At 46.4% G+C, this 57,671-nt stretch carries 43 protein-coding genes, 3 pseudogenes and 4 riboswitches; of the genes and pseudogenes, 43 read left to right on the top strand and 3 right to left on the bottom strand.

Annotated features, from left to right (window positions below; all coding sequences use genetic code 11):
• Window positions 1-73 precede the first annotated feature (73 nt).
• A riboswitch (SAM riboswitch) is annotated at window positions 74-186 on the top strand.
• A 106-nt stretch (window positions 187-292) separates the two neighbouring features.
• The 7 genes from H532_RS18105 (at window position 293) to H532_RS0106765 (ending at window position 9,363) form a co-directional block, all read left to right on the top strand.
• Window positions 293-517, top strand: a complete 225-nt coding sequence (locus H532_RS18105) for a Fur-regulated basic protein FbpA (RefSeq protein ID WP_425426239.1) — start codon at window positions 293-295, stop codon at window positions 515-517.
• A 616-nt stretch (window positions 518-1,133) separates the two neighbouring features.
• Window positions 1,134-2,102 (top strand): AAA family ATPase, encoded by a 969-nt coding sequence (locus H532_RS0106795; protein WP_027724870.1) that lies wholly within the window; start codon window positions 1,134-1,136, stop codon window positions 2,100-2,102.
• Window positions 2,099-3,334: a DUF58 domain-containing protein gene (locus H532_RS18100; protein ID WP_051263191.1), complete on the top strand. Its 1,236-nt coding sequence runs from the start codon at window positions 2,099-2,101 to the stop codon at window positions 3,332-3,334. The genes H532_RS0106795 and H532_RS18100 overlap by 4 nt, the downstream gene beginning before the upstream one ends.
• On the top strand, window positions 3,321-5,522 hold the full coding sequence (locus tag H532_RS0106785) for a DUF4129 domain-containing transglutaminase family protein (protein ID WP_051263190.1): 2,202 nt from the start codon (window positions 3,321-3,323) through the stop codon (window positions 5,520-5,522). Before H532_RS18100 ends, H532_RS0106785 begins: the two co-directional genes overlap by 14 nt.
• Window positions 5,523-5,560: 38 nt before the next feature.
• A riboswitch (purine riboswitch) is annotated at window positions 5,561-5,662 on the top strand.
• A gap of 121 nt (window positions 5,663-5,783) precedes the next feature.
• Complete coding sequence (guaA, locus tag H532_RS0106775; protein WP_027724868.1) at window positions 5,784-7,316, top strand: glutamine-hydrolyzing GMP synthase; 1,533 nt, start codon at window positions 5,784-5,786, stop codon at window positions 7,314-7,316.
• 89 nt (window positions 7,317-7,405) lie between these two features.
• Window positions 7,406-7,508, top strand: a riboswitch (purine riboswitch).
• 120 nt (window positions 7,509-7,628) lie between these two features.
• On the top strand, window positions 7,629-8,954 hold the full coding sequence (locus H532_RS0106770; protein WP_027724867.1) for an NCS2 family permease: 1,326 nt from the start codon (window positions 7,629-7,631) through the stop codon (window positions 8,952-8,954).
• Window positions 8,955-9,084: 130 nt separating this feature from the next.
• Entirely contained in the window at window positions 9,085-9,363 is a 279-nt protein-coding gene (locus H532_RS0106765) for a hypothetical protein (protein WP_027724866.1), read from the top strand.
• Here H532_RS0106765 and H532_RS0106760 read toward each other — a convergent pair.
• Complete coding sequence (locus H532_RS0106760) at window positions 9,360-9,788, bottom strand: Hsp20/alpha crystallin family protein (RefSeq protein WP_027724865.1); 429 nt, start codon at window positions 9,786-9,788, stop codon at window positions 9,360-9,362. The genes H532_RS0106765 and H532_RS0106760 overlap by 4 nt on opposite strands.
• 100 nt (window positions 9,789-9,888) lie before the next feature.
• Here H532_RS0106760 and H532_RS0106755 point away from each other — a divergent pair, with 100 nt between their 5' ends.
• The 13 genes from H532_RS0106755 (at window position 9,889) to purD (ending at window position 23,800) form a co-directional block, all read left to right on the top strand.
• Window positions 9,889-10,428: a DUF2179 domain-containing protein gene (locus H532_RS0106755; RefSeq protein ID WP_027724864.1), complete on the top strand. Its 540-nt coding sequence runs from the start codon at window positions 9,889-9,891 to the stop codon at window positions 10,426-10,428.
• Between the two features lie 238 nt (window positions 10,429-10,666).
• A riboswitch (purine riboswitch) is annotated at window positions 10,667-10,768 on the top strand.
• 87 nt (window positions 10,769-10,855) lie between these two features.
• A complete protein-coding gene (purE, locus tag H532_RS0106750) occupies window positions 10,856-11,341 on the top strand; it encodes a 5-(carboxyamino)imidazole ribonucleotide mutase (protein ID WP_027724863.1) in 486 nt (161 codons plus the stop codon).
• Entirely contained in the window at window positions 11,338-12,489 is a 1,152-nt protein-coding gene (gene purK / locus H532_RS0106745; protein WP_038111727.1) for a 5-(carboxyamino)imidazole ribonucleotide synthase, read from the top strand. The genes purE and purK overlap by 4 nt, the downstream gene beginning before the upstream one ends.
• Complete coding sequence (purB, locus tag H532_RS0106740; RefSeq protein ID WP_027724861.1) at window positions 12,486-13,781, top strand: adenylosuccinate lyase; 1,296 nt, start codon at window positions 12,486-12,488, stop codon at window positions 13,779-13,781. The genes purK and purB overlap by 4 nt, the downstream gene beginning before the upstream one ends.
• A 115-nt stretch (window positions 13,782-13,896) precedes the next feature.
• Window positions 13,897-14,595: a phosphoribosylaminoimidazolesuccinocarboxamide synthase gene (gene purC / locus H532_RS0106735; protein WP_027724860.1), complete on the top strand. Its 699-nt coding sequence runs from the start codon at window positions 13,897-13,899 to the stop codon at window positions 14,593-14,595.
• 3 nt (window positions 14,596-14,598) lie between these two features.
• Window positions 14,599-14,850, top strand: coding sequence for a phosphoribosylformylglycinamidine synthase subunit PurS (purS, locus tag H532_RS0106730; protein ID WP_027724859.1), 252 nt, complete (start codon window positions 14,599-14,601; stop codon window positions 14,848-14,850).
• Window positions 14,847-15,533, top strand: coding sequence for a phosphoribosylformylglycinamidine synthase subunit PurQ (purQ, locus tag H532_RS0106725; protein ID WP_027724858.1), 687 nt, complete (start codon window positions 14,847-14,849; stop codon window positions 15,531-15,533). The genes purS and purQ overlap by 4 nt, the downstream gene beginning before the upstream one ends.
• Entirely contained in the window at window positions 15,514-17,739 is a 2,226-nt protein-coding gene (gene purL, locus H532_RS0106720) for a phosphoribosylformylglycinamidine synthase subunit PurL (RefSeq protein WP_038111725.1), read from the top strand. The genes purQ and purL overlap by 20 nt, the downstream gene beginning before the upstream one ends.
• Window positions 17,718-19,145, top strand: coding sequence for an amidophosphoribosyltransferase (gene purF, locus H532_RS0106715; RefSeq protein WP_027724856.1), 1,428 nt, complete (start codon window positions 17,718-17,720; stop codon window positions 19,143-19,145). The genes purL and purF overlap by 22 nt, the downstream gene beginning before the upstream one ends.
• A 12-nt stretch (window positions 19,146-19,157) precedes the next feature.
• Window positions 19,158-20,180 (top strand): phosphoribosylformylglycinamidine cyclo-ligase, encoded by a 1,023-nt coding sequence (purM, locus tag H532_RS0106710; protein WP_027724855.1) that lies wholly within the window; start codon window positions 19,158-19,160, stop codon window positions 20,178-20,180.
• The gene (purN, locus tag H532_RS0106705) at window positions 20,177-20,827 is read left to right on the top strand and encodes a phosphoribosylglycinamide formyltransferase (protein ID WP_051263189.1); all 651 of its coding nucleotides are present in this window, start codon (window positions 20,177-20,179) and stop codon (window positions 20,825-20,827) included. The genes purM and purN overlap by 4 nt, the downstream gene beginning before the upstream one ends.
• Window positions 20,796-22,331 carry a bifunctional phosphoribosylaminoimidazolecarboxamide formyltransferase/IMP cyclohydrolase gene (gene purH, locus H532_RS0106700; protein ID WP_027724853.1) on the top strand — a complete coding sequence of 512 codons (1,536 nt, stop codon included), beginning with the start codon at window positions 20,796-20,798 and terminating at the stop codon, window positions 22,329-22,331. The genes purN and purH overlap by 32 nt, the downstream gene beginning before the upstream one ends.
• Window positions 22,332-22,522: 191 nt before the next feature.
• The gene (gene purD, locus H532_RS0106695) at window positions 22,523-23,800 is read left to right on the top strand and encodes a phosphoribosylamine--glycine ligase (RefSeq protein ID WP_027724852.1); all 1,278 of its coding nucleotides are present in this window, start codon (window positions 22,523-22,525) and stop codon (window positions 23,798-23,800) included.
• 129 nt (window positions 23,801-23,929) lie between these two features.
• On the opposite strand, the pseudogene H532_RS20685 reads toward purD, so the two are convergent.
• Window positions 23,930-24,078: pseudogene (locus H532_RS20685) on the bottom strand (transposase); the annotation flags it as partial.
• 231 nt (window positions 24,079-24,309) lie between these two features.
• On the bottom strand, window positions 24,310-25,095 hold the full coding sequence (locus H532_RS0106690) for an IclR family transcriptional regulator (protein ID WP_027724851.1): 786 nt from the start codon (window positions 25,093-25,095) through the stop codon (window positions 24,310-24,312).
• Between the two features lie 239 nt (window positions 25,096-25,334).
• On the opposite strand from H532_RS0106690, the gene H532_RS0106685 reads away from it, so the two are divergent.
• From H532_RS0106685 to H532_RS18085, 23 genes and pseudogenes are all read left to right on the top strand, one after another.
• Complete coding sequence (locus H532_RS0106685) at window positions 25,335-26,261, top strand: dihydrodipicolinate synthase family protein (RefSeq protein WP_027724850.1); 927 nt, start codon at window positions 25,335-25,337, stop codon at window positions 26,259-26,261.
• 58 nt (window positions 26,262-26,319) lie between these two features.
• Window positions 26,320-28,314 carry a YjhG/YagF family D-xylonate dehydratase gene (locus tag H532_RS0106680; protein ID WP_027724849.1) on the top strand — a complete coding sequence of 665 codons (1,995 nt, stop codon included), beginning with the start codon at window positions 26,320-26,322 and terminating at the stop codon, window positions 28,312-28,314.
• Between the two features lie 260 nt (window positions 28,315-28,574).
• On the top strand, window positions 28,575-29,921 hold the full coding sequence (locus H532_RS0106675; protein ID WP_027724848.1) for a GntP family permease: 1,347 nt from the start codon (window positions 28,575-28,577) through the stop codon (window positions 29,919-29,921).
• A 516-nt stretch (window positions 29,922-30,437) separates the two neighbouring features.
• Window positions 30,438-30,704: pseudogene (locus tag H532_RS0106670) on the top strand (group II intron maturase-specific domain-containing protein); the annotation flags it as partial.
• 435 nt (window positions 30,705-31,139) lie between these two features.
• The gene (locus tag H532_RS0106660) at window positions 31,140-32,849 is read left to right on the top strand and encodes an adenine deaminase C-terminal domain-containing protein (RefSeq protein WP_027724845.1); all 1,710 of its coding nucleotides are present in this window, start codon (window positions 31,140-31,142) and stop codon (window positions 32,847-32,849) included.
• A gap of 94 nt (window positions 32,850-32,943) precedes the next feature.
• The gene (locus tag H532_RS0106655; protein WP_027724844.1) at window positions 32,944-33,987 is read left to right on the top strand and encodes a DUF3048 domain-containing protein; all 1,044 of its coding nucleotides are present in this window, start codon (window positions 32,944-32,946) and stop codon (window positions 33,985-33,987) included.
• Between the two features lie 15 nt (window positions 33,988-34,002).
• Window positions 34,003-34,317: a YerC/YecD family TrpR-related protein gene (locus tag H532_RS0106650; RefSeq protein ID WP_027724843.1), complete on the top strand. Its 315-nt coding sequence runs from the start codon at window positions 34,003-34,005 to the stop codon at window positions 34,315-34,317.
• 76 nt (window positions 34,318-34,393) lie between these two features.
• Window positions 34,394-35,092, top strand: a complete 699-nt coding sequence (gene pcrB, locus H532_RS0106645; RefSeq protein ID WP_027724842.1) for a heptaprenylglyceryl phosphate synthase — start codon at window positions 34,394-34,396, stop codon at window positions 35,090-35,092.
• Window positions 35,093-35,104: 12 nt separating this feature from the next.
• The gene (gene pcrA, locus H532_RS0106640) at window positions 35,105-37,303 is read left to right on the top strand and encodes a DNA helicase PcrA (protein WP_027724841.1); all 2,199 of its coding nucleotides are present in this window, start codon (window positions 35,105-35,107) and stop codon (window positions 37,301-37,303) included.
• Window positions 37,304-37,331: 28 nt separating this feature from the next.
• On the top strand, window positions 37,332-39,323 hold the full coding sequence (gene ligA / locus H532_RS0106635) for an NAD-dependent DNA ligase LigA (protein ID WP_425426241.1): 1,992 nt from the start codon (window positions 37,332-37,334) through the stop codon (window positions 39,321-39,323).
• Between the two features lie 12 nt (window positions 39,324-39,335).
• Window positions 39,336-40,505, top strand: coding sequence for a CamS family sex pheromone protein (locus H532_RS18095; protein ID WP_051263188.1), 1,170 nt, complete (start codon window positions 39,336-39,338; stop codon window positions 40,503-40,505).
• A 394-nt stretch (window positions 40,506-40,899) separates the two neighbouring features.
• Window positions 40,900-42,441, top strand: coding sequence for an L-glutamate gamma-semialdehyde dehydrogenase (pruA, locus tag H532_RS0106620; protein WP_027724839.1), 1,542 nt, complete (start codon window positions 40,900-40,902; stop codon window positions 42,439-42,441).
• Window positions 42,442-42,920: 479 nt separating this feature from the next.
• Window positions 42,921-43,622 (top strand): thrombospondin type 3 repeat-containing protein, encoded by a 702-nt coding sequence (locus tag H532_RS0106610; RefSeq protein WP_027724838.1) that lies wholly within the window; start codon window positions 42,921-42,923, stop codon window positions 43,620-43,622.
• Between the two features lie 370 nt (window positions 43,623-43,992).
• Window positions 43,993-47,013, top strand: a complete 3,021-nt coding sequence (locus tag H532_RS19520; protein WP_051263187.1) for a DEAD/DEAH box helicase — start codon at window positions 43,993-43,995, stop codon at window positions 47,011-47,013.
• Complete coding sequence (locus tag H532_RS0106600; RefSeq protein ID WP_027724837.1) at window positions 47,013-47,558, top strand: SWIM zinc finger family protein; 546 nt, start codon at window positions 47,013-47,015, stop codon at window positions 47,556-47,558. The genes H532_RS19520 and H532_RS0106600 overlap by 1 nt, the downstream gene beginning before the upstream one ends.
• Before the next feature lie 213 nt (window positions 47,559-47,771).
• A complete protein-coding gene (gene gatC / locus H532_RS0106595) occupies window positions 47,772-48,065 on the top strand; it encodes an Asp-tRNA(Asn)/Glu-tRNA(Gln) amidotransferase subunit GatC (protein ID WP_027724836.1) in 294 nt (97 codons plus the stop codon).
• 19 nt (window positions 48,066-48,084) lie between these two features.
• Window positions 48,085-49,548, top strand: coding sequence for an Asp-tRNA(Asn)/Glu-tRNA(Gln) amidotransferase subunit GatA (gatA, locus tag H532_RS0106590; protein ID WP_027724835.1), 1,464 nt, complete (start codon window positions 48,085-48,087; stop codon window positions 49,546-49,548).
• On the top strand, window positions 49,545-50,972 hold the full coding sequence (gatB, locus tag H532_RS0106585; RefSeq protein WP_027724834.1) for an Asp-tRNA(Asn)/Glu-tRNA(Gln) amidotransferase subunit GatB: 1,428 nt from the start codon (window positions 49,545-49,547) through the stop codon (window positions 50,970-50,972). Before gatA ends, gatB begins: the two co-directional genes overlap by 4 nt.
• A 319-nt stretch (window positions 50,973-51,291) precedes the next feature.
• A complete protein-coding gene (locus H532_RS0106580) occupies window positions 51,292-53,262 on the top strand; it encodes an oxidoreductase (protein WP_027724833.1) in 1,971 nt (656 codons plus the stop codon).
• A gap of 191 nt (window positions 53,263-53,453) precedes the next feature.
• Window positions 53,454-54,377 carry an aldo/keto reductase gene (locus H532_RS0106575; protein ID WP_027724832.1) on the top strand — a complete coding sequence of 308 codons (924 nt, stop codon included), beginning with the start codon at window positions 53,454-53,456 and terminating at the stop codon, window positions 54,375-54,377.
• Between the two features lie 297 nt (window positions 54,378-54,674).
• A complete protein-coding gene (locus H532_RS0106565) occupies window positions 54,675-55,595 on the top strand; it encodes a diacylglycerol kinase (RefSeq protein WP_027724831.1) in 921 nt (306 codons plus the stop codon).
• A 66-nt stretch (window positions 55,596-55,661) separates the two neighbouring features.
• Window positions 55,662-57,026: a 23S rRNA (uracil(1939)-C(5))-methyltransferase RlmD gene (rlmD, locus tag H532_RS0106560; protein WP_027724830.1), complete on the top strand. Its 1,365-nt coding sequence runs from the start codon at window positions 55,662-55,664 to the stop codon at window positions 57,024-57,026.
• Between the two features lie 440 nt (window positions 57,027-57,466).
• Window positions 57,467-57,671 (top strand): annotated as a pseudogene (locus H532_RS18085) (IS5/IS1182 family transposase); the annotation flags it as partial.

Raw genomic sequence — 57,671 nt, 5'->3', positions numbered from 1 at the left:
TTGACACGTAGGAATAATACAACTAAAATAAAAAACAAAGAGTATAAATGGCCCAATAATCTTACAAGTCTTCTTCTTATTAAGAGTGGCGGAGGGACTGGCCCGATGAAGCCCGGCAACCTTGGTGATTCTTTAAGCCAAAAGGTGCCAATTCCTGCAAGTCGTCTGCGACTTGAGAAATAAGAGGAGGTGGCAGAATATATCGTGAACCCACTTCCTGTATGTGAAGATGGGTTTTTTTGTTTTTCTATGTATTTGTTGGTCATGCGTGTTCAAGAATTGTATTGAAAGGGTGAGGTCATTGAGTGAATTGTTTCGTTCCGCACTTGAAAAAAGGCGCCAAGAGTTGATCAATAAATTGATCGCCTTTGACATCTATAAAGTCCAACATAAACATTTATACGAATTAACGTTGACACAGTTAGAAAATGCCTATAAAAGCGTAATCGCACGTTCTCATGCAAAACATGTGACAGAAGCAAACAGCGATCATGCCCGTCAAGCACCTGAAGCTTAAAAAGCGGACTTATAGGCTAATTAGGGAAATAGTCTGCAGGAACAGAGGAAGTATTAAACGGCATCAATCAGGGATACAAATCGTAAGGATTTGTATCCCTGATTTTTATAGGAATAGACTTTTTTGTTGGTTATGCCATTGTTGATTTTGGATCAATATAATGCCAGTGTAAGCCCTTAAATTAAATGCTCCGTTCATTACTCAAAAATCACTTTGTCATGTGCTATTACTTGTTTGAATTCAACTTTCTAATCAGAGCAAGCACTACGAAGATCATCACTGCAAAAACTCCACCAATTATTAAAAAAGTCATCAATTGAAAGATAAAAGTACCAATATGGAATTCCAGCATTTTTTTCCCTCCTTTATTTCATGTAACGGTGATGACCTACCAGGAAGTGTATTTACCCCAAGGTAACGAGCATTAAATATTTCGATTATTACCAATATATTACCATACGTGCTGATATTTTGAAGCGACGAAAACAAGAAAGTATGCGCTTTTTGCCATAAAATAGTTTCCTATTATTCATTTCTGATATAATAATCTATATGTAAATAATATTTTGATAATATATAATTTAGTCCGTATTAGGTTGTGTTAGGGGGAAAAATGATGATCGCTGATTTTGAAAGCCTGGATCCATCCGTTCAAAAAGTCATTGATAATATTGAGAAAGTCATGGTTGGCAAGCGCCGTACGGCGGTTTTGGCACTCGTTGCTCTCTTTGCGGAAGGGCATGTATTGCTTGAAGATGTCCCTGGGGTAGGTAAAACGATGCTCGTCCGTGCTATTGCCAAGTCACTAGGGATAGAGTTTAAAAGGATTCAATTTACGCCGGACCTCTTGCCGTCCGATTTAACCGGGATGTCGGTATACAATCAGAAAACGATGACCTTTGAGTTTCGTCCGGGACCGTTAATGGGGAATGTCGTTCTCGCCGATGAAATTAACCGCACGTCGCCGAAAACACAAGCGGCGCTCCTTGAGGGCATGGAAGAAGGTAGCGTCACGGTCGATGGGAAAACGCGGATTTTACCTAAACCCTTTTTCGTTATGGCGACACAGAATCCGATCGAATATGAAGGGACATTTCCGCTGCCGGAAGCCCAACTTGACCGTTTTCTCTTAAAGCTGACAATGGGTTACCCCGACCGTACAGAGGAATTAGAGATTTTAAATCGCTTGGAATCAAGCCATCCGATTTACGACATTGAGCCCGTGATGTCCCAAGAAGAAGTGGTGGCGCTTCAAGAAAGAGCCCGCCGCATTTATGTCGAAGAAACCGTAAAAAAATATATGATCGACTTGGTGACCTTTACGCGCAAACATCATGATGTCTATCTTGGCGTCAGTCCGCGCGGGACATTGGCGTTATTAAAAACATCGCAAGCCTATGCGATGATGCATGGTAGAGACTTCGTCGTGCCGGATGATGTGAAATTTTTGGCGCCTTTTGTGCTTGGGCATCGCATGATTTTAAAACCCGATGCAAAATACTCCGGGACAACGGTGGAATCCGTTGTTGAAGATACCTTAAAAGCCGTTAAAGTTCCCGTATTGAATGAGGGCGGGGTCAAATGATCCGCCGACTGCGACGATATCGGCCGACACTCGGCTTGTTTTGGGTTGTCGTTCTTTTTCTCATCGCGTTTTGTTATGCCATGTTCCAAGGCGGTTTTGTCAGCTGGTTTGTGTTTTACAGTTTCCTTCCTGTTTTTCTATATACAATATTATTGATGTTTTACCCACTTCATGATGTCCACATCGAGCGACTGGTGGACCAAGAGGAGCTCTATGCGGAAGAACCGCTGCAAGTGACGATTAAGCTCACGAGAAACCGTCCGTTCCCGCTCTTTTACTTGATCATTGAAGATCACGCCCCTGAGAATATGTTGAAAAAGCATGCTCAATTAACGAAAGAAACGACGAAGGCGCTAGTTTCACTTGGCTTTCGGAAACAGGTGGTCTTTGATTATCGCATTGATGGAATGCCGCGCGGAGATTATCGGTTCCGAGAAGTGACCATCAAGACGGGCGATTTATTCGGTTTCGTCCAAAAACAAAAAACGTTTCGGGTCGAGCAACGTGTTCTTGTCTATCCGAAAGTGATTACACCAAAAAAATGGCTGCCGCTGGATTTATCCCAGGGCGGGCGGCTGCGCTCTAGGCGGAATTTTGAGGTGGATTTAACGTCGATCTCCAGCATCCGCGATTACATTCCGGGTGACCGTTTAAGTTGGTTAGACTGGAAAGCGACGGCGCGGACTAATAAGCTTGTGACCAAACAATTTGAATTTCCCCTCAATAAAGATATTGTTGTTGTCTTAGATCGAACCGGCCAAAGTTCTTCCGATGATTTTGAACGGGCTGTCTCACTTGCTGCGAGCCTTTCAGACCGGGCGCTTCGGACAGGGTCCGCGGTTGGCTTTGGCTCATTCGGGAAAGAAACGACTTGGGTGACAAGGCATGATCAAACCTACCAGAAATGGGTCATCCTTCATCATTTAGCGAGTGCAGAACAAGATGGTGCCATGGATATCACTTATCTATTCAATAAATATGTGCGGCATTTGTCACCGCAAACAACCCTTGTGTATATTACGCCTCATTTAAGTGAACGCCTCATTTGGCTATTTAATGATTTATTGAGCCGGAGCCTTGCCCTGGAACTGTTTTTCTGTGCGGAAAAACCGTTGCCTGTAGATTATCATCTTTTAGAGAAGCTGAAAGCTTTAGGCGTTTATGCGCACATTGTGTCCGACGATCGTTTTGATGAAATACCAAAAGCGGGTGATACCGTTGCAACGATCTGAAACCCAATTTTCATTTCTTCTGTATCTATTAGCATTTTTGCTTTTCTGGGAATGGCTCAGGCCTTTAACGGTGATTTCCAACACCAGCCGCATCGATTATTTTATCGGGTTTGCCGGTTTTGCATTTCTGTTATCTTACTTGCGGCTCCCCATTTGGATCACTTTTTCGGCGAAGGGGTTTGCCCTTCTTTATGCCTTGCATATGTTGTTTTTTTATAACACACCGCTAATAAGCGGGCTTTGGATCGATTATTTCCTTCAAGATTTAAAAATTAATACCGTGTTTCTGTTTGAAGGCAACTGGGTGGGATTAACGAACCTATTTCGATCATTTCTGTTTTTTATTTTGCTTTGGATCGTCAGTTATCTCATGCATTTTTGGCTTATTCAAACCCGGAAACTTTTCCTGTTTTTCTTCATGACGCTCATCTACCTCACTGTCGTGGATACTTTTACAATGTACCATGCCGACATGGCCATTGTCCGAACCTTGATCATTGGGCTTGTGCTTCTCGGTTTATTAAGAATTTTGAATATCCAAGAGCGCGAACGGGTGGCATTTGAGAAAGGTCCTTTTCCACTCAAATGGATTCGGCCCTTAATTCTCATGATTGGGCTGTCGCTGTTAGTTGGCTTGGTCGCTCCGAAGCCGCAGCCGCAATGGCCAGATCCGGTGCCGTTCATCACCAAAGCGGCCAATGGCTATGGCGATGAGACGAGCCAGGGTGCCTCGGGTGCCAAAGGGGGGCAAACCATTGGTTACGACAGCGATGATACGCATCTTGGCGGTACTTTTCACATGGATGACACGCCGATTTTTACGACCGTCGGAGAGCACAGTCATTATTGGATTGTGGCCACGAAGGACGAGTATACGGGAAAAGGTTGGGTCGTGCACAACGGGGCGGGGACTGAATCTTTAGATCCCCGCGATTTATCCCAGTACCCGGAGTTTACTCCATTTGAGAAAGGAACAAAGACCGAAACCGAAACCGATTCCGTGAGCTACCACGGGCAAACTTTTCCGCAATTGATATACGGCAGCGGTATTTTAAGCGTTGATGCGTCGGAAATGGACACCCTTGAATGGAATAAAAAAACCGGTGAACTTAAACCGTTGAATAACGGTCGCTTCGTAACGTTGAAAAATTATCTCGTTAAATTTCAGTATCCAACTTTTAGTGTTCCCTTGTTGAAAAAAGTTACCGACGCAAGCGCCGACCCTGAAGCGATCAAAGCGCGTTACTTACAATTACCGGAGAACCTGCCAGAACGGATTCGTAAGCTTTCAGAAACCATTACGAAAAGTGCCAATAACCGCTATGATAAAGCCAATGCCATTGTGAATTATTTTAAGTCTGGAGATTTTCATTATGAGACATCGAATATCCCCGTTCCCGGAAAAGGCGTCGATTATGTCGATCAGTTTTTGTTTGAGACTAAACGGGGGTATTGTGATAATTTTTCAACGGCCATGGCGGTCATGCTACGTACGATAGGCATTCCGAGCCGTTGGGTCAAAGGGTTTACTCAGGGTGAATATAAAGATACGCTTGGAAATAACCGATACGAGTATACAATTAGAAATTCCAATGCGCATTCTTGGGTGGAGGTTTATTTTCCTGGGAGCGGATGGGTACCATTCGAGCCGACGATTGGTTTTGACAACATCACGTCATTTAACTATGCCGATTCGTCCGCAGCTGAAGAGAAAACACCTCCGCCGGCGAAGAAACCGGATAAACCGAAACAAACGCCGAAGAAAACCGTGGCTGAGCAAGACACCACCCATCCATCGCTGTTTTCTAAAATCAATCTGAAAGTCTTGTATGTCATTTTTGCTTGTATGGCTGGCGTAGCGCTTATTTTAGGTATCTTCTTGTATCGGACGCGGAAAAAATGGTTGCCGGGCTATACTTTAAGAAGGTTTAAGCATCAAACGGACGCTTCCACGCTTGAACTGGCGGCTAAAAGACTTCTGAAATTGCTGTCGCTTTACGGTTATGTGAAAAAACCGCATCAAACCTTACGCGAATTTGCTTCGATCGTCGACCGCGGTTTGGGGACGGACGATATGAAAAAATTTACGCTCGTTTATGAGCGCGGTCGTTATCATCGATCAGCCACTGAGGATTGGTTGGAATCCAAGAAATATTGGGAAAATATTATCAATAAACTGCGCGGTTGAAGAAAGGATCTTAGACTGATAGAATAGGATCTATAAATCAAGACGTTCCTTTTGCCCTTCATTTAAGCCTGGGGATACGGCCTGGGCGTCTCTACAAGATCACCGTAAAGGATCTTACAATGAAGGCGGATTCCGCGCATTGTTTTTTTGTTTGCATTCCGGGGATCTGCCTTTTCGGCGGTTCGCTCGGTTTTTTTTATGGAAAAAGGGAACATTCAAAATAAGAGACGGTTATAAGAAAAGGAAAGAAGGTCATTTAGCTTGGATCAAGATAAAATCATCGTAGTTGATTTCGGTGGTCAATATAACCAATTGATTGCTCGGAGGATTCGCGACCTTGGCGTTTATAGCGAATTAAGGCCATATACCGTGACGGCTTCGGAAATTCGCAGTGAGCGGCCAAAAGGCATCATTTTTTCCGGTGGACCGAACAGCGTCTACGCGGAGGGAGCGCCGAAATGCGATCCGGAAATTTTTGAACTGGGCATCCCGATTCTTGGCATTTGTTATGGAATGCAGCTGATGAGCGCCCATTTTGGCGCTAAGGTTATGCGGGCAAATCATCGGGAATATGGGAAAGCCATTGTGATTGTTGATACAAACAGCCTCCTTTATAAGGACCAGCCAGTTGAACAAGTCGTTTGGATGAGCCATAGTGATCTTGTCACAGCGCCGCCGGAAGGTTTCGATGTGATTGCAAAAAGTGAATCATGTCCGGTCGCAGCCATGGCTGCTTACGACAAAAAGCTTTACGGAGTGCAATATCATCCTGAAGTGAAACATAGCGAATATGGCTTTCAATTATTAGAGCGGTTTACCTTTGACGTTTGCGGATGCCATGCGACATGGTCGATGGAACATTTTATTGACCAAAAGATTGAAGAAATCCGCCAAGCCGTCGGCGATCGCCGGGTGCTTTGCGCATTAAGCGGTGGCGTCGACTCATCCGTTGCCGCAGCGCTTGTCCATCGAGCCATTGGTGATCGGCTGTATTGCCTGTTCGTCGACCACGGTTTACTTCGAAAAGGCGAAGCCGAAGCGGTTGAAGAAACATTCCGCGGCCGCTTCCATATGAATTTTGTTAAAATTGACGCCCGCCGCCGTTTCCTTGATAAGTTAAAAGGCATCAGCGACCCTGAACAAAAGCGGAAAATCATCGGCAATGAGTTCATCTATGTGTTTGAGGAAGAAGCGGAGAAGCTTCCAGATATCTCGTTCCTCGTCCAAGGTACGTTATATACGGACATCATCGAAAGCGGCACGGATACGGCGCAAACGATAAAGTCGCATCATAATGTCGGGGGACTTCCCGAAAAAATGAAATTGGACTTGGTCGAACCTTTAAATACGCTTTTTAAAGATGAAGTGCGGAAGCTCGGTCAAAAGTTAGGGCTTCCTGATGAAATCGTTTGGCGTCAGCCGTTCCCTGGGCCGGGGCTTGGGATTCGGGTTCTCGGCGAAATAACCGAGGAGAAGCTGACGATTGTTCGTGAATCGGACGCCATTTTGCGTGAGGAGATCGCGCGTTCCGGGTTAGAAAGTGACATTTGGCAATATTTTACGGTGCTTCCGGACATCCGCAGTGTCGGTGTCATGGGAGATGCCCGAACGTATGACTATTGTGTGGCCATTCGCGCCGTAACCAGCGTCGATGGGATGACGGCAGATTGGGCACGGATTCCTTGGGATGTGCTCGAAAAAGTGTCCACACGCATTGTCAATGAAGTGGACCATATCAATCGCGTCGTTTATGACATTACATCCAAACCGCCGGCAACGATTGAGTGGGAATAACATTTAATCCGAACATTTCCATCAAATATAAATAAAAATGTTCGTTTTTATCGTTGACAGTCGGCAACGCATTTCGTATAATGAGGATGCTCATTATGAATAATCTAATAAGTATAATCCACGGGAATATGGCCCGGGAGTCTCTACAAAACCACCGTAAATGGTTTTACTACTTATTTTGACTGTATTTCTTTTGATTGGCGGTATAGCTGTTTTGTCAAAAGATGTCAAAATATGGAGATTGTAGAGGCTTCGGTCATGTGACCCGAAGCCATTTTTTTTAAAGGGGGAAGGATTGTGAATCGCAATCCCATTGCACGTTATTTTCAGTTTGATGAGTTCGGTACCAACTTTAAGCGAGAAACGGTAGCGGGCATTACGACGTTTCTTGCGATGGCCTATATTCTTTTTGTGAATCCAACGGTCCTTGGTGCGACCCATATGGATACAAAAGCGTTGTTTACGGCAACAGCTTTATCGGCTGCCATTGGCACGCTTCTCATGGGCATTTTGGCAAAATATCCGGTAGCTATTGCTCCGGGGATGGGTTTAAACGCCTTTTTTACTTATACGGTTGTCATTGGCATGGGGATCCCGTGGCAAACGGCGATTGCTGGGGTGTTCATCGCCGGGGTCATCTTTGTTCTCATCTCAATTTTTAAAATCCGTGAAATCATCATCAATGCCATTCCGGAAAACTTAAAACGGGCGACAGCAGCCGGAATCGGTTTATTTATTGCGTTCATTGGGCTCCAAAATTCAAAAATCGTTGTGAAAAACCCAGATACTCTGGTGCAAATCGGCAGCCTCCACTCAACCGGCGTGCTCCTTACCCTTTTCGGTCTCATAGTTACCATTCTTTTTCTTGTCCGCGGTATTCAAGGCGGAGTCTTTTACGGGATGGTTGTCACGGCGGTGGCGGGCGTAATTCTCGCCTTAATGGGTATTACCGATAAGGCGAATCCCGTCTTTATACCGGACAGCATTGTCTCAAGCATTCCAAGTCTTAAGCCGATCTTTGGCGTGGCGATTACGCACTTAGGGGATATTAACTCATGGAATTTAGTCGTCGTTGTCTTAACCTTCCTTTTTGTCGGCTTTTTTGACACCGCCGGTACGTTGATGGCCATTGCTAACCAAGCTGGGATTTTAAAAGATAATAAATTGCCGCGCGCCGGACGAGCTTTGCTTGCGGACTCTTCATCCATTGTCATCGGCAGTATTTTGGGCACAAGTCCGACGACGGCTTATATTGAGTCCTCCGCAGGGGTGGCTTCAGGCGGACGAACCGGCTTTTCAGCGGTGGTCACAGCAATTTTATTCCTTCTCGCCATGTTTTTCTCGCCGCTTTTAGGGGTTGTCACCGCTGATGTTACGGCGCCAGCTCTCATTATTGTAGGGGTTCTCATGGCTTCAGCGTTGAAAGACATCGAATGGAATAAATTAGAAATTGCTATTCCGGCCTTTCTAACCATTGCGATGATGCCGTTCACATACAGTATTACCACAGGGATTGCCCTTGGATTTGTGACCTATCCGATTACAATGGCCGTTCGTGGTCGCATTAAGGAATTACATCCGGTGATGTGGGTGTTGTTTATCATCTTTATTATTTTTCTTCCGGTCCTTGCCAAATAGAAACAGGAGGTTGACGTTTTCAGTCAACCTCCGTTTGTTTCATTAAGTTTGAAATCCTTTGCTTTGAAACATAATTTTTCTTATCTCGACACATCCTTTAATTAAACGTTTAATCAAAGGATGGGATAAGATGGCGCCGATTGTTGTGTCGATCATGATTTGGTTAATCGGAATCATCATCATTTTGTTAGGAAAGTATTTGTACGATTGGCTCATGAAGACGAAAGAAAAGTTTAAGGAAAAAGCAGAAGGGGCACAGTTTCACGATCATTCGAAAGCAGTTGCATTCCAAATCTCCGGTAAGGTTTTGGATGCCATTCCTTGGTATTATGTGCGGTTAATTTTTATTTTGGTCGGGGCCGTGATTATTGCACTCGGTTTCGTTCCGCTTGGTTTTTTGTTCATTTAGTTGTCATCATCTGCAATAATGATTTCGCTCACTTCAAAATCGCGAATTCGGTTCAATGTCAGAAGCAAGATGCCTTTTTTATAGACAGCTTCCACGGGTTCGTGATGAACAGGAACCGGCAGCTTTATCACGCGTTCAAAACGCCCTTTATAAATTTCTTCTTCGACCGGTTCAAAGCCTTGAAATTGCCAGTTCAGATGTCCCTTAATCGTTAATTGCGTATGGTTGATAAATATATGGACATCATTGACGCTCTGAATGCCGGGTAACGCGATGAGGCACAGAACTTGCGTCTCGTTTTGATAAAGATTGACTTGGGGCCAATTCTTGGTGAAAAAATCTTGGAAATCGGACCAAAAGTCTTTACCAAGAAAACCGCTGATCGAGTCTTTCCAATCTTGATACTTTTTTCTTTGGTCAGCCATTTTATTTCTCCTCCATGCGAGAAATGTAAGTGTTCACGGAAATCGTGGGATGGTGTATGATTAAAGTCGCGAACCGTTAAAAAAGGGTGTGGAAGGTTATATGTTACAAAATGGGCTGATCATGGTCGCGATAATATTTGTTATTAATATTGTTTATGTCTCTTTTTTTACAATCAGAATGATTCTAACGTTAAAAGGTTATCGGTACCTTGCCGCCTTTGTGAGTGTTTTTGAAGTCCTTATTTATGTTCTCGGGCTAGGGCTTGTGATCAATCATCTAAATCAAGTGCAAAATCTCATGGCCTATGCCTTAGGATACGGCTTCGGCGTGATTTGTGGGATGAAAATCGAAGAGAAGCTCGCGCTTGGCTATATTACCGTTAATGTCATCACGAGCCGCATTAAGGAGAATTTTACCGAGAGCATCCGCGAGAAGGGGTATGGGGTGACGGAATGGGTCGCCCATGGTCGGAGCGGCGAACGGTTGATGATGGAAATTTTAACACCGCGGCGCAATGAGAGAAATTTAATGGATACGATTAAACAGTTAGACCCTAACGCGTTTATCATCTCTCACGAACCCCGGAACTTCCACGGCGGCTTCTGGGTCAAAACCATTGGAAAAAGGCTTGCCCCATGACGTGTCAAAACCACTTCATGCCAATCGCTGAAAGACATGGGACATGTTTTTTACCATGCGGAAAGAAGGGGGCACACTTGTTTGTGGATTAAATCACCGATTTTGAGGAATGGCAACTTGACATGGAAAGGGCGGCATTGAACAAAATCCGAACATTTAAAGTTAAAAATAAGTTAGAGTTCGGTTTTTCGTTGACTGTGGACAGATAAAACTGTTAAGATAGAATCGTAAAAAGTGAATCGTTAATATTTAGCTTCCTCATATAATCTTGGGAATATGGCCCAAAAGTCTCTACCCGGCGACCGTAAATCACCGGACTATGAGGGAAAGCTTTGGCATTCGGAAAAACATCCGGCATGTTCGCTTTCTCTCGTATTAGGAAGCGGACAACCGGATGTTTTTAGTTTTCAAGAAAGGTGTGTTGAGCGTGAAGCCGGAAGTCGGTGTGATCATGGGAAGCCGTTCGGATTGGGAAACAATGAAAAAGGCTTGCGACATTTTAAATGAGCTGGATATTCCATATGAGAAAAAAGTTGTCTCCGCACACCGAACACCCGATGCGATGTTTGCGTATGCCGAAACGGCTAGAGAACGCGGCCTCAAAGTTATCATTGCTGGCGCGGGCGGGGCGGCGCATCTCCCTGGGATGGTGGCCGCTAAGACGACATTGCCGGTCATCGGAGTTCCAGTTCAATCAAAAGCGTTGAATGGGCTAGATTCCTTGCTTTCAATTGTGCAAATGCCAGGCGGCGTTCCGGTTGCTACCGTTGCCATCGGCGCATCTGGTGCGGTTAACGCTGGATTATTAGCCGCTGAAATACTTGGTGCATTTTCTGAAACCGTTGCGATGAAACTGCAAAACTACCGCGAAAATATGAAACGAGCGGTACAGGAAAGCGTGAACTTATCATGAAAACCATTCTACCAGGCGAGACGATCGGCATTCTCGGTGGTGGGCAGCTTGGCCGGATGATGGCGATTGCTGCGAAGCAAATGGGATTTCGGGTCGCTGTCTTGGATCCGACGCCGGACTGCCCGACAGCTCAAGTGGCCGATGTCCACATTGCAGCTGCTTATGATGATGTTGCCGCCGCGAATCGATTGGCTGAAGTGTCGGATGTCATCACATATGAATTTGAGAACGTCGCCAGTGAAGTCGCTGAGGAGCTTGAGCGAAAGGCCTACTTGCCACAAGGAAGTGCCCTGCTTCACATCACACAAGATCGTTTGCGCGAAAAAGCAGCCATAGAACAAGCCGGTGTTCCCGTAAGCCCATATCGGGAGGTTGTGACGCAAGCGGATTTGCGGAGTGCTATTCACGAAATCGGGTTTCCTTGCGTCCTCAAGACGACTACTGGGGGTTATGATGGCAAAGGCCAGTATGTTTTACGCAATCCAGATGACTGTGAGGCGATCGATAAGGAACTTAATGGTGAGCGCGTTTTCGTCTTAGAAAAATGGGTGGATTTTGATAAAGAACTCTCGGTCATCGTCACCCGGAGCACCCTCGGTGAGACAGCAACTTTTCCGGTTGCTGAAAACCAACATATCAACAACATTTTGCATCAAACCATTGTGCCGGCCCGCATCACCGAATCCGAAACAAAAGATGCTGTCGCGATGGCTTTAAAGATTGCCGAATCGATCGACTTGGTCGGTACTTTGGCTGTTGAGATGTTTTTAACAAAAGACGGATGCCTCTTTGCTAACGAGCTGGCCCCGCGACCGCATAATTCCGGGCATTATACAATTGAAGCTTGCGAAACATCGCAGTTTGCGCAGCACATTCGCGCGATTTGCGGCTGGCCGCTCGGCTCGACTGCCTTATTAAAACCAGCTGTAATGGTCAATCTGTTAGGGCAGGACATGGAACGGGTGGCCGAGGCCATTCCGCATCTTGGGGCAGCGCACTGCCATATTTATGGGAAAGCTAGAGCCAAACCGAACCGCAAAATGGGTCATGTTACCGTTTTGGGCCATACAACAAAAGAAGCGCTTGAGGCCATCAAAGCGCTTGGAATATGGAAAGAAGAACTAGAGAAAGTGGAGGAAAACCGATGATTGAACGTTATACGCGGCCAGAAATGGGCGCCATTTGGACGGATGAAAATAAGTTTAAAGCTTGGCTTGAAGTCGAAATTTTAGCTTGTGAGGCTTGGGCCGAACTCGGGGTGATCCCGAAAGAAGATGTTAAGAAAATCCGGGAGAATGCCAGCTTCTCCGTGGACCGGATTCAAGAACTGGAACAAATCACCCGTCATGATGTCGTTGCGTTTACCCGTGCGGTGTCCGAAACATTGGGCGATGAAAAGAAGTGGGTGCACTACGGATTAACTTCAACGGATGTGGTGGATACCGCTTTGTCTTACCTCATTCGTCAGGCGAATGCCATCATCGAAAAAGACTTGGAAGCTTTTATTGAGGTTTTAAAAGAAAAAGCGAAAGAACATAAATACACCATCATGATGGGGCGCACGCACGGGGTGCATGCAGAACCGACGACATTTGGTTTGAAAATGGCGCTATGGCATGAGGAAATGAAGCGGAATTTGGAGCGATTTAAACAAGCTGCTGAGGGCATCCGCGTTGGAAAATTGTCTGGGGCTGTCGGCACTTACGCTAATATCGATCCTTTTGTTGAACAATACGTTTGTGAAAAGCTGGGGCTTCGTCCCGCCCCGATTTCAACACAAACCTTGCAGCGCGACCGACATGCTTATTACATGGCTACGCTTGCTTTAATCGCTACATCGATTGAAAAATTCGCTGTAGAAATCCGCGGGTTACAAAAGTCGGAGACGCGGGAAGTGGAAGAGTTTTTTGCAAAGGGACAGAAAGGCTCCTCTGCGATGCCGCATAAGCGAAATCCCATCGGCTCGGAAAACATGTCCGGAATGGCGCGGGTCATCCGCGGCTACATGGTCACGGCGTATGATAATGTCGCGCTTTGGCATGAACGCGATATCTCGCATTCATCAGCTGAACGCATCATCATTCCCGATGCGACCATCGCGATCGACTACATGCTCAATCGTTTTAAAAACATTGTCAAGAATTTAATCGTTTATCCAGAAAACATGAGACGAAACATGGATAAAACGCTCGGCTTGATTTTTTCACAAAGAGTGCTTTTGGCATTGGTTGACAAAGGCTTGAGCCGTGAAGCCGCATACGATCGTGTCCAACCGCTTGCGATGCAGGCTTGGGAAAAACATGTGCCGTTTAAGGATCTAGTCGCCTCTGATCCGCACATTACAGCTTACTTGACACCGGCGGAAATAGAGGATTGTTTTGACCCGACCTACCATTTAAAAAATGTTGATGTCATTTTTGATCGACTCGGACTCAATTAAATTCAGGATGCACAGATCGGGCCTTTAATTCAGGTCCCCTTTGGGGGCATTGGAATGGGGCGTGCCGCCCCTTTTGATTTTTCATTAAACAGCGAGCGGGGAGTTGAATTGGATCATGGAACTTTTATATGAAGGCAAAGCCAAGCGCGTTTATCGGACTGAAAATGAGTATGTATTGCTCGTGAAGTATAAAGATGAGGCCACCGCCTTTAATGCCCAGAAGAAGGCTGTTATTGAAGGGAAAGGCCGTCTGAATAATGAAATCAGCACCATCCTTTTTACGATGCTTAAAAAAGCCGGTGTTGACACCCATTTTATCGAAAAGGTTTCAGAAACCGAACAGCTCGTCCGGGCCGTTGACATAATCCCTCTCGAGGTCATCGTGCGCAATGTGGCAGCGGGAAGCTTGTCCCAGCGGCTCGGATTGCAAGAAGGCCGTCCCCTTAAGCAACCCGTTATCGAGTTTTGCTATAAAAGGGATGACCTTGGCGACCCGCTCATCACCGAGGCCCACATCGATCTTTTGGAGCTCGCGACACCGGAAGAAGTGGCGCTGATCAAGCAAAGCGCCCTGAAGATCAATGACATTCTATCAAACTATTTTGATCACCTTGGTATTTTATTAGTTGATTTTAAGTTGGAATTTGGCCGTGAGAAAGCTTCCGGAAAGGTGATCCTCGCCGATGAAATCTCGCCGGATACTTGCCGGCTCTGGGATAAGGCGACCGGTGAAAAACTGGATAAGGATGTTTTTCGGAAAGATCTTGGTGACTTGCAAACCGCCTATGCGAAAATTCTCGAAAGGTTGATCTGAATTATGAAAAAAGTAAAAGTCTATGTGACTTTAAAAGAAGGCGTGCTTGATCCTCAGGGAAAGGCTGTCGAAGGCGCCATGCATCGTTTGGGTTATCCAGAGGCAAGCGGTGTACGCATCGGGAAATTTATTGAATTCGCCATGACGGATGACGCTTGCTCGGATCAAAACATCAGGGAATTATGCGAAAAGCTTTTCGCCAATACGGTCATCGAGGAGTTTCGCTATGAGGTGGAGGAGGTTACCTCCCCATGAAAACGGCTGTGATTGTCTTTCCAGGATCAAATTGTGACCGTGACATGTACGAGGCGATTCAATGTGGTCTGGGTGTAGAAGTTGAATATGTCTGGCACGCGGAAACATCGCTTGCTGGCTTCGATGCGATCATGATTCCCGGCGGATTTTCTTACGGCGATTATTTGCGTACGGGTGCTATCGCCCGTTTTTCCAACATCATGCCCGCAATCGTTCAAGCCGCAAACGAAGGCAAACCTGTCCTTGGCGTTTGCAATGGCTTTCAAATTTTACTTGAGGCAGGGCTTTTGCCCGGGGCTTTAATCCGCAATAAAAATCTGAAGTTCATGTGCCGCACGGTGGACCTTGAAGTCGTCAACCCGCACACGATGTTTTCCTCCCTTTATGAAAAAGGGGAAGTGATCCACCTGCCCATCGCGCACGGTGAAGGCAACTACTATTGTGATGAAGCAACGCTCGCCAAACTTCACGCAGAAAACCGCATTGTCTTTAACTATCAAAATAATCCGAATGGCTCTGTAGCCGATATTGCCGGCATCATCAATGAAAAAGGGAATGTGCTCGGCATGATGCCGCATCCTGAGCGGGCCGTGGACGCCTTACTTGGCAATGTTTCCGGTTTGCGCCTCTTTCAATCGATTCTAAAACATTGGAGGGATTCCGTTGCCACAGTTACAGCATGAACCGACTGCTGAAGAAATTGCCAAGAATCGCCTTTACCTCAAAATGGGGCTAAAAGAAAACGAATATGAAAGAATCATAGAGGTGCTCGGCCGCAAGCCGAATTATACCGAAACCGGACTTTTTGCGGTCATGTGGTCGGAACATTGCAGCTATAAAACATCCAAACCGGTTTTAAAACGGTTTCCGACTTCCGGCCCGCGCGTCCTTCAAGGCCCCGGGGAAGGAGCCGGTATCGTCGATATCGGCGATCACCAAGCCGTTGTGTTTAAAATAGAAAGTCATAACCACCCTTCGGCGATAGAACCGTATCAAGGAGCAGCGACGGGCGTCGGCGGCATCATTCGCGACGTTTTTTCCATGGGAGCCCGTCCCATTGCTTTATTGAATTCGCTTCGTTTTGGTCCATTAACATCTTCGCGCGCACGCTATCTTTTTGAAGAAGTTGTATCCGGCATCGCCGGTTACGGCAATTGCATCGGCATCCCGACCGTTGGCGGGGAAGTCGCGTTTGACGCCAGCTATGAAGGCAATCCGCTCGTGAATGCGATGTGCGTCGGCTTGATAAACCACGAGGACATCCAAAAAGGGCAGGCAAGCGGCATCGGCAATACCGTTATGTATGTAGGAGCTGCCACCGGTCGCGATGGCATTCACGGTGCAACTTTTGCGTCGGAAGAGCTGACGGAAGCATCTGATGAAAAGCGCCCGGCCGTACAAGTCGGTGACCCATTTATGGAAAAATTGCTCCTTGAAGCGACCCTTGAAGCGATTAAAAGCGATGCCATTGTCGGCATCCAAGATATGGGGGCGGCGGGACTTGCCTCATCTTCAAGCGAGATGGCTTCCAAAGCCGGAGTCGGCATCGAAATGAATTTGGATCTTGTTCCGCAGCGCGAAGCAGGTATGACGCCTTACGAAATGATGCTGTCGGAATCTCAGGAGCGGATGCTTCTTGTCGTCAAGAAAGGGCGCGAAGCAGAAATCCAGGAAATTTTTAGAAAATGGGATCTCTATGCTGCAGCTTGCGGCCGGGTCATCGAAGAAAAAGTATTGCGCCTCCTCCATCACGGAACCGTTGCCGCCGAAGTCCCAGTAGATGCACTTGTCAAGGATGCCCCGGTTTACCATATGCCGAGCCAGGAACCCGCTCAATATCGGGCTTGGCAGGAACAAGAGGCATGGCGGCCTGAAATCACAAATTACAAAGAAATTTTACTGAATTTATTGAAAGACCCGACCATTGCCAGCAAAGAATGGGTTTATAACCAATATGATTACATGGTGCAAACGAATACCGTCGTTTCTCCCGGCTCCGATGCAGCCGTCGTCCGGATTCGCGGTACGCAAAAAGCGCTCGCCATGACAACGGATGGCAATGCAAAATATTTGAAACTCGATCCAGAGGCGGGCGGGAAAATCGCTGTGTGCGAAGCGGCACGGAATATTATTTGTTCCGGAGGAGAACCCCTCGCAGTGACCGATAACTTAAACTTCGGCAATCCTGAAAAACCAGACGTTTTTTGGCAAATCGAAAAAGCGGCAGATGGCATCAGTGCAGCATGCCGGACGCTTGAGACACCTGTTATCAGCGGAAATGTGTCGCTCTATAATGAAACGAACGGTCAGGCGATAGATCCGACGCCAGTCATCGGCATGGTGGGTCTCATTGAGAACGTTCATCATATTACGACGGTTTCAGTGAAAGCACCTGGAGACCTCATCTATGTGATCGGCCGCGCGAAAGGCGAGTTTGGGGGCAGTGCGCTGCAAAGGCTCCTGACTGGTGATGTGTTCGGACGTCCTCCGCAAATTGATCTTGAATTGGAGAAAAAGCGTGAAAAGCAGCTTTTATCCGCAATCAAAGCCGGCATCATCCAAAGCGCCCACGATATATCAGAAGGGGGCCTCGCGGTAGCAGTGGCGGAAAGCCTCTTCAACACAAAATTGGGCGCCTCCCTCACCATAAGCGGGGACAACGTTTCAGAGTTATTTGATGAAACCCAATCGCGCTTTATCGTAACGGTTAAGAAAGAAGATGCCGAGCGCTTGACCACCATGGTTGAGGACGCGTATCCGATCGGTTTCGTCACGGATGGGCCGCGTTTAACGATTCAAACGGAAGACGGCATCATTATTGATGACGAAGTGTCCTTTTACGAAAACGCTTGGAAAGGGGCCATTCCATGTTTAATGACCGCGAATTAAAAGAAGAATGCGGGGTCTTTGCGATTTGGGGCCATGATAAAGCCGCCCACTTGGCCTATTACGGCTTGCACAGCTTGCAGCATCGCGGGCAGGAAGGGGCTGGCATTGCCGTGACCGACGGCCGGCGCGTGCAGTTTCATAAGGGGATGGGGCTGGTCAATGACGTGTTCACAAAGACCATATTGGATGAATTAAAAGGTTATGCCGCCATCGGCCATGTGCGGTATTCCACGCAAGGCGACAGTAACTATGCCAATGTCCAGCCCCTCGTTTTCCGGTCGCAAACCGGCACGTTAAGTTTGGCACACAATGGCAATTTGGTCAACGCCCACGCTTTGAAATATCAATTGGAAGCGCAAGGCAGTATTTTTCAGTCCACATCGGATACTGAAGTGCTTGCCCATCTCATCAAACGCGGCGGTGCGCTTGATTTTAATGAGCGCGTGAAAAATGCCTTATCTATGATTAAAGGGGCCTACGCCTTTGTTATTTTAACGGAGGACCGCCTTCTTTGTGCATTGGACCCCCACGGGTTAAGGCCGCTTGCGATTGGAAAACTAGGAGAGGCGTATGTCGTTGCTTCCGAAACATGCGCGTTTGATATTATTGGCGCGACCTATTTGCGCGATGTGGAACCTGGGGAGCTGATCACCATTGATAAAAATGGACTGAGTTCAGAAACTTTTTCATCCTCAGGGGAACGCGCGATTTGCAGCATGGAATACATTTACTTCTCAAGGCCGGACAGCCATATCGAAGGCATCAATGTGCACAGCGCCAGGAAAAATTTAGGTATTGAACTGGCTAAAGAAGCCTATGTCGAAGCGGATGTCGTCACAGGAGTTCCGGATTCGAGCATTTCTGCAGCCATCGGCTATGCGGAAGCGGCCGGCATCCCTTACGAACTCGGTTTGATTAAAAACCGATACGTCGGGCGGACATTTATTCAACCTTCTCAGACTCTTCGCGAACAAGGCGTGAAAATGAAATTGTCCCCCGTCCGCGGGATTGTGAAAGATAAACGCGTGGTGATGGTCGATGACTCCATCGTCCGCGGAACTACCAGTCGGCGCATTGTTGCGATGCTCCGGGAGGCAGGGGCTAAAGAGGTGCATGTGCGCATCAGTTCACCTCCCATCAAATACCCTTGTTTTTACGGCATTGATACCTCATCTTCCAGTGAACTTATCGCCTCCTCCCATTCTGTCGAGGAAATGAGAGAAATGATCGGTGCGGACAGCCTCGAATTTTTAAGTGTCGAAGGCATGTTGAAGGCAATCGGACGAAATCCATCCCAACATCAATGCGGCCAGTGCCTAGCTTGTTTCACGGGGCGCTATCCGACGGAAATTTATCCCGACACGGTTTTGCCGCATGAAAAAGAATGGGAAGGCCTAAAAGGTTAGGAGGGTTCGAGTATGAGTGATGCTTATAAAAAAGCCGGTGTCGATGTCGAGCGGGGTTACGAAGCTGTCCGACGAATTAAAGCATTGGCCGCGACAACGGCCCGTTCCGAAATATTAGACGGCATCGGTTCCTTTGGCGCAGCTTTTGACGTATCAAATCTTGGATTGGAAAACCCCGTGCTCGTCACTGGAACGGACGGGGTAGGAACGAAACTCATGCTAGCCTTCCAAATGAACCAGCACGAATCTGTTGGAACGGATGCTGTTGCGATGTGCGTGAATGACATCGTGACCCAAGGGGCGGCCCCTTTGTTTTTCCTTGATTACATCGCTTGCGGAAAGCTTATGCCGGAGAAAATTGCCGATATTGTCAAAGGCATCGTCAACGGGTGCAAACAGGCAGGTTGTGCTTTGATCGGTGGCGAAACCGCAGAAATGCCAGGGATGTATGACGAAAATGAATACGACATCGCCGGCTTTGTCGTTGGCGCGGTGGAGAAAACCAAAAGAATCACTGGTGACCGCATCACCGAAGGCGATTTTTTAATCGGTCTTGCCTCAAACGGCCTTCATAGCAACGGTTTCTCACTCGTCCGTCGAATCATTCGGGAAAACTCGCTCGATTTGAATGCCCCATTTGGGACTTCCGGTAAAACCCTCGGTGAGGAACTTCTCGTTGCGACGCGAATTTATGTGAAACCGATCTTGGACGTGTTAAAAGCGTTTCACATCCACGGGATGGCCCACATCACCGGAGGCGGTTTTTATGAAAATATACCGCGCATGCTGCCGGAGGGTCTCGGTGTTTTGATAAGAAAAGGCGCTTGGCCGATTCCTGGTATCTTCGGCCTTTTAGCAGAAAAAGGGCGCTTAAGCGAGGATGAGCTTTATCGGACGTTTAACATGGGCATTGGCATGGTTTTGGCAGTACCCGAAAACGAAGCCGATGCCATCATCCGCAAGTTTATTGAATTAGGTGAGCGGGCTTATAAAATCGGCGAAGTCATACCAAGGGAAGGCGTGCATTTTAAATGAGCAATGTTTCTCACGCGCCAATACGATGTGAACCGCAAAATATCGCGGTTTTTGCATCTGGTAATGGCAGCAATTTTCTAGCGATTCATCGCGCGATCCAGAGCGGGCAGCTTCATGCCAACCTCGTCCTTTTGGTTTGTGATAAACCGAGCGCTCCGGTCATCCATAAAGCCGAAATTTTAGGTGTACCGACTTTGGCCCTTTCGCCGAAAGATTTTCCGGATAAGGCGGCTTATGAACAGGCTATTTTAAAAGCCTTGTCCGAAAAAAAGGTCACCTTTATTGCACTTGCCGGCTATATGCGTTTAATCGGTCCCACATTACTTCAGGCTTATCCAAATCGCATCGTGAATATTCACCCATCGCTTTTACCGGCATTTCCCGGACGGGATGCAATCAAGCAAGCGATGGAGGCCGGGGTTAAAGTCACCGGTGTGACAGTTCATGTCGTTGATGAAAGTTTAGATAATGGGCCAATCATTGCGCAAGAACCGGTCGCGGTTTTTGACAATGATAGCTTGGAAGAACTTGAAGCGCGCATACACGAAACCGAACACGACCTCTATCCAAAAACGCTGGCCCAGCTTCTCAATCACTTTGCAAAGGAGACGAGTCATGATAAAACGAGCTCTCATCAGTGTATTTGATAAAACTGGAATGATACCGTTTGCCAAAGGTCTTGTTGACATCGGTTTTGAACTCATTTCAACGGGAGGAACGAAGCACGCTTTGGAAGAGGCGGGTTTACCTGTCGTCTCTGTCTCGGAGATTACCGAGTTTCCGGAAATGCTGGATGGCCGGGTAAAGACCCTTCATCCTAAAATTCACGGTGGGCTTTTGGCTATTCGCGATAATGAAAGCCATATCCGGGACATGCAAACAAATGGCATCGCACCGATTGATCTTGTTGTCTGTAACCTTTACCCATTTAAAGAAACGATCGCAAAACCAGGCGCAACATTTGCCGATGCGATTGAGAACATCGATATCGGCGGGCCATCGATGATTCGCTCCGCCGCGAAAAATCACGCCTTTGTCACGGTAGTCACAGATCCGGCCGACTACGAAGCCGTTCTCAATGAACTAAAAACTCTAGGGGAAACGTCTCTGAGTCTTCGACAAAAACTCGCAGCTAAGGCCTTCCGGCTTTCGGCAGCCTATGATGCGCTCATTGCTGATTATTTGACAAAACAGACAGGCGAGCGCTTTCCTGAGAGGCTCACGAAAACGTTTGATTTGCACCAAGCGCTTCGTTACGGGGAAAATCCTCATCAAGAAGCGGCATTTTATCGCGATGTGTTTGTTGAGACGGGAACTCTAGCCGCATCTGAGCAACTTCATGGCAAAGCGCTTTCGTTTAACAACATCCGCGATGCGGATAGTGCGCTTAAAATAATCAAGGAACTTGACAAGCCCGCTGTCTGCGCCGTGAAACATATGAATCCTTGCGGTGTCGGCCTTGGTGAGACGGTGGAAGAAGCTTATATCAAAGCCTATGAAGCCGATCCGGTTTCGATTTTTGGAGGCATCATTGCGGCCAACCGCCCTATCGATGAAGCTACTGCTCGGCGGATGTCGGAACTATTTTTGGAAATCATAATTGCCCCGGCCTTTTCTAAAGAAGCCTTAGCGATTTTGACAAGAAAGAAAAACATTCGCCTCTTAACCGTGCCGATGGAAGAAAACGTGTGCCGTCGCCATAGTTTAACATCTGTCGCTGGCGGTTTGCTCATACAAGATGAAGATGCCCTCTGTTTTGGTGATGCCGAACTGACCTACCCAACGAAACGCCGGCCGACAGAAGCGGAAATGCGCGATCTTATTTTAGCTTGGCAAGTCGTCAAACATGTCAAATCCAATGCCATCGTTCTTGCCAAGGAAGATCGCACTGTTGGCATTGGCGCAGGCCAAATGAACCGCGTGGGCTCGGTGCGCATTGCCGTTGAGCAAGCAGGGGATGAGGCCCGTGGTGCGGTCATGGCTTCCGATGCCTTTTTCCCAATGCCGGATTCAGTGGAAGAAGCGGCTAAAGCCGGGATTACCGCCATCATTCAGCCGGGCGGTTCCATCCGCGATCAGGACTCCATCGAAAAAGCCGATCAATACGGCATCGCGATGGTCTTCACGGGCATCCGCCATTTTAAACATTGATCCGTGTTTTATATGCTCCTGCATCCAGCATTTCTGCTTAAGATTCATTAGCGGTTTGTAGTTGGCGTCGTCGATTTATACACGTTAATTTTTTCAACAGTTGATTGGACTGTAACCTGAGGGTAAAAATGATGGGCTTGATGAATGGCACGTGAAGGCACGTACAATTTGGTAAACCATGGAGGGATAGAATGAAGGTTCTCGTCATTGGGAAAGGCGGAAGAGAGCACGCTCTTGTCTGGAAACTCGCACAAAGCCCTCATGTTGATAAAATTTATGCCGCACCGGGTAATGACGGTATGGCCTCCTTAGCTGAGTTGGTTCCGATTGCCGAAAATGATTTTGACCGGTTAATCGATTTTGCCAAGCTTAAGTCTATCGATTTAACAGTCGTAGGCCCCGAACAACCTTTGGTAGAAGGCATCGTTGACCGTTTCGAGGCTGAAGGATTAGCTATTTTTGGTCCGCGGAAACGGGCGGCAGAAATTGAGGCGAGCAAAGCCTTTGCTAAAGAACTGATGAACAAATACGGCATCCCGACGGCCAGATTTCAAACATTTACTGACGCCCAAAAAGCGGCGGCATACATCGATGAAGCCGGAGCTCCCATTGTGATTAAAGCCAGCGGACTCGCCGCTGGAAAAGGGGTGGCCGTTGCCATGACGAAAGTGGAGGCGCACAAGGCCTTATCCACCATGATGACTGACCGTAAATTTGGGGAGGCTGGAGAAACGGTCGTCGTCGAGGAATTTTTAGTCGGTGAAGAATATTCGCTAATGGCCTTTGTCAACGGCGACCAAGTATTTCCCATGGTGCTCGCCCAAGACCATAAAAGAGCTTTTGACGGTGATGAAGGACCGAATACCGGCGGCATGGGTGCTTACTCCCCGGTACCGCAGCTTCCGGCAGAAGTCCTCCAGGCATCTATGGATACCATCATTCGCCCGACGGTACAGGCTTTACAGAAGGAAGGCCGGCCGTATTTCGGTGTTTTATATGCAGGGTTAATGTGGACAGCGGATGGACCGAAAGTGATCGAATTCAATTGCCGCTTTGGGGACCCGGAAACTCAAGTCGTGTTGCCGCGGCTGCGCTCTGATCTCTTTGAATGCCTGTGGACGCTTGTCCATGGGGAAGCCCCTATTCTGGAATGGGAATCCGATGCGGTTTGCGGGGTCGTGCTTGCCGCTAAAGGTTATCCGGAAACCTATCAGAAAGATGCTGTGATCTGCGGTTTAGATATTCTTGATAAAGAAACCTTAGTCTTTCATGCCGGGACAAAAAAAGTGGATAACAACTGGCTGACAGACGGCGGCCGAGTCTTGCTCGTCGCCCGCCGTGCAAAGGACTTAAAGGCGGCGATTGATGAAGCGCGCACGGAAGCAGAAAAACTAGCAAGCTCTAACGTCTTTTTCAGACGTGATATTGGCCGCAGGGCTTTGATGGCGGCATCTAATAAAATGACTTGACGCTGGGACATAACTAGCCAAAAATAATGAATAAAAGGTTCCGATTATCGCTCTTTGATGGTCGGCCCTCTTTTTTAGGTGTTATCTTTTTTAAGTATGGGCAGTTTAAAGGTTCACGGCGATGTACATTCATAAATTCATCGCCATGAATGCAAATCCCAATTCGTTTTTACCTTTTCTTTGCCTCTCACTGACAAACGAATGAAACGCAAATTAGCCTTCAGAAATCCAAAAACTGATTTTACATCAATTTTACGATTGCCGTAGATTTCACTAGTTTAAAAAGAGTGGTACCTTCACCAACACATTTTGGTGGGTACCACTCTTTTCTGTTCAACTTACAGGGTTTTGTCCCAGCCTCTTTTCATTTTATAAACAAAGAAGAGGTTGAATTAAAAGCCCGGGTTAGACCCACCAAACATTATTGGGAACTTTAGTTGGATGATGACTATAGCTCAAGACCCTGGTGTGGGTCAGTTCTCTTGTAACTAGTCTTTTCTATGTTTGGTTTACATATTTGTGAGTTTTTCAATATTCATTTTTGTGAAGAAGTGATCAATTTTTTTCTTTGCCTTCTGCAATAATTGAATAGCTTGATTAATTTTATCTTCGGTTGCACGAAAGGTAGGAATGCTGATGCTTAAGGCTGCAATGGTTTTATTCTTTGATACAAGCGGTACGGCGAAACAACACAGGTATTCGGTTGTTTCCTCAGTTTCGGAAGCAATTTGACCTTTTCTGATTTCTTTTAACTGCTCTTCTAAAATATTAAAATCAGTAATGGTATTTTTTGTCATAGGTTTTAGACCATTAGGATAAAGCATTTTAATTTCTTCAATATCATAGTTGTGCAATAACGCTTTACCCAATGCAGTACAGTATGCCGGTAAACGTTTGCCGACGTATGAGACGATGCGAATATCCATATCCTTCTTGGGCTCTTCCTTCAACACATAAAGGACTTGGCCATGATCAAGGATGCCCATTTGACATGTTTCGTCAATCTGACTGACAATGGTTTGCATTTCTTTTTTTACAAATTCCAAAACATATTCATTCCGCAAATATGAAGATCCAATAAAAAAGGCCGAAATACCTATTGTATATTTCAACGATGATTTCTCCAGTTTGATAAATTGGCGTTCTAACATGGTCTGGATAATGGGATAAATCGTACTTTTGGGCGACTGAATGGTTTCAGCAATTTCAGTCAAGGTTAAGCCTTCAGGGTTATTGGATAGGAGTTCTAATATATTAAGTACTCTTTCTGTTGGTTTATGCGCTATTTGCTTCATATTCCTTGCCACCGTTCACATAATATGAAAACCAATGTAAGTGCATACAAAATTTTATTGACTCGGAAAAAGGTTATGATAATATTAAATCATAAAGTTTGTATAAACAAATTATATTCGTATATACGAACAAAGTCAAGAGGAATCACCGTAAAAGGGAATGACATTTAAAGTGCTTGTTGTATTTCTTGAATCAGCGTGACTTCATCAGAATTTTTACAGTAAGGGATGTGTCCAATATGAAAAAAGCGAAGTTTTTAACCCCTGTTATTACTGTTTTTAATCAAGATGGAACATTAGATGTAAAGGGTAATCAAAAAATCTATGATAATCTCATTGAAGCAGGCATAGATGGATTAGTCATCATGGGCAGTACAGGTGAGTTTTATGCCATGTCTATGGAACAAAGAAAAGAATTGATTGATTTAGTCGTTCAGCATGTGAACCACAGAGTAAAAGTATATATTGGAACAGGCTGTATGACAGTGGAAGAAACCGTTGAATTGTCTAATTATGCGATAGATCAAGGCGCAGATGCTGTGATGATTGTCAGTCCTTATTATTTTAAACTTACCAATCAAAGTATTGAATTTTATTTTGACAAAGTGGCAGAGGCTGTAAAGGGCGATATTTACTTATATAATTATCCAGATCGAACACAGCATGATTTATCATCGGAAGTCACGCTGAATTTATTAAGAAGACATAAAAATATTGTTGGGTTTAAGGACACGGTTTCGGAAATGGGTCATACAAGAAAATTATTACAGACAGTCCAGAAGGAATTTCCTGACTTTGAAGTCTTTTCGGGTTACGAAGAAAACTTTGTACATAACGTATTAAGCGGCGGTAGCGGATGCATCGGCGGACTTTCTAACCTTTATCCCGAAGTATTCGCCGCATGGGTGAGAGCTGTAAATGATAAAGATTTGGACAGAGCCGCAGATATTCAAAAGGTTGTTGATAAGTTATCGGAAATCTACGAAATAGGGCAACCTTTTATTCCGATTGTGAAAAAGGCAATGAAGTTAAAAGGGATGGATGTACAGGAGCATAGTAAAGCGCCGTTGCTACCTGCAGATGAAAAACAAACCGAGTCTATAAAACAACTAATGAACGAAGTGGATGGTCTTATTTTGGAAAATTCTATTATCCATCCCGAATAAAAATAGAGATTTGACTGATCGTGTATGTTAAATTTTTCATCCGTAATGGAGGGTTAATATGTCAATAAAATTTATTTACAATGACGAAAACACATCTATTTATGACATTAAGACACATGCAGATGGCCCACAAGGTTCCCTTCCGCTGACTCCAGATATGTTGATAAAGTCGCCGAGCGGTAACATATTCGGGCTTTCACAAAACGTCGGTATGGGATGGGATCCGTCAAAGCTTCTCGGAAAGCAAGTGCTTATTTTAGGAACAAAAGGTGGAATACGGGCCGAGGACGGTAAGCCGATCGCATTAGGCTATCATACTGGTCATTGGGAAATCGGTTTACAAATGCAAGCCGCAGCAGAAGAAATAACGAGAATGGAAGGCGTTCCGTTTGCCGGGTATGTAAGCGACCCATGTGATGGACGTTCCCAAGGAACAACAGCCATGTTTGACTCACTACCTTACAGAAATGATGCTGCTATAGTATTACGCAGGCTCATTCGTTCATTACCGACGAGAAATGCCGTGATTGGTGTAGCAACATGTGACAAAGGGCTTCCGGCTATGATGTTGGCCATTTCTTCGATGCATGATCTGCCGGGTATCATCATTCCCGGTGGGTCGACTTTGCCTCCGACTTTTGGTGAAGACGCTGGTAAAGTTCAAACGATTGGCGCAAGATTTGCAAACAATGAGCTTTCTCTTGAAGATGCAGCCATATTTGGTTGCCGTGCATGTGCATCTCCGGGAGGTGGCTGCCAATTTCTTGGTACGGCTGGTACGGCACAAGTCGTAGCCGAAGGACTCGGAATTGCCTTACCTCATACGGCACTTGCTCCATCCGGACAACCTGTTTGGCTTGAACTCGCTAGGCAGTCAGCGAGGGCAGTCGTAGAACTTGATGTAAAAGGGATCAAGATGAAGGACATTTTAACAGATAAGGCAATTGAAAATGCCATGGTCATTCATGCTGCATTCGGCGGTTCAACAAACCTGCTTTTGCATATTCCGGCCATTGCTCATGCCGCGGGTTGTAAAGTGCCGACCGTTGACGATTGGGTAAGGGTGAATAAAAATGTTCCCCGGTTAGTCAGTGTACTTCCTAACGGACCGATTGATCATCCGACTATCAGAGTGTTCCTAGCTGGCGGGGTACCGGAAGTCATGCTTCACCTTCGTAAATTGGGATTACTGCATGAAGATGTTATGACCGTAACCGGGCAAACACTTGGTGAAAACCTTGATTGGTGGGAAAAATCAGAACGCCGAGCCAAGTTCAGAGAACTTCTTGTAGAAGCGGATGGAGTGCATCCGGATGAAGTTATTTTCAGTCCGGAACAGGCACACAAAAAAGGACTTACTTCTACGATTGTTTTCCCAAAAGGTAATATTGCTCCGGAAGGATCTGTTGTTAAATCAACGGCCATTGATCCGTCTGTTGTAGATGAAGATGGGGTGTTCAGACATACCGGAAAAGCAAAGGTCTTTACATCAGAAAAAGAAGCTATGAGTGCGATTAAATTAGGGAAAATAGAAGCAGGGGATATTATGGTAGTCATAGGCGGTGGTCCTATGGGTACCGGAATGGAAGAAACTTATCAGCTCACTTCGGCGTTAAAACACTTATCCTACGGTAAACATGTTTCATTGATTACCGATGCTCGTTTTTCCGGTGTCTCAACCGGGGCATGTTTTGGACATGTGGGACCGGAGGCGCTTGCGGGCGGTCCGATCGGAAAATTACGCGACGGAGACGTTATTGAAATTATGGTTGATCGTAATGAACTAGTTGGCTCCATCAATTTCATAGGAACGGAAAATGAGAAGCTGAGTTATGAAGATGCGGCCAAAGTATTGGAAAAACGCGATATGCATCCAGGTCTTGCGCGTGACCCTGATCTCCCGGATGATACCCGTTTATGGGCTGCTCTACAAGATGTCAGCGGCGGCACATGGGGAGGCTGTGTTTATGATACAGACCGGATTATTGAAATATTAAAAGCCGGAAAAGAAGCTTTAGCTAAAGAAAAGGGCTTTTCATCTAAGACATTTTAAATTAAATATTATAGATTTTATAGATAAAAAGAGGAGCAGGCTCGTTAGTCTGCTCCAAAAATAAGAATATAGTTGGGTTAACCTTTTAGTTTAAATGAAAAGGCTAAGCACATTTCTATTATAATCACAACACTCACTTTATCAAGGTTAATAGTCTTAGAAAAGAAGTTTATTTAGAATAACCGTAATTTTTTTGTATTTAGTGTAAGCGTATACAATATAAAAACTTTTTAAAGGAAAATAAAAACGGAGGATTATTTATGCCTTTAGTGATTATAGGTTTAGGTGTCATATTATTACTGATTTTAATTTCACGGTTTAAATTAAATACATTTATCTCTTTATTGATTGTATCCTTTCTTGCAGCATTAGCTCTGGGAATACCAATGGATAAAATCGCAACATCGATTGAAAACGGTATTGGTGGGACACTCGGACATATTGCGTTAATTTTTGGCCTTGGTGCAATGCTTGGTAAGCTAATAGCCGATAGCGGCGGTGCTCAGCGAATTGCGATGACTCTTATTAACAAATTCGGTGAAAAAAGAATTCAATGGGCAGTAGTGGTGGCATCGTTTATCATAGGTATTGCCATGTTTTTTGAAGTGGGACTGGTTTTGATTATACCTATTGTATTTTCTATTTCAAAGGAATTAAAAGTTTCCCCTCTCCGCTTGGGTATTCCAATGCTGGCATCTTTATTAACGACACATGGATTCCTACCGCCGCATCCGGGACCGACGGCCATCGCAGGTGAATACCATGCCGATCTTGGTGTTGTGTTACTTTACGGTATCATCATAGCAATTCCGACGGTTTGTATTGCCGGACCTGTATTTGTTGTTGTGGCTAAAAAAATAGTACCTGATGCATTTAATAAAAATGGAAACATCAGCACTCTAGGGGAACAAAAGACTTTCAAATTAGAAGAAACACCTGGTTTCGGAGTCAGTTTAATAACAGCTATATTACCTGTTATTTTGATGCTGTTAGCGACCATTGTTAATTTGATCAAAGACTCGGGAAAAATGGGTAATCATTTATTTTTTGAAATCGTTAATTTTGTTGGAGCACCATCAACAGCAATGTTAATATCAATCATCGTCGCCATTTTTACAATGGGTTTAAGAAGAAATATACCGATTAAGCAAATCATGAACTCTTGTTCATCAGCCATTACGAGTATAGGCATGATGCTTTTAATTATTGGCGGCGGCGGTGCTTTTAAACAAGTGCTTATTGACGGTGGGGTCGGTGATTATATCGCAAAACTTTTTGCTCACAGTTCCATGTCGCCGATTTTACTTGCATGGATTGTTGCGGCGATTTTACGTATATCTTTGGGGTCGGCAACGGTTGCTGCTCTATCGACTTCGGGGCTGGTGATCCCTATGCTTGCCCAATATGACGTGAATTTGGCTTTAGTGACACTGGCAACAGGAGCGGGGAGTTGTATTGCATCCCACGTTAACGATGCAGGCTTCTGGATGACAAAAGAATATTTCGGATTAAATATGAAAGAAACATTTGGAACATGGACTTTGCTTTCAACACTTGTTTCTGTTTGTGGATTAGCTATGATTTTATTATTAGATTTAGTTGTTTAATATTAACACCTCAAAATTTAAAAGGTATTATCGAGGCTATTAAAAAGTCTCAAGTAAGTAGGTTGTTCACTTGGCTTTTGATTTCTGTTGCAGGCACTCGCTTTCCTTAGGCAACGCTTCAGCCTCTACGGAAGTTAAACAATTCCTGCGGGGGCTTCACTATTGCTTTTCCCGCGGGACTCTAGTCTCCGCTTTTTGAGTAAGCAACGCTAAGGAACACTAAATAAGTAAAGTGTTCCGAACTCATGCCTTATGCACTTCCACTCCCGTTAACCAATTGGTAAATAAGCATTACAGTAAAGCGTATTTCCTCATTTTCTCGAGGAAATGAGGAAATATGCCTCTTTTCCTCATTTAATACACGTTAGATTTTAATGATTTCTTACTTTTTCCTCATTCCAAAAGATGCGTTTCCTGAAAATTTACAGAAGGGAATAGAACGAAAGCCCCTTTTTTCATGGTTCAATTTACCTTCCTTGCTTCCATTGGTTTGTAAAAAAATAGCCGATATCGCTTTCCATATTCAATGTACTGGATGGTTGGATAAGAAGAAGGTTGCGCATGATACGCTGGAAAGAGTGGAAGAACGTTCAAACCAAGTACAAGAATTTGATAAGACTTGGCATTAAACGAGGGAAGGCATGGGAATGGGCAAACACAAGAAAGGCGTACTGGCGAATAGCCAAATCCCCTATCTTGCATAAAGCCCTTGGCGAACAATACTGGATTCACCAAGGGCTGAAGAGTCTATTCAATCGATATCAAACGATGCGTTGGACTTAAATAGAACCGCCGTATACAGAACTGTACGTACGGTGGTGTGAGAGGTCGGGGGTTAGTCACCCTCTCCTACTCGATTATCGAGAAACAATAAAAATCGTGCACAACATCCAGATATTAGGAGATATCGGGCGTGATTCAGGGTTCCCGCGGCCTTTACGCGAGATTTTTAGGCCTCCAGCACGCGAAAATCTTGCGCAAAATGCGGAATCGCGAGGTTTTTCGGTTCAAGGGCGTTCAAAACCTCGCGCAGCAACCAGATATTGGGGATTTAAGATGCGACCGCATTAATAAAATTTTTAGTTTCAAAATCAACAACTAAAATCCATCATGTACCACTCTTTTACTCCTTATTATTGACATTCACGCTTTAATGTGCGAAAGTATGTATGAATACCAAAGTTTCTTGACGTTTCCGTAAAAGGGGGAGGATGGGACTTGAGTTTCTTTCAACCATGGGGCCAAGAGGCGGTCAGACATCATGCGGCCGTTGCGGGTGGAAAAATTCCGCCGACCCGTATATTGAAATATGCTTATTACTTAAATACCTCGCTAAAAAAATGGATGACCGCACACATTTGGATCGATGGCGACCGCATTGTTTATGTTGGCGAACGCCTGCCAGATGCCCTTGGCCTTACTGAAACGGAAATCGTTGATTGTTCAGGAAAATATGTTGTGCCAGGATATATCGAACCCCACGCTCATCCCTTTCAACTCTATAATCCGCACACACTGGCGGCCTATGCCGCGGGGCGTGGAACGACGACGCTTATATCGGATAACCTACCGCTTTTCATACATTTAAACGACGAAGAATCGTTTGCCTTTATGGAAAAATTGAATGAGGAGCCAGTCACCCAGCTTTGGTGGTGCCGGTATGACGCACAAACAGCACTTCGTACAGAGCCTTTTACAACAGAACGCATTAAAAAATGGCTCAGCCATCCATTAGTCGTGCAAGGCGGAGAATTGACGAGTTGGCCGCAAGTTCTCCACGGCGATGATGCCATTCTTGAATGGATGCTAGAAACGAAGGCAACAGGAAAACCCATTGAGGGCCATCTGCCTGGGGCTTCGGAAAAAACGTTGACACAGATGATGCTTCTTGGCGTGGACTGTGATCATGAAGCGATGACCGGCGAGGAAGCTTGGCGGCGGATCACGCTTGGACTTTCCACCTCTTTACGGTATTCATCGATTCGCCCGGATTTGCCGGTTATTTTAAAAGAATTGCTTGAACGCGGGCTTCGCCACTTTGAACGGGTCTATATGACAACCGACGGGGCGACACCTAACTTCTATAAACAAGGGATCATGGACCGAACGATCGCTATTGCGATTGAACAAGGCGTGCCGATTGAAGACGCATATATGATGGCGACCGTCAATCCCGCCCGGCATTATGGATGGCAACATTTAATTGGAGAAATTGCTCCTGGCCGTATCGCTCATATAAATATATTAGAAGCAAAAGACCAACCGACACCTTCCAGTGTCTTGGCGAAAGGCCAATGGGTAAAACGGGATGGCATCGTCATGTACCCCGAACCGTCATTTTCATTAAAAGAAGCTTTAGGTGAATGCCATCTGGATTGGGATCTTACTGAAGACATGTTGAAGGTGAATACATCCCTTGGCATTGAAATGGTCAACGCGGTGATTACCAAGCCGTTCACCTATAATGGATCCGATCCGGATATCATGACGGTTGCTTTAATTGACCGCGGGGGCCGTTGGAGAGCCGTATCGCGATTAAAAGGGTTTGCCCGAAGGCTCGGCGGCTTAGCCAGCAGTTATTCCTCGACGGGTGACATTATTGTGATCGGTACACATTCAAGCGATATGATTTGCGCTTTTAAACGGATGAAAAGCATCGGCGGTGGTCTTGTATTGGTGGAAGATGGCCAAATCGAAGCGGAACTCCCGCTTCCGATTGCCGGATCCGTGTCTGACCAACCAATGGAAATATTGATGGATCAGGAAGCCACCTTTACAAAAGCGCTTCGGGAATGCGGCTATCCGTTTAGCGATCCAATTTATTCTTTATTATTCCTTTCGGCGCTTCATCTACCGTATATTCGATTGACACCAATGGGAGTTGTCGATGTCATGAAACGGGAAGTTCTTGTTCCAGCTGAAATCTAGACTTTCATGATAGAGGTCAGTCATCGGTCAAAACTGATCAAGCCCATGGTTGGGAAAAAGGCTCAAACCAATCATATGAAAGTTGAGGGATAAAATGAAAAAATTTTTGGGATTATTAGGGGTGTTTTTAGCGATTTTGATGGTGGCTGGGGCTTGTACCACGAAACCAAAAGAAGTGGAAAAAAAGCCGACGAAAACGGAACACACACCGGCGGTTGCCCAGCCGAAAAAGGAAGAACCGACGGTGACGTATCCGTTGACCGGCCTGCCAGCTGAAGATGGTGTCATCAACCGCCGAGTGATTGGCGTCATGGTGAATAACTTCAGCCTTGCCCGGCCGCAATCAGGCTTGCATAAAGCGGATATCGTTTATGAAGTGCTGGCCGAGGGACCCATTACCCGATTTTTAGCCCTTTTTCAAAGTGAAACACCGGAAATCATCGGTCCGGTCCGAAGTGCAAGACCCTATTTCATTGAATTAAATAACGGGTATGGCGCGATTTATATCGCACATGGCTGGAGCCCGCAAGCGAAAACCATCTTGGAATCGGGTGTAACCGATTACATTCAGGGTCTGTATTATGACGGAACGTTATTTAAACGGGTAAAGTTTCGAAAGGCTCCGCACAATTCCTACATCCCGTACGAAAATATCCTGAAAGGAGAGAAGGAAAAGGGCTATAAGCTAACGCAGAATGTCGAACCTTTGCCATTTTTAACTCAAGATGAATTATCAACCATTCCCGGTGAACCGATGGAGCAGGTCACCGTCACTTACGCTAAGGACAATGTCGTGAGCTATGTTTACAACCCAGATGACGGTCTGTTCTATCGGAAGATTAATGGGGAACAAGCAAAAGACAGGGAAACAGGGACGCCTTTAACTGCAGCGAATGTTTTCATTGTCAGCGCCAACCATCGTTTCATCGACGGTTACCGCCGGGAAATTGATTTAGATTCGGGAGGGCCGGCCTACTTATTTCAAAAAGGGAAATGGCAAGTTGTCGAATGGAAAAACGTCCATGATCGCATCCTGCCTTATAAAGACGGGCAACCCGTCAAATTCGTTCCCGGAAAAACATGGATTAACATCATTGACGCCAAGCAAGGTTTAAATGGTGCCGTAAAGATCGATTGAGGGGGAAAATGAGTCATGCAGATTGATAAATTGCGCGGCGAATCACTTGATCAGCTATTTAAAGCTATTTTATCACTGAGAGATCTCGAAGAATGTTATCGATTTTTCGATGATCTCTGCACGATGGGAGAAATACAGTCCATTTCGCAGCGCTATGCGGTTGCTCGCATGCTTCTTCAAGGCTATACGTATCAGCGCATTGAAAAAGAAACAGGAGCAAGTGCCGCGACCATCTCCAGGGTGAAGCGCTGCATAAACTTCGGCAATGACAGCTATAAAATGACACTTGAAAGAATAATGGAGTCAGAAAAACAAGAAGCCAAAGAATAAGGACTAGGTCAATTGCGGAAAAGCAATTGAATTTATGGTAAAATCCTTCTAGAGTATTCTGGGAGGATTTTTATTTATGAATGCATATCGAACGTGGCAACACGTCTTTAAATTGGATCCAAATAAAGAACTGAGTGACCGCGATTTGGAGAAAGTTTGCGAATCGGGGACAGATGCGGTCATCGTCGGCGGAACCGATGGTGTCACGCTGGACAATACGCTGTCGCTTTTAAGCCGTGTGCGCCGATACGCGATTGATTGCGCCTTGGAAATCTCCGCGCTCGAAGCGGTCACCCCTGGCTTTGATTTTTATTTAATCCCGACGGTATTAAATTCGGAAAAAGTTGACTGGATTGTGAAACGCCATCATGAGGCTGTGAAAATGTTTGGGAGAACGATGAATTGGGATGAGATCATTGCGGAGGGCTACTGCATTCTCAATCCGAATGCGAAAGCCGCACGTCTCACCGAAGCGCGTACGACACTTGATGCCGAGGATGTTGAGGCATATGCCATGATGGCTGAGCGCATGTTCCGGCTACCCATTTTTTACTTAGAATACAGCGGCGCTTATGGCGACTTGGAAATGGTCCGGGCGGCAAGAAAGGGACTCGAGAAAACCCGTCTTTTTTATGGTGGCGGCATTGACAGTCCAGAGAAAGCTGAGCAAATGGCCGAATATGCCGATACGATCGTCGTTGGCAACGCGGTTTACGAAAATCTTGAGGCGGCGCTTCAAACCGTTCAAGCGGTAAAAAGCATGAAAAAACAGTAGGGGGCGGACATTTTGCAAGATTTAGCGGAAAACTTATTGAACGGACTAAACCCCGAACAAAAACAAGCAGTCAAACATACGGAAGGCCCGCTATTAATCATGGCTGGTGCGGGAAGCGGCAAAACGCGGGTGTTAACCCACCGCATTGCCTATTTAATGCTCGAAAAAGAAGTCGCTCCGTGGAATATTTTGGCGATCACCTTTACGAACAAGGCCGCAAAGGAAATGAAGGAGCGGTTGGCAAAACTTACGGGTCCGCTTGCTGAAGATTTATGGGTCTCGACGTTTCACTCGATGTGTGTGCGCATTCTTCGCCGCGACATTGACCGAATCGGCATCAGCAAAAACTTTACCATTCTCGATGCCACGGACCAGCTGTCGGTGATGAAGCAAATTTTAAAAGATCTCAATATCGATGCAAAAAAATTTACACCACGGGCCATTCTTGGGACGATCAGCACAGCCAAAAACGAGTTAAAAGACGCCAGTGCCTATGCCAAAACCGCTCGTGGGCCTTATGAGGAAATTGTCCGCGATGTTTATGCGGAATATGAAAAAAGACTCCTCAAAAACCACTCGCTTGATTTTGATGATCTGATCATGACGACCATTCACCTGTTTCGCCGCGTTCCTGAAGCACTGGATTACTATCGCCGCAAATTCCAATATATTCATGTTGATGAATACCAAGATACGAACCATGCGCAATATACCCTTGTCAATCTTTTGGCCGGACGCTTTAAGAATCTTTGCGTCGTCGGCGATTCGGATCAATCGATTTACCGCTGGAGAGGGGCGGATATTCAAAATATCCTCGACTTTGAAAAAGATTATCCGGACGCCAAAGTGATTTTATTGGAGCAAAATTACCGCTCGACGAAAAAAATTCTCGAAGCTGCCAATGCGGTGATCGAAAACAACCCGAACCGCAAGCCGAAAGTGTTATGGACGGAGAATGCCGAAGGATCGGACATTGAGTATTACCGCGCCGATAATGAACATGATGAAGGACGTTTCATTGCCGGGAAAATCAATGAATGGAAAAACAATGGCGCAAGTTACAACGATATCGCCGTTTTATATCGGACAAACGCCCAATCCCGGGTGCTAGAAGAGATGCTGATCAAAGCCAACATTCCCTACCGGATGGTTGGCGGCATCAAATTCTATGAGCGAAAAGAAATTAAAGATTTGCTGGCGTATTTGCGGCTTGTCGCCAACCCCAATGATGACTTAAGTTTTGCCCGAGTGGCAAATGTTCCGAAACGCGGTATCGGCGCTTCTTCACTCGATCGCCTGGCGGATTATGCGTTGAGGCATGACTTGTCGCTCATGCAAGCGGTTAAGGAAATCGAAGAAACTGGCGTTGCGGCCAAAGCCGCCAAAGCTTTAACCGCGTTTAGCGAACTGATTTTCAATTGGTCGAAGATGCAAGAATATCTTTCTGTCACGGAATTGGTTGAAGAAGTGTTGGACAAGTCCGGTTACCGAGCAGAACTTGTTAATGAAAAGACTTTGGAAGCCCAAAGCCGATTAGAAAACTTGGAAGAATTTTTATCGGTAACGAAAGAGTTTGAGGAAAGCAACGATGATAAAAGCCTCATCGCCTTTTTAACAGAGCTTGCGCTGGATAGCGATTATGGCACCGATGAAGAAACGGCGGCTCCTACAGGTGAAGGCGTCACTCTCATGACGCTTCACTCGGCAAAAGGGTTGGAGTTTCCCATCGTCTTTATCGCCGGCATGGAGGAAAGCGTGTTTCCGCATTTTCGGGCGCTGTCTGATGAAGAAGAAATGGCGGAAGAGCGCCGCCTTGCTTACGTCGGCATTACCCGAGCGGAAAAGAAGCTTTATCTCACCAACGCCCAAATGCGGACGCTTTACGGGAACACCAACATGAACCGGGAATCCCGATTCATAGAAGAAATTCCCGAACATCTCATCAAAAGGGTTGGAGGAGAAAACCCGCGTTTTGGCGGGAGATTTAATGCGCCGTCTACTTCCGTCCGACCTCCGATATTAAAGAAAAATGTCAATGTCGAAACCGAATGGTCCGTCGGTGATCGATTGATTCATAAAAAATGGGGCGAAGGGACGGTTGTCGCCATGAAGGGGGAAGGTAATTCCCTCGAACTCGACATCGCTTTCCCAAAACCGATCGGCATCAAACGGGTGCTCGCTTCGTTTGCCCCAATAGAGAAAGCCAAATAAGGAGGCGAACCATTTGGACAAATCGATCATGGATCGCGTGCACCAGTTAAGAGAGCTCCTTGACCAATATAATTACGAGTATTACGTGCTCGATAACCCAAGCGTACCTGACAGTGAATACGACCGGTTGATGAAAGAATTAATTGACATTGAGGCGGCCCACCCGGAATTGATCACGCCAGATTCTCCTACACAACGCGTCGGGGCTGAGCCGTTAAAAGCGTTCCAAAAGGTCATTCACAAAACCCCGATGTTGAGCTTGGGCAATGCCTTTGACGAGGCGGACCTGCGTGATTTTGACCGGCGCGTCCGCCAAGGCGTCGGCGATCAAAAAGTGACTTACGTCGCCGAATTAAAAATTGATGGTTTGGCCGTCAGCCTTACTTATGAAAATGGACAGCTCGTCCTCGGAGCTACCCGTGGTGATGGAACAACTGGTGAAGATATTACGCAAAATATTAAAACGATCCGTTCTGTTCCTCTTAAGCTGAAACAACCGGTGAATCTCGAAGTGCGCGGGGAAGCGTATATGCCGAGGGCCTCTTTTGAGCGCTTGAACAAACGGCGGGCTGAAGCCGGCGAACCATTGTTTGCCAATCCCCGCAATGCGGCCAGCGGTTCATTAAGACAACTGGATCCGAAAATAGCCGCAGACCGCAAGCTGGATGTTTTTCTCTATCAAATCGGTTCGACCGATGGCAAGGAACTACGCCGCCATAGCGATGGGCTCGAATGGATTCAATCCTTGGGGCTTAAAACGAACCCGGAATGGCGTCGCTGCGATTCACTGCAAAAAGTGCTCGATTTTATTGCCTATTGGACGGAAAAGCGCCCGGAACTCCCTTATGACATTGACGGTATCGTCATTAAAGTCGATTCACTGGAACAGCAAAGGATGCTCGGCTTTACGGCAAAAAGTCCGCGCTGGGCTATCGCTTATAAATTCCCAGCGGAAGAAGTTGTGACGACCGTTGAAGGCATCGCCCTTACCGTCGGCCGGACCGGTGCGATTACGCCTACGGCGGTATTGACCCCCGTTCAGGTTGCCGGAACGACCGTCGGACGAGCTACCCTGCATAACGAAGATTATATTCGTGAAAAAGACATCCGCATCGGCGATCAAGTCGTCATTCACAAAGCCGGCGACATTATCCCAGAGGTCGTTCGCGTACTCAAGGAACGCCGCACCGGAAGGGAAGTCCCGTTTCGGATGCCTGAACAGTGTCCCGATTGCGGAAGCGACTTAGTGCGCATTGAAGGCGAAGCCGCTCTACGGTGCATCAATCCGAAATGCCCGGCGCAAATTCAAGAAGGGCTCATTCATTTTGTTTCGCGCAATGCGATGAACATCGATGGGCTCGGTGAGAAAGTCATTAAACAATTGTTTAAAAATGATTTAGTTCAAGATGTCGCCGACATCTATGCACTCACTTATGACGACTTGATAAAGCTGGAACGCATGGGTGATAAGTCGGTTCGTAATTTGCTTTCCGCCATCGCCGAGTCGAAGAAAAATTCTTTGGAGCGCTTGCTGTTTGGCCTTGGCATTCGCTATATCGGTGCCAAAGCCGCAAAAACTTTGGCGCAAGCATTCGGAACAATTGACCGGCTCATGGCGGCAACAACCGAAGAACTGCTCAGCGTTGAAGAAATCGGTGATAAAATGGCGGATTCCATCCGCACGTATTTTTCCAGTCCGGACGTGCGCGCGTTGATCGGCGAATTGAAAAGTTACGGGCTCAATATGACTTACACGGGTGGGACAACCCAAGAAGCGAATGCGGCTGATTCGCCGTTTAACGGGAAAACCGTTGTCTTGACCGGTAAGCTTTCGGCGATGTCCAGGGATGAAGCCCGAAGCGCCATCGAAAAGCTTGGCGGCAAAGTGACAGGCAGCGTCAGCAAGAAAACCGACCTCGTCATCGCCGGAGAAGATGCGGGTTCCAAGCTGACCAAAGCCGAAGCGCTCGGCATCGAAATTTGGGATGAAGCTCGTTTTATGGAAGCTTTAAATACATGAGGAGTGGGCATTTTGAGAAAGTGGTTTACAGGGTTATTGGCAGGGATCGCGCTTTTTGCGTTAACCGCTTGCCAACCTCCATGGTCCGGGAACAACGAAAATCAAAAAATTATTAAAAATCCCGAAAAAGGGTCAGATAATGTCACCGTTGTCCCGCAGGAAAACGATAAAGAATACCGGATTTATCATACAAACAAACAAAGTGAGACGCGCGGCTACATTCAATACGGGGTCGATAATCGCGTGGATATTGATGAAATCGAAACCGGACTCATGCGATTGTCGAAGGCGACTTTTGACCCGGACTCGTATTATTTTCAAAATGGAAAATATATCAGTCCAAAAGAAATTGATCAGATGCTTGCCCGGAAAAGCAAAGCCTATCCCAATGGCTTGAACCCGCCCCTCGGCAAAGGTAAAGACCTTGGTGAACAGGCGGCTGATGCCCCCAAAATTTTAAGTTATATTCATGAACAAGATTATTTGAAATCCGTCGATCCCTATAAACTCGGCGGCATTTCCTTGGCCGTTTCGGTCAATTCGGTTTATACCGACAGCTTATATAATAAAAAAGACGGCAAAACCTATACCGCCGACGTCGTTTTAGATCAGGAAAAAGTGAAGGCTCAGGGAAAATTATATGCAGAAAAAGTATTACAGCGGGTAAGAAACATCAAGGGACTGGAAAATGTCCCAATCGTCATCGCCCTTTACATTGAATCCCCACCTGGCTCGTATATACCTGGCCATTTCTATGCTAAAACGGTTGTGGATGCCGGCCAATCCCATATTGGAAAATGGGATCCCGTCGCCGAACGATACGTGTTGTTTCCGTCATCTGTAGCAACGAAAAATTACAAAGGGGATAGCGACAAATTCGACAAATTTAAAGAAGATGTGGAAAATTATTTTCCAAATGCGATCGGCGTGGTCGGAAAAGGTTTTTACCGGAATCATGAATTAAGCGAATTAACGTTTACGATCAACATCCGTTTCTTCGATACAACCGAGGTTATTTCTTTTACCAATTATGTTGCGGCCCTACTTGATAGCCAATTTCCTTTTTCACAACATATTCCTGTTCAGGTCTACATCAATTCCGTCGAGCAACCGGAAGCGATTGTCGTCAAAACCCCGGACATGGATCATCCTTTTGTCCACGTTTACAGATTGTATAAATAAGAGGACATTCATTCGTAAGGGGGCTTAACCCATATGGCAGGGTTAGCCCCCTTTAAAAATACAGGTCCAAAAGCTTTAAGTTGTATGAACATCCGAAGCAAAATTCTGCTCTCTCGAATTGAGGACGAAATTCGCCAATAAAACTGAATCAATGTTAGTCATGCTCAGAATGCTTTTGCAAAATCCACAATATGGAATATGTCGTCAAACAAGTCAGCCTTCATGCGGCAAAACCCCGTTATTTGTCATGTTTTCTATGAATGGGGTAAAAATCCCGATAAATTGAACGTGATGAGAAAATAGGCTATACTTAATATATGAGAGTTTTATGTTTTATAGAAACATAAATCATATTGTATTAATCTTATGATAACGCTTACAAGGAGGGTAAAGGATGATTCCATATAAACATGAACCAACTTTGGATTTTTCCAAAGAGGAAAACAAAAAAGCGATACAAGAAGCTCAGAAGCTTGTCGAATCCGAACTCGGGAAACACTATGATTTAATTATCGGCGGCGAGCGCATTACCACTGAGGAAAAAATCGTCTCCATTAACCCTGCAAAAAAGGATCAAGTCATTGGTACCGTATCGAAAGCTAATAAGGAATTAGCCGAAAAAGCGATGCAAGTAGCTCTTGAAACGTTCAAAACTTGGAGAACTTGGGATGCTCGCGATCGCGCCGATATTTTAATCCGCGCTGCTGCCATTGTGCGTCGCCGCAAGCATGAATTTTCGGCATGGATGGTGTACGAAGCTGGTAAGCCATGGGCGGAAGCTGATGGCGATGTTTCCGAAGCGATCGACTTTATGGAATATTATGCGCGCCAAATGATCCGTTTAAGCAAGCCTCAAGAAATGCTTGCTGAACCCGGCGATCACAATGAATTGTTCTATCAACCTATGGGCGTTGGCGTTGTCATTCCACCGTGGAACTTCCCGCTGGCTATCATGTGTGGGATGACTGTTTCCGCTGCCGTGACGGGGAATACGGTATTGTTAAAACCGGCTAGCAACACGCCTGTCATCGCTGCGAAATTCATGGAAGTGCTTGAAGAAGCCGGCATGCCACCAGGCGTTGTCAACTACATTCCAGGTAGCGGTGCAGAAGTCGGCGATTATCTTGTCGATCATCCGAAAACCCGCTTTGTCAGCTTCACAGGTTCCCGTGAAGTCGGCACGCGAATTTATGAACGCGCCGCGAAAGTTCAACCAGGACAAATTTGGTTGAAACGGGTCGTTGCGGAAATGGGCGGTAAGGATACGATTCTTGTTGATAAAGGTGTGGACCTCGACCAAGCTGCCCGGGATATTGTCGGTGCCGCTTACGGCTATGCGGGCCAAAAATGTTCCGCTTGCTCCCGCGTTGTTGCCCACGCCGACGTTTACGATGAACTTTTAGCGAAAACCGTTGAGTTGGCTAAAGCTTTAAGCGTTGGTGAACCGAAAGACGGCAACTACATGGGCCCGGTCATTGACAAAGGAGCGTTTGACAAAATTGCGGAATATATTGAAATTGGGAAAAACGAAGGCCGTCTCGTATGCGGTGGCGGTTATGATGATTCGAAAGGCTTCTTTGTTGAACCGACCATTTTTGCTGATTTGAAACCGAATGACCGCCTCATGCAAGAGGAAATTTTCGGACCGGTCGTTGCCTTCTGCAAAGCAGAAAGCTTTGACGAAATGCTCGAAATTGCCAATAACACTGAGTATGCTTTAACAGGTTCGATCATTTCCAACGATCGCGAGCATATTGCCCGTTGCCGCCGCGATTTTGAAGTCGGAAACCTCTATGTCAACCGCGGTTGCACGGGTTCGGTCGTCGGGTACCAACCGTTTGGCGGATTCAAAATGTCCGGTACGGATGCCAAAGCCGGCGGCCCAGACTATCTGCAAAACTTCCTCGAAGCCAAAACCTATACGGAAAAATTCTAATAGGATTCAAAAGACCTGCCGACTTCAGGCGGGTCTTTTTCAATATAGAAATCTGTACTGCTCTAAGGGGTTAGGCTGTTAAAAGCTTGGGTATACAAGCTTTAACTGAATGTCCAAGCCATCATTCAACGGACGAAAAGCCGCCTGTGCTCGTTTTTGCTTAGCATCCACCATTCAGTAGAACACCCTTTAATATTTCCTCACTATTTGCTTTCCACAACATTCCAAAAAAAGTGCTATTTTCCGAAACCGCTACAGCCATTTTATCGTCTAATAAATATGGACTATAATGTTTTAACTTTGCCGTTTTTTTATCTTAAAAACTAGAGACAATAGTCTTTTTGGTTGCACGCCGTGTGCCGCGGGGTGTGCTGGGATTTATTAATGCATTACATAGGAGAAGCTAATTCATCCTTTACTCTGGATGAATGAACGAAATTTTTTTGGTTAAACTAGAATAATAGAATAGGGTGTTAGTCATGAGTAAGTGGTCGATGCGAGTTTTGGTTGCGGTATTAATGGTGATTGTCTTCAGCGGGGGTGTATGTGGTTATCTCGTGCTTTTTCACGGCTACCATGGCTCCGCTAAAGCGAATGCTGAAGCCGGTGTTGGTGAGTTCACGACCGATGATGTGGATGGCGATGGCATTCCAAATCTCAAAGACCCGGATGCCGATGGTGACGGGGTCCCCAACGCCCAAGATATTGTCCAAGCGGCGAATCGACTCGTCGGTGTTCTCTATGATCCCCTAAAAGGCGGCTATGGAAATATCGGTGGAAAAATGGGCTTCATTGTATGCATTGATGTCCCGCGGATCGCCTATGCGAAGGCTGGCATCCGTTTAGCTGACTTATTAACCGCTGATTTCAAACGGCACCCCAAGCATTATAATACCGAAAACGGCGGCAATACACCCGAAACACCTTATTTCTTTAGACGCGTGCGCAATGTCTATGATTATGCTCAGGGAAACGGCTTTCTGGTTAAAGACAGCTTACAACCGCGAGTGGGAGATATTGTTTTTTATGGTCGATACCACGCCACGTTAGTAACTAAAGTGTATCAAAACGGCTATTATGATGAAATTGAAGCGGACCCAAAGCTCATCTTTGTTAAAAAGCATGTCCATAAAAAATGGCAGCCACACGATGTGGCAAGACTCATTCCTTTAACCAGTTAACTTTAAACGGTATTGTATTTCCGGGGCAAGTGCCATAGGCATTCCATCCATTTTGTGATATGATAAAAAGAAGGTGTTTAGGCCGATGTTATGATAAAATAGCATCCGGCTCATTCAATAAATCGCATTGGCTGGCCTTAACCGGCTAAAAATCATTCAGACTGACAAATTTACGAGGTACGGTTTCCTTTGACGGTCTATCAGCATAACAATAGTCAGGCGAAACCGTTGCAATGATTCTGAATAAAGGTTAAGGATCGCGCAGCTTCTGTTTTTCGCATTTACTAAGCGTGCCAATCGGTAAGTTTTTTAATATAACAACAAAGAACGAATGAGAGAAAAAGCTGTCAGTGTGGATGGAGTGTCTGCCATGAATCAACAACTGAATGCAGCCTTTGTCGTTCAGGATGACGGCCAAACGGCATTCTTTTTGTGGGCGACCAATGTCAATGGCTCCTTTGCCCGAAAAATAAACAGCGAGCTGACAAGTTATCTTGCTATAAGCACGTTTTTCCAGCAGCTAATTCAAGACGGTAAGCTTTGGTACGGAACATTGACGATGGAGAAAGAAAACGGCACCTATAAAACGGACGGGGTTTTCATCCCTATGGAAACCTTTTTCGATGTGCTATTGGATGAGCACCATATAAAAGAATTAGCGCCATGGTTTTGGGCGGGGCCGTCGATTCGGTTTTTTAAGGAGATTGCCCAAGCCTGCAAGATATTAATTGAAAATGGTCATTATCGCCCGGATCTTCTGTTGATTGAAAAAGGTGAAATGACCATGATCGGCGCGCACTGGCTGTTGGACAAATCTTTATTGGAAGAAACCGGGCTGATTGCCAACTGGCTTCACCATATTCCTGAAGAAGTATTAGCCCCTGAAGTGATTGCACAACAATCATTAAACACATGGATGGCTGCACTCATTGATACATGGGCGGACAAAATCATTCGGCAAAAATTCCGTACAGCCTTGCAATTGGAGATGGCGGATTGGCCGAACCAACACTTTTTTGACAGCGACTGGGCCGAATGGTTTTATTTTTTAGTGAACGGTTCGGGTGATTTTTATCAATGGACGAAGGATCCGGCGGTGCGCGAGGAGTATCTCATGCTAAAAGAAGAGATCCGCGCGTTTTCCGGAAACTGGACCCCCACGGTGTACGATCAGGGGCTTTCGTCCTTTAAAGCTTCATACATTGTGGACAACATTGAACCGCTTTCGATGGGATTGCGCTTTGAGCCGTTGGACCGAGCTGAGCCTTTCTATCCCGGTGGAATTTGGGAAGTCGATCTCATCATCGATGCGGAGAATGTCCTCACTGGTGACAAAGAGCGGTTGGCTTTAGGCGAATTTACGAAACGCAAGCCGCAGTGGAAAGATTGGAGCGATGAACGGCTTCAATTTATCAAAACATTAAACCCGAAATTACGGGAATTGGCTGTATACGCGACGAGACTCTCGACGGACGAGGTCTTGGGCATTTATAGCCGCCGCGATGAGTTGGCTGACCGCGGCATCCTTTGCCTGTTTCCGGAGTGGTTAAAAATTAAAGATCGCAGGAAGCAAAAGGCAACAATGCAAGTTTCGGTCGGCGCATCAAGCGGAGTTTTCTCGTTTGATGCCATTATCGATTTTAACTGGCGCCTGTCCCTTGGTGAGTATGACATAAGTGCGAAGGAATTCGAAAAACTCGTACGTGAGCAGCAACGCTTTTTACGCCGCGGTGATGAGTGGGTCGAATTGCCCTTGGACCAACTGAATGCCATGTACGCCGCCATTCGGGCTTCACAAACGACGTTAAAAAAGAAGGCAACGTTTTCCGATGCGCTCCGTCTATCCTTATCTCAAAAGGAAAACGATGCAGTGGCGGTCAAGATGGCACCAAATGTCGCGGCTTTTCTCGAATCGATCGTCACAAAGCCCAATTATAACTTAGACGAACCCGATGGGCTGCAAGGCAAGCTCAGGCCATATCAAAAACGAGGGTACACTTGGCTGACTCACCTTCGCAAAATGGGTGTGGGCGGTTGCTTAGCCGATGATATGGGGCTTGGAAAAACGATTCAAACGATTGCTTATCTTTTAAAGGAAAAGGAAGAAAAATCGGAGTATCCCGCGTTAATCGTTTGCCCAACATCCGTCATTGGCAACTGGGCCAGGGAACTCCAAACCTTTGCGCCGTCTTTGCGCGTGTATATCCATCACGGACAGGAACGTCTGAATCAAGACGATTTTCAGAAAAAAGCAAAGGATATGGATGTTGTCATCACAAGCTATAACTTGATGGTGAAAGATGCGGATTGGATGCGTGAGGTCGTTTGGTCATCGCTGATTTTAGATGAAGCCCAAGCGATTAAAAACCCGATGGCCAAAAAGAGCCAACAATTAAGACGATTTAAGGCGGAACATAGATTGGCCCTGACCGGAACCCCGATTGAAAACCGATTGGAAGAACTTTGGTCAATCATGGACTTTTTGAATCCGGGCTATCTTGGTTCTTTGACCGCCTTCCGTCGGGAATTTATCACCCCGATTGAAGCGAGGCGGGATGAGGCGAAGGCCGAGTTGTTACAAAAATTGATTCGCCCGTTTTTACTCCGCCGTGAAAAAACAGATAAACGCATTATCCGTGATTTGCCGGAAAAAGATGAGTTAAAAATCTATTGCCATTTAAAAGAGGAACAGGCCTCCCTTTATCAATCGATTGTGGACCGTTTAATGGAACAGATGAGTGGGGCGACAGGGATCCAAAGAAAAGGGTTAATTTTGTCGGCTTTGACCAAGCTGAAACAAGTGTGCAACCATCCGGAGCTATTAGCGGGAAAAAACGTTATCGGGAGAACGTCCGGAAAAATGGAGCGGTTTTTGCAATTGCTTCAACCGATTGTGGATGATCACGAAAGAGCCCTTGTTTTCACACAATATGTGAAAATGGGTGAGTTATTGATTAAAGAGATACAGCACCGATTTCCAGGTTGCGCGATCTACTTTTTAAACGGGGCCGTTCCGATGAAAAAGCGGGATGAGATGATCAAAGCGTTTCAAAATGAAACAAGGGAAGCGGTGTTCATTTTATCGTTAAGGGCTGGCGGGTTTGGTTTGAATTTGACGAACGCCAATCATGTCATACACTATGACCGTTGGTGGAATCCGGCTGTTGAGGAGCAAGCAACGGACCGCACGTACCGGATTGGCCAGCGCCGGAATGTTCATGTCTATAAGCTAATCGCTGAAGGCACTTTGGAAAAACGGATTGATGATCTGATTGAACAGAAAAAAGGGTTGGCTGACCGGATTATTGGCAGCGGGGATGCTTGGATTACAGAGATGGACGATCGGGATGTGTATAATTTAATTCGTCTTAGGGAGAAGGTGTTGGCATAATGGCCGATCTCTCAACTTTAGTCAGAGATAAAGACAATCGGGCATGGTTAAAGAAATTTTTATCGCGGGTCGACCGGCGGCGCAAAGCGAAAGCAGAAACCTTATACTTGAACGGTTGTGTGGAAAATTTAACACAAAAAGCCTTTGGGTTTACAGCAGATGTTCAAGGCAGTCATCTCTATCAAGTCAATGCCTTTTTTGAAGATGGAGCGACTGGAGGGCTACCGCGGATCGATCAATGCTTCTTTACATGCACGTGCCCGGACAGCGCTGACTACTGCAAACATATCGCCGCCGCTGTCATAAAATGGGTTGTCCACCGAGATCGCCTGCAATCCCTTGCCAAACGAAACGTGGTAATCAGGCGCCCGGCCTCCCGCCCCCTGGCCAGCCCTTCTCTAGAGAAATTGGAACGGCTCGCCAAAAGCAGGCCACCCGTGCGTTTCGAAGACCCCGCCCAAAGCGACTGGCCCTTCCAACAACCCCTGTCCCACCTCATGCAAAGTATTATTGGGGGTCAGTCCCCCAATGCACTAAAGAACTAAAGTGCCTTTTCGAACAATTAGACCCCCAAAAACAACGAATGGGCTGAGTTCAATTGCTAAACGCGAATATTAGAAAAAACAAAGGGCACAAATGTTCGTAATATTACTTTCATACACTAGCGTAATGGGGGACTGACCCCCATCGTCCCACTTTTAACTTGAAGCGGGATTTGGTATGATCTAACTATTGATTGAATTTCGGAGGTGAGTGGTTTGGCGCGAATTACGAAGGCGCAAGTGGAGCATGTCGCGGAACTTGCGCGGTTAAGTTTTTCAGAAGAAGAGATCGGCGCTTTTACGAAAGACCTGGCAGATATCATTGATTTTGCGGAACAATTGAACGAGCTGGACACGGACGGCATCGAAGAGACGACACACGTTCTTGAGATGTCCAATGTCTTGCGTGAAGATATCGTTCGGGAATCGATTTCCCGCGAGGAAGCATTGAAAAACGCTCCCGACCAACGCGACGGCCAAGTCAAGGTGCCGAAAATCATAGAAAGCTAATACTCGAGGAGGGAAGCGCGTGTCACTTTTCGACGAAGGTTATAAAAGTTTGCAAGAACGCCTACATAACAAAGATTTATCCGTAACGGATCTTGTCAAAGAAGCATATGCCCAAATTCAGGCTCAGGATGAACACATCCAAGCATTTTTAACGCTCAATGAAGAAGACGCTTTAGAGACGGCCAAAAACCTTGATAATGAAAGAGGTCAAGCGCCTGAAGCGCTTTTTGGTATGCCCATCGGCATTAAAGATAATATCGTAACAAAAGGCTTAAGAACGACCTGTGCGAGCAAATTTCTAGAAAATTTTATTCCGCTTCATGATGCGACGGTGGTTGACCGCATTAAAAAACAAAAAGGTGTCATCATCGGCAAATTGAACATGGACGAGTTCGCCATGGGGTCATCGAACGAAAACTCCGGTTTTCAAGTCACGCGAAACCCGTGGGATTTGGAGCGTGTTCCGGGCGGCTCATCTGGCGGTTCTGCCGCAGCGGTCGCAAGCGGCATGGTGCCATTTGCCCTAGGCTCAGATACCGGCGGCTCGATCCGTCAACCGGCTGCTTTTTGCGGCGTCGTCGGCATGAAACCGACATACGGCCGCGTGTCCCGCTTCGGTTTGGTCGCTTTTGCCTCTTCCCTAGACCAAATCGGGCCGTTCACGAGAACCGTTGAAGATAACGCTCACTTACTGACAGCGATCAGCGGCTTGGACGCGTATGATTCCACATCCGCAGACATCGATGTGCCTGACTTCACCAAAGCGCTCACGGGTGAAGTCAAAGGGTTGAAAATCGCCGTGCCGAAAGAATACCTTGGCGAAGGTATATCCGAAGGCGTGAAAGAAGCCGTCAAAAAAGCGCTGTCCACCCTTGAATCCCTGGGGGCCGTTGTTGAAGAAGTATCTCTGCCGCATTCGAAATATGCGCTAGCGACTTACTATCTCTTAGCGTCTTCAGAAGCTTCGGCGAACCTAGCCCGTTTTGACGGCGTTCGCTACGGCGTGCGTGCCGAAGCTGAAAACTTGCTGGATATGTACAAAAAATCGCGCAGCCAAGGCTTTGGCCCCGAAGTCAAACGCCGCATCATGCTTGGGACATTCGCTTTAAGTTCCGGCTATTATGACGCCTATTATAAAAAAGCGCAAAAAGTGCGCACGCTCATCAAGCGCGACTTTGAAAAGGTCTTTGAAAAATACGATGTCGTCATCGGCCCAACAACACCGACAACCGCCTTTAAAATCGGTGAAAAAATGGATGATCCGCTGACGATGTATGCGAATGACATTTTAACGATCCCTGTCAACCTCGCCGGTGTGCCGGCCATCAGCGTGCCTTGCGGTTTATCGGACGGGCTACCTGTTGGCTTGCAAATCATTGGCAAACCTTTTGCTGAGGAAACGGTTTACCGCACGGCCCATGTCTATGAACAAGCCGCGAACCTCAACTTAAGACCAAACTTGGAAGGGGTGGGACGCGCATGAATTTTGAAACGATTATCGGCCTTGAAGTCCATGTCGAATTGAAAACCAAATCGAAAATTTTTTGCGGCTGTTCCACCGAATTTGGCGCACCGCCGAACACCCATACTTGCCCGATTTGTCTCGGACATCCCGGTGTTTTGCCCGTTTTAAATAAAGAAGCCGTGGAATTTGCCATGAGGGCAGCGATGGCCTTGAACTGCGAAATCGCAACGGATACGAAGTTCGACCGAAAAAACTACTTTTATCCCGATAACCCGAAAGCCTATCAAATCTCGCAATATGACCAGCCGATCGGCCGGAATGGGTATATCGAAATTGAAGTCGGCGGAAAGAAAAAACGCATCGGCATCACCCGCTTGCACCTTGAAGAAGACGCCGGGAAACTGACGCACGTGGAAGACGGCTCGCTTGTTGACTTCAACCGCGTCGGCACCCCGTTGATTGAAATCGTCTCCGAACCCGATATCCGGACGCCTGAAGAAGCTTATGCTTATTTGGAAAAATTAAAGGCAATCATGCAGTATACAGGTGTTTCCGATTGTAAAATGGAAGAAGGCTCGCTCCGCTGTGATGCGAACCTTTCACTCCGTCCATACGGCCAAGAAGAATTTGGAACAAAAACCGAATTGAAAAACTTAAACTCTTTTAGCTTCGTGCAAAAAGGGTTGGAATATGAACAAGAACGGCAAGCGCGCGTGCTGCTTTCCGGCGGCATCATCCAACAGGAAACCCGCCGTTTCGATGAAGCCACCAAAACAACCATTTTAATGAGGGTGAAAGAAGGATCCGAAGATTACCGCTACTTCCCGGAACCGGATTTGGTGAAGTTGCACATTGATGACGCTTGGAAAGAAAAAGTCCGCGCTCAGATTCCAGAACTTCCCGATGCGCGGAAAGCGCGTTACATCAACGAACTCGGCCTGCCAGCATATGATGCGGACGTATTAACCCAAGTGAAAGCGATGGCCGACTTTTTCGAAGCAACCATCGCAGCAGGTGCAGATGCCAAGCAAGCGTCTAACTGGCTCATGGGTGAAGTCAATGGCTATTTGAACGCGGAAAACTTGGACATCACGGACATCCCAATGACTCCAGAGGCGCTCGCGAAATTGATCGCCCTCATCGAAAAGGGCACGATTTCATCAAAAATCGCTAAGAAAGTTTTCAAAGAGTTAATGAAAAACGGCGGCGATCCAGAACAAATCGTCAAGGAAAAAGGGTTGGTGCAAATCTCCGACGAAGGTGCCCTGCGCGAAATCATCCTGCCGATTCTCGACGCCAACGAACAATCAATCATTGATTATAAAAACGGCAAAGATCGCGCGCTCGGTTTCCTTGTCGGTGAAGTGATGAAGAAAACGCGTGGACAAGCCAACCCGCCCATGGTCAATAAAATTATTCTTGAAGAAATCGCTAAACGCTAAGCTTCAGGCCCCTGCTCTCTCAAGCAGGGGTTTTTTAACATGGAAACCCCTCGCATCCTTTCCTTGAACAGAGCATAGAAAAAATCTCCTTTTAATTGACGCGTTATAGTGTACCCCCCGAGCCTTGCCCCTGTCGAAAACTCTCCCAATCCTGTCCTTTTTTAAAAAGGATTTTCATAGGCTTTAATAGAAAAATTATATAGACCATTTAAAAAAAGATTGCGTATAAACAAGAAATTTTGTCATAGAAGCTGACGAATATGGAATCCGTGTTTTTGTCAGAACATTTTTGTGAAATAAGGAAAAGGAGATGCCTGCTGTGGGATTGGATACACTTTTATCACCGATTCAACTTGCCGGAACGACATTCCGAAATCGCGTCATCATGGGGTCGATGCATGTCGGGTTGGAGGGCGTGGATCAAAGCGGTGAGGCGCTGGCCACTTTTTATAAAGAGCGTGCCAAAGCTGGCGGCCCCGGCCTCATTATTACAGGCGGCATTGCTGTGGCACCGGAGGGTGAAGGCGGACCTCATTTTCTCGGCTTTTACCGTAGTCATGATCTTGAAGTGATGAAAAAAATCACAACGTCTGTCCACGATGTCGGGGGAAAAATCGGGGCGCAATTGTTTCATGCCGGTCGCTACTCCATGCCAGAACTCACCGGCTATTCATCAGTTGCCCCTTCCGCAATCAAGTCACCGATTCATCGCCATACCCCACGGGAATTAACGTCCGAAGAGATACACGAACTCATTGACCAATATTGCATCGCCGCCGAACGGGCGGTCGAAGTCGGTTTTGATGCCGTCGAAATCATGGGCTCGGAAGGCTACCTTATTAACCAATTTCTTTCGCCCGTAACAAATCACCGCGAAGACGAATGGGGCGGTCCGTTCGAAAACCGGATGCGTTTTGCCTTATCGGTTCTTTCTGCTGTGAAAAAAAGCGTCGGCCCGGATTTCCCCGTGATTTTCCGCATGTCAGGGGCAGACCTCATCCCGAACAGCACGACAGAGGCCGAAACCATACAGCTGGCGCAAGCGCTGGAGATGATGGGGGCGGATGTTTTAAACATCGGAATCGGCTGGCATGAATCACAAGTGCCTACCATTTCCATGATGGTCCCACGAGCAGGATTTATGGCTGTTTGTGAACGGATTAAACCACATGTCAATATTCCGATCATCGGTTCCAACCGCATTAACGACCCGCGGTTAGCCAACTTGCTCATTGAAAAAGGTGCGTGTGACCTCGTTTCCATGGCCAGGCCGTTTCTTGCCGACCCATATCTATTACAAAAAGCGCAGGCCGGGGATTTTCATCGCATCAATACGTGCATCGCCTGTAACCAAGCCTGCCTCGACCATATTTTTGAAGGCAAACCCGCTTCATGTTTAGTCAATCCCCGGGCGGGCAGGGAATATAAATGGGTCATGCACAAAGCTAAAACCCCGAAAAAGGTTGCCGTGGTCGGCGGTGGACCTGCCGGACTCGAAGCGGCAAGGGCTTTATCTGAAAAAGGCGAGGCGGTGACGCTTTTTGAAGCCGGCGCCATGCTTGGCGGCCAGTTGAACTATGCCCGACTCGTGCCAACCAAGGGTGAATTTAATGAAACACTCCGTTATTATAAAAACGAACTTGACCGCTTAGGGGTGGATATTCGGCTGCAGACGGCTCCCTCATCGGAGGCGTTGCTTCATGAAGGTTTCGCAGAAGTGGTGGTGGCAACCGGTGTGAAACCGCGGATTCCCGATATTCCGGGAATCGACAGCCCACATGTGATGACTTATGCGGAAAGTTTTCGTAACCCGCAGCAGGTAGGTCCCCGTGTCGTCATCATTGGCGCAGGCGGTGTAGCTTGCGATGTGGCCCACTTTTTGCTCGCACAGAATGCGCATTCCATCACTTTACTTCGGCGTCATGGAAAAATGGGGCAAGGCCTCGGCAAGACGACCAAGTGGGCGCTTCTTTCGCATCTCAGGCAAAGCGGTGTACAGTTTTTCAGTGAGTTGTCCTATCGGGCGATTCAACCCGATGGTGTACTCATTGAGAAAAAATTAGAAAACGGTGAAACAACCCTCCAACTCATCCCTGCTGATACGGTGATCTTGGCGAGTGGGCAAGAGTCGGTGTCTTTAGAAAATCTGGAGCTTTTAAAGGAACATGGCATTAAGGTATCGGTGATCGGCGGGGCGAGGCTTGCTGGCGAACTCGATGCCAAACGCGCCATCTACGAAGGAGCGCTGTTGGCTTACGAAACAGATGTCCGGGAAAACTCCATTTTGTAAAGCTTGTTCATTTATCTGAAAGGAAACCCTTTGAAAAAGCCATCTATTGTCCCTGATTTTGTGGGTGTGTGCATATATAAGAAGGATCATTTTGACTAACCATTCAGGACGTAAATTTTGTAAAGCTCGGTCATTTGAACAAGCGTACCAGGTCGGGTTCGAAAAATCTCAATTTGAGGAGTGATAAGATCATGCGCTTTACAACTTTAAAGAAAACGGACATGTCCATTACTGTCATTGGCATCGGCACCAATAAAGTCGGCGGCCACAATTATTATAAAGATTTAAGCGAAACGGAAGGGAAAAATTTTGTCAAAGAAGCGATCGCTCTCGGTGTCAATTTTATTGATACAGCTGACGTCTACGGCCACGGCCGTTCCGAAGAATTAATCGGAGAAGTGCTAAGGGAAATCGGTGCCAGGCGTGAGGAGCTTATCATCGCTACAAAAGGCGGGAATGAATGGGATGATAACGGCAATGTCAGGAAAAATAACCGCCCTGAATACTTGCGCCGGGCCCTTGAAGCGAGCCTGAAAAGACTGGGCACCGATTATGTCGATCTTTACTATCTCCATTTTCCCGATGGTGAAACGCCGATCGCGGAATCCGTTGGTGAACTTTCACGCCTGAAAGAAGAAGGAAAAATTCGGGCGATTGGCGTCTCCAATTTGAACTTGGATCAATTGAAAGAAGCAGACAGAACATGTCCGATTAGCGCCTTGCAATCGGGATACAATCTTTTTGACCGCCGGGTAGAAGCAGATCTTTTACCTTACTGCGCGGCAAACGATATTTCTTTTATCCCTTACTTTCCGCTAGCCTCAGGTCTCTTAAGCGGCAAGTATAAAAAAACAGACCCGGCACCGAAACGCTGGTCACAAGATGAATTTGAGAAAAAAATCGCCGCTACGGAAAAACTGAAAGAAATCGCCGAAACAAAAGGCACGAATTTGCCGAATTTAGCGCTTGCCTGGCTGCTAGCGCAAAACGGGGTTGATGCCGTCATCCCAGGGGGGCGCCGCCCGGGACACATTCAAGGCACAGTCAAAGCGGCCGACGTCAAGCTCACCCCTGAGGACCTAAGCGCCATCCGGGCAATTGTAGAAAATATTTAATGGCTCCATTTTATGGGGATATTGCGACTAAAAATTCGGGGAAGAAGGCTCTAACCGGATCTGGATTCGCTTCATTATACGTAAAAACCAATTTGAAAAGTGAAGAATCAAAGCACAGCCATTTGAAAATCGAAGCAGAAAAAACAAGCCGAAGCTGTGATTAAGCCCGAATTTCCTTAATTCCCCTTCTCATTCGCTTTCCTTTCGAATTTCACGTATAATGTTAGTCAGGATTGCAGCTGTCCTCTGAACGGGAGCTGGCCTTTTTACACAGGAATCGTAAAGCATGGTGATATTATGAAACGGGCACGGCTCATCTATAACCCGACATCTGGACGGGAACAAATCAGGCGCAATATCCCATACATATTAGACCGATTGGAACAAGCAGGCTTTGAAACCTCGTGTCATGCGACGAAAGGACCCGGAGATGCAACGGTTGCTGCGCGCGCGGCGGTAGAACGTCGGTTTGATTTAGTGATTGCGGCGGGCGGTGACGGCACCCTCAATGAAGTCGTTAACGGTCTTGGCGATATGCCGGAGCGTCCCAAGCTCGGCATCATCCCGATGGGCACGACGAATGATTTCGCACGGGCGATCGGCATGACAAAAGATATAAAAAAAGCCTGTGATGTCCTAGCCGCAGGCCATACCATTCCGCTAGACATCGGAAAAGTCAATGATCACTATTTTATTTATATCTCCGGTGGTGGAAAACTGACGGAAATTTCCTATGAAGTCCCGAGCCGCTTGAAAACAATGCTTGGACAACTCGCTTATTACCTTAAAGGCATCGAAAAACTGCCGTCCATCCGCCCGACACACGTCAAAATTGAATACGACGGGAAACTGTTTGAAGGCGAGATCATGCTGTTTTTCGTCGCCAATTCCAACTCAGTCGCAGGGTTCGAGCGGTTGGCACCCGAAGCCTCACTCAGTGACGGTATGTTTGACTTGCTGATTTTAAAAAAGACGAATCTCGCGGAATTTATCCGGCTCGCCCGCCTTGCTTTAAAAGGGGAGCACATACATGATGATAAGGTTGTTTACGCGAAAGCCAGTCATATTAAAGTCGAAGCGGATGAATCGATGCAGCTGAACCTCGACGGAGAATTCGGCGGACATTTTCCGGCTGCTTTTGAAAATCTGCATCATCATATTGACCTCGTCGTCCCCGAGCGGACGGCTGAAAAGTATAAAGAGAGTACAAACTATTAAACGCGTTGTATTTTTAAGGCAGATTCCGCATCTGTCTTTTCTTTTTCAGAAAGTGAGGGATGCGACTTGCAACCACCGGTTCAAAAAAATCAACTCATCACCGCTGAGATTACCGACTTAACCCACGAGGGAGCAGGTGTTGCTAAAATAGAGGGCTATACATTATTTGTTCCAGACAGCCTCCCTGGTGAAAAAGCGAAAATTCGCGTGGTACATACAAAGAAGGACTACGGGTACGGCAAGGTGGAAGAACGATTGGAAAAAAGCCCCGACCGCGTGGACCCGCTCTGTGACATCTACGGTCGCTGCGGAGGATGCCAGTTGCAGCATTTAAGCTATACAGGTCAGTTGAAATATAAACAAAAACAAGTTATAGATGCGTTGGAGCGAATTGGCGGGCTTTCGGACGTCAAGGTCTTGCCGACGCTCGGCTTGGAGTACCCTTGGATCTACCGCAATAAAGCGCAAGTCCCTGTGGCCGCACGCAACGGCGAGCTGATCGCCGGTTTTTATCAAAAGCGCAGCCACCAGATCATCGATATGGATCATTGTCTGATTACGGATGAAACAGTGGATGAAATCATTCAGGAAGTCAAGAAAATCGCCAAAGAAACCGGCATCCCGCCTTATGATGAAACGAACCACCGCGGAGTTCTCCGCCATATCGTCGTGCGCATTGGCCGTGAGACGGGGGAAGTGATGGTTGTTCTTGTGACGAAAACCAATGATCTTCCGCACAGGAAAACGTTCATCCGCGGTTTGACCGAAAAGTATCCGCAAATTAAAGCGATCGCCCATAATATCAACAGTAAGCGGACAAATGTCATTTTCGGCGAAACCACTAAAACGATTTGGGGACGCGATGTCATTTATGACCGGATCGGCTCGGTTAAGTTTGCGATTTCGGCGCGTTCTTTTTACCAAGTCAATCCACAGCAAACGCGCGTCCTTTATGAAAAAGCGCTGGAGTACGCTGAACTTACCGGTCAGGAAACGGTGATCGACGCCTACTGCGGCATCGGCACGATTTCGCTTTTTCTCGCACAAAAAGCCGGCAAAGTTTATGGGGTGGAAATCGTTCCGGAGGCCATTGAGGATGCTAAAGCCAATGCCGAGCTCAACGGTCTCGACAACGCTTTTTTTGAGGCCGGAAAAGCGGAAGACGTCATCCCTGCCTGGCATGAAAAAGGGATCAAGGCGGATGTCATCGTCGTCGACCCGCCGCGCAAAGGCTGTGACGAAGCACTGCTAAAAACAATTATCGCCATGAAGCCGAAACGCGTCGTCTATGTTTCTTGCAACCCGTCCACCCTCGCCCGCGACCTGCGCATCTTGGAAGACGGTGGCTTCCAAACTATCGAAGTCCAACCCGTCGACATGTTCCCGCAAACGACGCATGTGGAGTGCGTAGCACAGATAGTTTTAAATTAAAATACGAGGCAAGATATGGTTTTCTCTTGCCTCTATCCAATTTTTGGTGTGGCAAACAGATAATGGATAATCAGGGTAAGGTCTTTTTTTTTACTTCGATTCGATTGATCAGTCGATGAAGAATATCTTCGGTTAATTCATCGAAATTTATGAATTGAAGTAATTCCTCTTTGAGTTTTCAATCGTTTCGAGAACATCTTCACTATTGATCAATGTAAGAAGTTCATTTTTCTGTTCCATTAATTCAGTTAATTCCTTTTTTGTTGCTTCAATACTCTCTTGATATTCTTCATGTGTGATAATTCCGTCAACATAAATAGGGTCTACTGAATAACAAAAAAATGTTGATTTAACAAGGGTTTTTCACTTTTTTGTCGAATTTATATGCAAGGGTATGATTCGGAAACTTATCAAAAACCTTGCACTTGGAGGGACTAACTTTGTACGAACATCATGCCGATCAACTCATCCTGCCACATGAATTTTTCCTGCCGTTTGGTGGACAATTAAATCCCAATAACCGTTGGGTGGTCTTGTCTAACCTCATCCCCTGGTCAAAAGCTGAAAAAGAATATGTCAAGTCACTGGGAGACGTCAGGCAAGGACACAAGGCCTTTTCGGTTCGTTTGGCACTTGGTTCATTGA

Origin of the sequence: Tuberibacillus calidus DSM 17572 (genome assembly GCF_000430685.1) — a bacterium.
Taxonomy (GTDB): domain Bacteria; phylum Bacillota; class Bacilli; order Bacillales; family Sporolactobacillaceae; genus Tuberibacillus; species Tuberibacillus calidus.
Note: the sequence above shows the minus strand (reverse complement) of the source record. Positions and strands in the feature narration are given on the sequence as shown.

What these genes read in the sequence shown, in the direction of transcription:
- H532_RS0106795 (WP_027724870.1), top strand. Translation starts at nt 1,134, where the DNA reads ATGATCGCTGATTTTGAAAGCCTGGATCCATCCGTTCAAAAAGTCATT.
- H532_RS18100 (WP_051263191.1), top strand. Translation starts at nt 2,099, where the DNA reads ATGATCCGCCGACTGCGACGATATCGGCCGACACTCGGCTTGTTTTGG.
- H532_RS0106765 (WP_027724866.1), top strand. Translation starts at nt 9,085, where the DNA reads ATGGCGCCGATTGTTGTGTCGATCATGATTTGGTTAATCGGAATCATC.
- H532_RS0106760 (WP_027724865.1), bottom strand. Translation starts at nt 9,788, where the DNA reads ATGGCTGACCAAAGAAAAAAGTATCAAGATTGGAAAGACTCGATCAGC.
- H532_RS0106755 (WP_027724864.1), top strand. Translation starts at nt 9,889, where the DNA reads ATGTTACAAAATGGGCTGATCATGGTCGCGATAATATTTGTTATTAAT.
- purK (WP_038111727.1), top strand. Translation starts at nt 11,338, where the DNA reads ATGAAAACCATTCTACCAGGCGAGACGATCGGCATTCTCGGTGGTGGG.
- purB (WP_027724861.1), top strand. Translation starts at nt 12,486, where the DNA reads ATGATTGAACGTTATACGCGGCCAGAAATGGGCGCCATTTGGACGGAT.
- purC (WP_027724860.1), top strand. Translation starts at nt 13,897, where the DNA reads ATGGAACTTTTATATGAAGGCAAAGCCAAGCGCGTTTATCGGACTGAA.
- purS (WP_027724859.1), top strand. Translation starts at nt 14,599, where the DNA reads ATGAAAAAAGTAAAAGTCTATGTGACTTTAAAAGAAGGCGTGCTTGAT.
- purQ (WP_027724858.1), top strand. Translation starts at nt 14,847, where the DNA reads ATGAAAACGGCTGTGATTGTCTTTCCAGGATCAAATTGTGACCGTGAC.
- purF (WP_027724856.1), top strand. Translation starts at nt 17,718, where the DNA reads ATGTTTAATGACCGCGAATTAAAAGAAGAATGCGGGGTCTTTGCGATT.
- purM (WP_027724855.1), top strand. Translation starts at nt 19,158, where the DNA reads ATGAGTGATGCTTATAAAAAAGCCGGTGTCGATGTCGAGCGGGGTTAC.
- purN (WP_051263189.1), top strand. Translation starts at nt 20,177, where the DNA reads ATGAGCAATGTTTCTCACGCGCCAATACGATGTGAACCGCAAAATATC.
- purH (WP_027724853.1), top strand. Translation starts at nt 20,796, where the DNA reads ATGATAAAACGAGCTCTCATCAGTGTATTTGATAAAACTGGAATGATA.
- purD (WP_027724852.1), top strand. Translation starts at nt 22,523, where the DNA reads ATGAAGGTTCTCGTCATTGGGAAAGGCGGAAGAGAGCACGCTCTTGTC.
- H532_RS0106690 (WP_027724851.1), bottom strand. Translation starts at nt 25,095, where the DNA reads ATGAAGCAAATAGCGCATAAACCAACAGAAAGAGTACTTAATATATTA.
- H532_RS0106685 (WP_027724850.1), top strand. Translation starts at nt 25,335, where the DNA reads ATGAAAAAAGCGAAGTTTTTAACCCCTGTTATTACTGTTTTTAATCAA.
- H532_RS0106680 (WP_027724849.1), top strand. Translation starts at nt 26,320, where the DNA reads ATGTCAATAAAATTTATTTACAATGACGAAAACACATCTATTTATGAC.
- H532_RS0106675 (WP_027724848.1), top strand. Translation starts at nt 28,575, where the DNA reads ATGCCTTTAGTGATTATAGGTTTAGGTGTCATATTATTACTGATTTTA.
- H532_RS0106655 (WP_027724844.1), top strand. Translation starts at nt 32,944, where the DNA reads ATGAAAAAATTTTTGGGATTATTAGGGGTGTTTTTAGCGATTTTGATG.
- H532_RS0106650 (WP_027724843.1), top strand. Translation starts at nt 34,003, where the DNA reads ATGCAGATTGATAAATTGCGCGGCGAATCACTTGATCAGCTATTTAAA.
- pcrB (WP_027724842.1), top strand. Translation starts at nt 34,394, where the DNA reads ATGAATGCATATCGAACGTGGCAACACGTCTTTAAATTGGATCCAAAT.
- ligA (WP_425426241.1), top strand. Translation starts at nt 37,332, where the DNA reads ATGGATCGCGTGCACCAGTTAAGAGAGCTCCTTGACCAATATAATTAC.
- pruA (WP_027724839.1), top strand. Translation starts at nt 40,900, where the DNA reads ATGATTCCATATAAACATGAACCAACTTTGGATTTTTCCAAAGAGGAA.
- H532_RS0106610 (WP_027724838.1), top strand. Translation starts at nt 42,921, where the DNA reads ATGAGTAAGTGGTCGATGCGAGTTTTGGTTGCGGTATTAATGGTGATT.
- H532_RS19520 (WP_051263187.1), top strand. Translation starts at nt 43,993, where the DNA reads ATGAATCAACAACTGAATGCAGCCTTTGTCGTTCAGGATGACGGCCAA.
- H532_RS0106600 (WP_027724837.1), top strand. Translation starts at nt 47,013, where the DNA reads ATGGCCGATCTCTCAACTTTAGTCAGAGATAAAGACAATCGGGCATGG.
- gatB (WP_027724834.1), top strand. Translation starts at nt 49,545, where the DNA reads ATGAATTTTGAAACGATTATCGGCCTTGAAGTCCATGTCGAATTGAAA.
- H532_RS0106575 (WP_027724832.1), top strand. Translation starts at nt 53,454, where the DNA reads ATGCGCTTTACAACTTTAAAGAAAACGGACATGTCCATTACTGTCATT.
- H532_RS0106565 (WP_027724831.1), top strand. Translation starts at nt 54,675, where the DNA reads ATGAAACGGGCACGGCTCATCTATAACCCGACATCTGGACGGGAACAA.